Genomic DNA, 41842 nt, shown 5'->3' with positions numbered 1-41842 from the left:
GGCCCCCGGGGGGGCCCCCCCCGCGGCGTGCGCACCCCGCGGGGGCCGCCGGGGGCGGGGGGGGGCGGCCCCCGCGGCCCCCCCCGGGGCCCCCCCCCCCGCCTCGGGGAGTGTCCTCAGCCCGTCTTCTGCGGCACCGCCGCCGGGTCGGCCGGGAGCGGGTAGGCGTCCGGGTCGACGGCCCCGGGCAGGTCGGTGGCCGGCCGGCCGGGCGCGGTCGGATCCGGCAGCGAGGGCTGTGCGGGCGGGGCCGGCACCTGGCTGAACGGGATGCCGGGCGGGGCCTGGACCGGCGCCGCGCGGCCCGCGGGCAGCGGCCCGCGGCCCTGGACGCCGCACCCGGCCAGCGTCTCCAGGCCGTCCGGGCTCTGCACGGCGGGCAGGTTGCCGGTGAAGCAGTTGCCCGGATCCGCCGAGGCCAGCACGAGGTCGGCGCCGTTGCCGTCCGCCCGGTTGCCCTCGACGCGGTTGCCGCTCGCCGGGTGCCCGGGCGGGTCGGTGATCACCACTCCGGCGGCGCGGTTGCCCCGGACGAGGTTGCGCAGCACCCGGTTCGCGGTGCCGCCGCCGATCCCGATCCCGATGCCGAAGCCGCCGTCCGCCTGCTCCGGGGTGTCGGCGGCGTTGTTGTCGGCGACCACGTTGCCCGCGATCACCGCGCCGTGCTGCGGGGCGAGGGCCTCCAGGTCGTTGGAGTTCACCGTGACGCCGACCCGGTTGCCGACCACGCGGTTGCCCAGCACCGACAGGCCGTCCGAGGCGTTGGTCAGCTCGATGCCGACGGCGTTGCGCTCCACGGTGTTGCCGCGCACCACCGTGTCGCAGGGCTTGCACTGGCCGACGTAGATGCCCGAGTCGGCCTGCCCGGAGGCGTAGGAGTCCTCGATCACGCCGCCGCGCGCGTCGAAGGCGTAGATGCCGTACAGGCCGTTGCCGTAGGCCGTCACCCGCGTCGCCCGGAAGCCCTGGACGACCGGGAAGCGGGCGGTGTCGAGCGGGTCGTACGCGGAGCCGCCGGCGCCGTGCTGCTGCAGCTTCTCGTCGGTGACGCCGGTGAACAGGACGCCGTTGGCCAGGTAGCCGTGGACGGTGAGGTTCTCCACCACCGATCCGGGGCCGGTCACGGTGACCCCGTTGACGAGCCGCAGCCCGCCGTCGAGGACCACGGTGGTGCGGTCCGTCCCGCGCAGCACGACCCGGGCCTTGGTGATGCGCACGCTCTCGCGGTAGACACCCGGCCCGACCAGCACCGTCTCCCCCTCCCGGGCGACGTCCACGGCCTGCTGGACGGTGCGGAAGTCCTCCGGCACCCGCAGCACGCTCCCGACCGGGTGCCGGGAGTCGGCGGAGCCCGCACCGGTCGAGGAACACCCGGTGGCCGTCAGGGCGACCGCCGCGACCAGGGCCGTCAGGAGCCGTGCCGCCGCCGCCCCGACCACCGGCGGCCGAGCGGACGGGGTGGTCAACGGGCGCTCAGGAGACGTGATTTGCATGGCAAGTGTTCTATCGTCTCCAATAGGGCGCATGCCTACCGAACCGGAAAACCCGCGGCCGTCGCCCGGGCCGGCCGCGACCGGGATCGGGCGGCGCAGGGCCCTGCTCGCCGCCGGCGCGGTCTTCGCCGCCGGGATCGGCGCCGCCGCCGGCGAACTGGCGGACGGCAGCCGGACGCCCGGCCGGGACGGTGCCACCGGCAGTGCCACCGGCGGGCCGCCCCCCGAGGCCGCGGCCCCCTTCCACGGCGCCCGGCAGGCCGGGGTGACGGCGCCCCAGCCCGTCGCCACCCGGCTGCTCGCCTTCGACCTCCCGCAGACCACCACCGCCGCCGACCGGGACACCCTGCGCGGCCTCCTGGGCGCGCTGACCCGCACCTTGGCGGCCGCGGCGACCGACACGCCGCCCGACCCGAGGCTGCAGGGCGGCACCACCACCCGGCTCACCTCCCTGGTCGGCGTCGGCCCGGCGCTCGCCACCCGGTTGGGGCTCGACGTCCCCGCCCGGCTCGCCGAGCTGCCGGAGTTTCCCGGCGACCGGCTCGACCCGGCCCGCGGCGGCGGCGACCTCCTGCTGCAGGTGAGCGCGGACGACCCCTGGACACCGGCCGTCCTCGCCGAACTCGCCACGGCCGCCGCCCGGTCCGCTGGCGCCGTACCGCGCTGGTCGCAGTCCGGATTCCTGCAGCGCACCGCCCCGGGCACCACCCCGCGCAACCTCTTCGGCTTCAAGGACGGCACCGCCAACCCGGACGACGAGGCCGCCCGGCAGTGGGTCTGGGGCCCGGCCGGGCCGCACGAGAACGGCACCGTCCTGGTCTACCGGCGGATCCGGATGGACACCGCCGCCTTCGCCGCCCTGCCGGAGGACCGCAGGCAGCTGGCGATGGGCCGGCGGGCCGGCGACGGCGCCCCGCTCACCGGCAGCGCCGAGCACGACGAGCCGGACATCTACGCCAAGAACCCGGACGGCTCCTACGTCATCCCCGCCACCGCCCACGTCCGGCTCAGCAGCCCCCGCCTCGACGGCGGTGCCCGGATGCTGCGCCGCGGCTACGGCTACGACGACGGACCGGCCGACCGCGGCCTGCTGTTCTGCGCCTTCATGCGCGACCCGGCCCAGTTCACCCGGGTCCAGAACCGGCTCGCCGCCCGCGACGCCCTGAACCCCTTCCTCGAACACACCGCCTCGGCGGTCGCCTACGTCCTCCCCGGCGCCCCGGCGGGCGGCACCCTCGGCGAGGCTCTCTGGGCCTGACGGCCTGCGTGGTCTGAGCGGTCTGAGGGGGCTGAGCGGGGGAGTGGCGGAGCGCGCGGACGCCGGCCGGGCAGGTGCCCCCGAGGGGGAACCGCCCGGCCGGCGTCGGTCGGACCGTCAGGCGCTCACCACCAGCGGCGGTTTGAGCCGCACGTCGCTGCTGCCCCGGGCGGCGTGCTGGTCGGCCCAGGAGATCAGCGCGCTGCGGCAGGCGTGGTCGAGGTGGCGCAGTTCGCTCCAGTCGAGGTCCACCGCACGGTCCGTCGGCAGCGACTCCAGCGTGTCCAGCAGCCGGGGCAGCCGCAGGAAGGTCGCGTCGCCGCCGAGGCGGACGTGCAGCGGACGGCCGTCACCGGTGTCGGTGAGGTCGATGTGCAACTGGGAGGTCTGCCAGGCGCTCTTGGCGACGGCGAGCGCCACGCCGAGCAGGACGCCCTCGAAGAGGTTGGTGACGACGATCGCGCCCGCGGTGGCCGCGAGCACCACCACCTCGCTGCGGTGCGCCCGCCACAGGGCGACGCCCTGCCGCAGGGGGATCAGCTTGCCGCCGGCGTGGATCAGGACGCCGCCGAGCACGGCGAGCGGGATCAGCCCCAGGGCGGCCGGCAGGAGCGCGGCGAACAGCAGCAGCCACACGCCGTGCAGGACGCGGGACGCCCTGGTCCTGGCCCCGGCCTGGACGTTGGCGGCGCTGCGGACGATCACGGCGGTCATCGGCAGGGCGCCGAGCAGCCCGCACAGGGTGTTGCCGATGCCCTGGGAGGTGAGCTCCTTGTCGTAGTCGGTGCGGCGCCCGTCGTGCATCTGGTCGACGGCGGCGGCGCTGAACAGGCTCTCGGCGGAGGCGATGACGGCGAACGCGAGGACGGTGCCCAGGCCCGCCGCGCTCGCGACGGCGCCCAGGCCGTCCGCGGTCGGGAGGGCGACGGCGCCGAGCAGCCCGTCCACCTCGACCCGGGGGACGTCCAGGTCGAACAGGGCCGTCGCGCCGGCGGCGAGGGCGACCGCCGCCAGCGGGGCGGGCACCGCGCGGACGGGGGCGGGCAGCTTCTTCCAGCACGTCAGCAGGGCCACCGTGGCGGCGGTCATGGCGACGGCGGTCATCGCGGCCCGGCCGGTCAGCCAGTCGCCGAGCAGCGCGGGGATCCCGGCCACCTTCGCGGTGCCGGAGCCCGGCGCCGCCCGGCCGGAGACGGCGTACAGCTGTCCGAGGATCAGGATCAGCCCGATCCCGGCGAGCATGCCGTGGACGACGGACAGGGAGATCGCGCGGAACCAGCGGCCCATGCGCAGCAGTCCCATCGTGACCTGCAGGAGTCCGGCGGCGAGGACGACGGCGCCGAGCGAGGCGAGCCCGAACTGCTGGACGGCGTCGTAGACGAGGACGGTCAGCCCGGCGGCCGGGCCGCTGACCTGCAGGCTGCTGCCGGGCAGCAGGCCGACGACCAGCCCGCCGACGATGCCGGTGATCAGGCCGCGTTCCGCGGGCACGCCGGAGGCGACGGCGACGCCGACGCACAGCGGGACGGCCACCAGGAAGACGACCAGCGAGGCGGGCAGGTCCTGGCGCCAGTGCGCGAACGCGCCGCGCAGCGGGGAGCGGCCGCGGGCCCCGGGCCCGGTGGGGCTGGTGGGGCTGTCGGTCGTGCCGGGGAGACCGGGGTGGTCGGGAGTGTTCACAGCGGCAGGAACCCCCGGTCCGATCCGGCGAGGACGGTGCCGGTGTGCACCTCGTAGTACCAGCCGTGCAGCCGCAGGGAACCCTCCGCCAGCCGGCGGGCCACGCCCGGGTAGCTGCGCAGCCGGTCGAGCTGGGCGAGGACGCTGCGCTGGACCGGGCGGGCGACGTCCGCGTCCTGGTCGTGCGCCGGGACGGGGGCGAGGTGGCTGGTGGGCGGGGCGGCGTGTTCGAGCCAGGTCCGGACGGCGGGGACGGGCGCCAGGTCCTCGGCCCGCACCAGCGCGCCGATGGACCCGCAGTGCGAGTGCCCGCAGACGATGACGTCGGGGACCCGGAGGATGTCGACGGCGTACTCGATGGTGGCGGCCTCGCCGCTGGGGGCGGCCGTGTCGTAGACGGGGACGATGTTCCCGGCGGTGCGCAGCTCGAAGAGCTGCCCGGGGCGGGATCCGGTGATCAGGGCCGGGACGACGCGGGAGTCGGAGCAGGTGATGAAGAGGGCTTCGGGCGCCTGCCCGGCGGAGAGCCGGCCGAGGTCGTGGCCGCCGGAGGCGAGCCGGTGCGGGAAGACGCGGGCGTGCGTCACGAGGGACTGCATGAGAGGTCTCCTTCTGCCCGCCCGGGTGGTGCCGGGCGGGAAGCTGCTGTCGTGGGGCAGCGGCGGGCTGACGCGCGGTCGGCCGTGGGGCCGGCGGTGCCGTGGCCCGGGCCCGTCCGGAAGGATCCGCCGGTCGGGCGTGGGGCGGTGGCCCGCCGCCCGAGGGCATGGCGGGGCCGCACGCGCCCGTGGTGGGCGCGCGCCGGATCGCGTGCGGGGTGCGGGTCAGCTCGCGGGAGCCGTCAGCAGCGGAACACCTGGAGGCGCGCGAGCGCGGCCGGTCTCGACCCGTTCGCGCCGGGCACGGGGCCCGTGGGCACCGTGACGGAGGTGGCCGCGACGCCGGTGACGGTGCCGCTCACCGCGCCGACGGCCGTACGCACGGCCGTGCCGCCGCTCGTGCGGTGGTGGGCGGTGGCCCGTGCGGTCGGTGCCTCGGTGAGGTGGTGGACCTTCCAGGCCGGGTGGCCGTCGGCGGCCGTGGACTGCGGCAGCGGCTCGGCGGCGAAGGCCTGCGAGCCGGTGCCGAGGGCGGCGAGCACGGCCGAGACGACGGCGGCCAACAGGAGGGCGAGGCGCTTGCCGCGCGAGATGCGTCGTGCCGTCACTGCGCCTCCCCTCCGTCCGCGTCGCACCGGTGGCTCCGAGCTGCCGGCTCCGAATCGTTCGCACCGAACCGCCGGCCGAACCGCCGGCCGAACATTCCGGCTCCGGAACCGGTCACCGTGCTGTCCAGCGTACCGACCGTGTGTAACCGGGACGTTAGCTCCGGGCGCCGCCGGGATGAGATTTCCCGAACTGTGCGTGAGGGTTCTGTGTACGCCAAAGCTGCTTCGATCACAGCGATGTGAGGATCTGTCAGTCCTGTGAACGCGGCGGCGGCAGCGTGCGTCGTTTGCGTGCGAGCGGCTGTCCGGGCCGCACATCTCCGCCACCGGTTCCCGCTCCTCGCCGCCCCCGCGCCCCGCGGGTGGAGACGGCCCCGGGAAAATTCGTCGGGCGTAAAGCCTTCCCCAAGTCCTCACCAATGTGGCATGTTTCGTTCAATTCCCGTGCGATCCCCCCTCACGCACGGTCCGAATCGGAGGACCCGTGTCACCCCTGATATCCCGGCGGCTCGGCCGCCCGGTCGCCGCCCTCGCCGTGCTCTCGGCGATGGCGCTCGCCACCCCCACCGCGCTCGCGACCGCCGCCCCGACGACCACGACGCCCGCTGTCCCCGCCGGCGTCACGGCGCCCGCGGCACCCGCGGCCGCTCCGGCGAGCGCGGCGGCCGGCTGGGCCGCGGGCACCCGCGCCTACCTGGTCATCAGCGCGCCCGCCGACGTCGCCGCCGCCAAGACCGCCGTCGCCGCCAAGGGCGGTACGGTCTTCGCGAGTTACGACGCGATCGGCGTCGTCGTCGCCCACTCCACCAGCGCCGGCTTCGCCGCCGCCCTGCGGACCGTCACCGGCATCCAGAAGGTGGGCGCGACCCGCACCTCCGACGTCCCGGCCGACGCCTACAACCCGGCCCTGCCGGCCAACCCCGCGCAGGCCGCCACCACGCTGGCCGAGTCCAACCGCTGGGACATGACCCAGATCAAGGCCGACCAGGCCTGGAACGTGACCACCGGATCCCCGTCCGTCAAGGTCGGCGTGCTGGACACCGGCGTGGACGACCAGCACCAGGACCTCGCGCCGAACTTCGACGCCGCCGACTCGGTCTCCTGCGCGTACGGCAAGGCCGACGCCCGCACCGGCGCCTGGCGCGACGTCGACACCCACGGCACCCACGTCGCCGGCACCATCGCGGCCGCGAAGAACGGCAAGGGCGTCATCGGCGTCGCGCCCGGCGTGAAGATCGCCTCGGTCCGGATCGCCGAGCCGACCAGCACCCTGTTCTACGCCGAGAACACCGTCTGCGGCTTCGTCTGGGCCGGCGACCACGGCTTCAAGGTGACCAACAACAGCTACTACACCGACCCGTGGCAGTTCAACTGCCCCGACGACCTCGACCAGGCCGCCATCATCGAGGGCGTCAAGCGCGCCCAGGAGTACGCCGAGGGCAAGGGCTCGCTGCAGGTCGCCGCGGCCGGCAACGCCGACTACGACCTCGCGAACAAGACCACGGACACCGAGAGCCCGAACGACTCCACCAAGGTCACCCGGACCATCACCAACGCCTGCCTCGACATCCCCACCGAACTCCCGGGCGTGGTGACCGTCGCCGCCACGGCCAGCGGCAGCGGCAAGGCCTCCTACTCCAACTACGGACGGGGCGTCATCGACGTCGCCGCGCCCGGCGGTGACGGCGCGACCGGCGTCTACTCCACCCTGCCCGGCGGCAAGTACGGGACCAAGAGCGGCACCTCCATGGCCTCCCCGCACGTCACCGGGGTCGCCGCGCTGATCGCCAGCACCGACCCGTCGCTCACCCCGGCCGACATCCGGGCCCGGCTGGCGACCCAGGCCAACGACCTGGCCTGCCCCGCCTCGGACAGCCGCTGCACCGGCACCACCGCCGACAACGGCTTCTTCGGCGAGGGTCAGGTCGACGCGCTGAAGGCGGTCGGCGGCACGACCCCGCCCACCGGCAAGTACTTCGAGAACACCGCCGACGTGGCGATCCCCGACAACACCACGGTGGAGAGCCCGATCACCGTCACCGGCGTCACCGGCAACGCGCCCGCGACGCTCAAGGTCGGCGTGGACATCAAGCACACCTACCGCGGTGACCTGGTCCTCTCCCTGGTGGCCCCGGACGGCACGGTCTACCTCCTGGAGGACTTCCCGAACAACGACAGCACCGACAACGTCGCCAAGACCTACACCGTCAACGCCGCCGCGAGCGCGGCGAACGGCACCTGGAAGCTCCGGGTGAAGGACGGCGCCTCCGGCGACACCGGCACCGTCGACTCCTGGAACCTCACCTTCTGATCCGTCGGACGGCTCCCGGGCTGCCGCGGCACGGACCTCGTGCCGCGGCAGCCCGAACACCCGTGCTCCGCCCACCCTCCGGGGCCGGCGGAGCACGGGTGTTGGCGGAGCACGGGTGTTGGCGAGCACGGTCGGCCGCGGCGTCGGCCTCGGCGGTGTGCACGCCGGGACCGGTGCGCCGGGCGCCGGTCAGGGGCTCTCGGGAGCCGTGGCGCCGGGGGTCGGTCGCGGTGCGCCGGCGGCGGGGCCCGGTGCCGGGGCGGGGGCCGGTTGCGGTGCGGTGGCGGCGGGGCCCGGTGCCGGTTCCGGCCCCGGATCCGGGGGAGCGCTGGCCGTCAGGTGGAGCATGAGCAGCTCGTTGAGCTCCTGGGTGGACCTGCTGGCGGGATCCACCCCGAGGTGGGCGGCGAGATCGCGGGTGCGGAGCCGGGCGGCGGCCTCGACGAGGGTGGCGTAGCCGTCGGCGGCGGCCCGGGTGCGGTGCCGGCCGGCGAGGGCGAGGGCGGCGGCGACGAGGGCGGCGGGCCACCACCAGACGACGAGCAGCAGGTAGAGCAGTGCCCAGGCGCTCAGCCCGGTGGCCCGGGTGAGGCCCTGTCGGGCGGCGGTGATCTCGGTGCGCACGGTGTCGGGGAGGACCAGCCACAGGTGCGGCCAGAGGACGGCCAGGTCGAGGTGCTGGTCACGCTCCAGGCGCAGGGCCGCGGCGTTGACGCGGTCGCCGCTCCAGGTCGGGCGTTCGGGCGGCTCCGGCGAGACGCGGACCATCGCCGACCGGGCGAGCCGCAGGTCCGCGTCCTCGTCCGCCGAGTCGCCGTCCGCGGTGTCGACGCTCGCGGTGCCGGGGGCCGGCCCGGGCCGGGACAACCGGGCGAGCGCGCGGGCTTCGCCGGCGTCGTTCCGCAGACCGTGCCACGCCCTGGCACGCGGTAGCCAGCGGTGGGTCCTGCGGTCGGTGGCCCGCCGCGCGAGAGCCCGCAGGGGCGCGGGCCAGGTGTGCCAGTCCGCGGCCAGGTGGATCCGCTCGGCCAGGGAACCGAGGGCCTGGGCGATCAGCCCGACGCCCGCCGCACCGCCCAGGACGGCTCCCAGCAGGACCACCTGGCCGCCGGGTGAGCCCGCCACCGGGGCCTTGGCCCACCCGGTGATCCGGGAGGCGAGCCGGTACAGGTCGAAGGGGTGGGCCTGACCGAGGGTGCGGGCAGCGAGGGCCACGGCCAGGTACAGCGCACCGGGCAGGACGAGCAGGGAGAGCCACCGCTCCGCGAGCTTCTTGCCGAGCTCCCCCAGGAGCGCGCCCACCGGCTACAGCCGCTCACGGCACAGGGCGTCCCCGCTGACCGCACACCGCGGAACGGGGACGGGCCCCTGCTGCCACCAGAAGCGCCCGCACCGCGCGGCCGGGCCGAGCGGACAGAGGTAGACGGGCTCGGCCGACCGGCCCCGGTCGGCGCCGGCGACGTGGACACCCCGGTCGCCGGTCCGCCCGTGCTCGTCGTAGGCGTACAGGCCCTGGGGGACACCGACCGCGACCAGCACGTTGTGCAGCGCGTCCACCCGATCCGCCACGTCCTCGCCCTGACGGACGGCCTCCAGCAGGTCCCGGACGAGGGCGTCGCTCCGGAGCGGACCGGCGCGCAGCCGCGCCCCGAGCTCTTGCTCCCGGGCACAGACGATGCCCAACCGCCGTGCGGTCTCCTCGGGTCGAGGCATGTGCTCTTCCACCCCCCTGGTACCGACGGCCCCACCTGTCGTCCCGGGCCGCCCTTTCGGAGGGTATCGGAGCAACTCCCCTCCGGGGAAAGGAATGTGCAACTAGCATCGCGAACCGCGAGCGATGTGGAGGCACGATGCGCGAGGCGCTGTTGGCGGCGACGTGGGCGCGGATCCAGCGGACGAAGGAGACCAGGGACCCGTCGTCGGTCCTGGGGCCGGACGCGCTGCGGGACGCCCGCCGGCTCGCCGCGGAGCACGGCCAGGGGGACACCGAAGTCCGCTACGCCCTCGGGTGGTTCTACTGGAGCCGCAGCGTGTACGGCCGGTACCTCGCCCCGCCCGGGGAACAGACGCTCGCCGACATGACGGCGGCCGTCGAGGCCTTCGCCCCGTGCTTCGCGCTCGGCGAGGACCGGCTGCCGGAGCCGCTGCTCCCGGCCCTCGCCGAGGCCGTGGCCCCGAGCGCCGTCCAGGCGCTCCGGCGCGCTCAGGCGTCCCCCGGCCGGATCGAGTGCATCTCGGCCGTGACGATGCTGCGCAGTGTCCTGGCGGCCACACCCGCCGACCGGCCGGCGCACGCCGAACGGCTCGCGCTGCTGGCCGAGGCGCTCCGGGACTGGGGTCCGGGCCCCCGCCCGCTGCTCCACACCGACCTCGCCATCGCGTGCTTCCAGGAGCTCACCTCCGCCGCGCCCGCTCACCACCCCGACCGTGTGACCTGGCTGACCCACCTGGGAGGCCTGCTGCAGGCCCGCGGTCAGGAGACCGGAGCGGAAGCGGATCTGGACGCCGCCGTCCGTGCTGCGCGGCAGGCGCTGGCCGAGGCCCGCCCCGGCCACCCAGGCGCCGTCACGGCCGTCTGGGTGCTGGGCATCGCGCTGGCCAGCAGGTTCGAGGTGACCAAGGTGGACGCCGATCTGAAGGAGGCCGTCGGGTGCCTCCGGAAGGCGGCCGACGCCACCCCGCCCGACGATCCGCAGCACGCCGCGCGGGTGTCCCACCTCGGGACGGTGCTCCGGGCCCGCTACCAGCACGCGGGCGTGCCGGCGGATCTGGAGGAGGCCGTCGAGGTCGGGCAGCGGGCGGCGGACCAGAGCCCGGCCGAGGGCCGCGACCACGCGGCCGTGATCTCCACCCTGAGCAGGGCCCTGTGGGCCAGGTACCAGCTCACGGGCGTGGCGGCGGACCTGGACCGGGCCATCGTGCTCGGGCAGCAGGCCGTGGACACCGGCGAGTCGGTCGACCGTGTGGTGATGCTGTCGAACCTCGGGGGCAGGTTCGCGGAACGGGCCGAACGGACCGGGGCGCTGACGGACACGGACGCCGCGGTCGAGTGGCTGCGGAAGGCGGTGGCCGCGGCCCCCGAGGACGACCGCGACCGTGCGGGGATGCTGTCGAACCTCGGCACCGCGCTGTTCAGGAGGTTCCAGCGGGCCGGTGCGCTCGCGGACGTGGACGAGGCGGTGACGGTCCTGCGGGAGGCCGTGGCCGCCGCGGCCGCCGCGGCGGACCGGACCGTGCGGGCGATGGTGCTCGGCAACCTCGGCGGTGCGCTGCTGACCCGCTTCCGGCGGACCGGGGTGTCGGCGGACCTGGACCGGGGGGTGCGGGCGTTGCAGGAGGCCGTCAACGCTGCCGGCGACGAGCCCGGACGCGCCGCGGCGCTCGCCAACCTCGGCAGTGCGCTGCAGACCCGCTTCGAGCGGTCCGGTGCGCGGGCGGACCTGGACGCGGCGGTGAAGGTGGCGCAGAAGGCGGTGCGGCTCGCCCCCGCCGGCGCCGGCCGCGCCATGGAGTCGTCCAACCTCGCCAACGCCCTGGTCATGCGGTCGCAGCGGGACGGTGCACCGGAGGACCTGGACGAGGCCGTCCGGATCGGACGACTCGCGGTCGAGTCCCTTCCGGCCGGCCACCCCGACCGGGCGGTCCTGCTGTCCAACCTGGGGGGCATGCTGAGCATCCGGTTCCGGCAGTCCGCGGCGCCGGAGGACCTCGAGGAGGCGACCTCCTGCCACGTGGCGGCCGTGGACGCGGCCGTCACCCCCCTGACCGGCGTCGAGGCCGGGGACCGGGCCGCCCGGCTCCTGGCGGACCGCGGTGAGTACGGGAACGCGGCGGACGTGGCCGAGGAAGCGGTGCTGCGGCTGCCCCAGGTGGCCCCGCGCCGCCTGGAACGCGGCGACCAGCAGCACGCCGTCGCACAGGTCGCCGGACTGGCGGGCCGGGCCGCCGCGCTCGCGCTCGCCGCGCCCGGCGGCACCCCGCCCGAACGCGCCCGACGCGCCCTGCGGCTGCTGGAGACGGGGCGCGCCGTCCTGCTCAGCCAGGCCCTGGAGACCCGCGGCGACCTCACCGAGCTCCGGGACCGGCACCCCGGTCTCGCGACCCGCTACGTCGAGCTGCGCGACCAGCTCGACATGCCCGCGGACACCATGACCCCCGTCCGGCTCCGCAGCGAGGCGGCCGACCAGGGGCCGTCACGGCGGGGACCGGTGCGGGACCGGCACCGCGCCGCGGGGGACTTCGCCGCCCTGCTGGCCGAGATCCGGGCCCTGGACGACTTCACCGGGTTCGCCCGGCCGCCGGCCGAGGCGGAGCTGGTCGCCGAGGCGGCCGAGGGGCCCGTCGTGGTGTTCAACATCAGCGGGTACCGCAGCGACGCCCTGCTGGTCACGACCGAAGGGATCGACAGCATCGCGTTGCCGGGTCTCACCCTCCGCGCGGTGACCGACCGGGTGAACGCCTTCCGCAACGCGCTGCACACGCTGACGGTCGGCGGGGAGGAGGCCGAGCAGCTGGCGGCGCAGCAGACCCTGGTCACCGTCCTGCAGTGGTTGTGGGACACGGCGACCGGCCCGGTGCTCGGCGCCCTCGGACTCCACGGACGCGGCGACACCGAGGAGGCCTGGCCGCGGGTGTGGTGGGTGCCCGGCGGGCTGCTGGGCCTGCTGCCCCTGCACGCCTCGGGCCATCACGACGACCCGCCGGGCACGCCGCACCGGCGCACCGTGATGGACCGGGTGGTCTCCTCCTACACCCCCACCGTCCGCGCACTGCGCCACGCCCGCGAACGCGCCCGGACCGCGGCCTCCTCGCCGGCCGCACGGAACCTGATCGTGGCGATGCCGACCACACCCGGCCTTCCGGACCACGGCCGTCTGCACTACGTCGAGGACGAAGTCGCGGTGCTGCGCGAGCGGTTGCCCGACGCGGTCCTGCTCCGGGAACCGGAGCCCGGGGACGGCCCCGCGCACCGGGAGCCCTCGGTGCCGACCCGGGCCCGCGTCCTCGACCAGCTGCCGGACTGCGCGATCGCGCACTTCTCCTGCCACGGGTCCAGTGACCCGGCGGACCCGTCCCGGAGCCTGCTGCTGCTCCACGACCACGCGGAGGCGCCGCTGACCGTCGGGCGACTCGCGTCCGTCGCGCTGGACGGAGCCCGGCTGGCCTACCTGTCGGCGTGCCGCACCGCGGCCATCGACACCTCCGAACTGCTCGACGAGGCCATCCACCTCACCTCCGCCTTCCAGCTCGCCGGGTTCCCGCACGTCATCGGCACGCTCTGGGAGATCGACGACCAGATGGCCGTCACCGTCGCCAGGCTGTTCTACGCCGGCCTCGGGGCCGATGGCGCCCGCCCGGATCCGGACCGGTCGGCCCGTGCACTCCACCGGGCGGTCCGCCGGGTGCGTGACGGCCACGGCCTGCCGGCCCCGCTCACCTTCAACGACTCCCCGTGGCTGTGGGCCGCCTACCTGCACGCGGGTGCCTGAGCGGCCGAGCGCGGCCGGGTGACTCGCCTTCAAGAAATCAACACATTCAGGCTTAAGGGCTGCTTACGGTTACAGATATTGACGTGTCCGGGTCCGGGCGGGAGTCTGACGGTGAGGCAGCGCGACCCGCGCTGCCAGGCCGTCCACACCGCCCCCCCTCGCCGTCCCCCCGGCGGCCCTGACCGTTCCTCGGCCGCCCCCACCGGCCCTGGCCGCCCCCACCCCCTCGGGAGCCCCCGTGATCACTCGCCGGAAGGTGCTCGGCGCCTCCGTCGCGGCCCTGACCGCGCCCGCCCTGTTCGCCCTCGCGCAGACCGCGAACGGCAGCACCACCCCGCAACAGCTCGACGTCGACCTGGTCAACGCCGTCCCCTCCCAGCCGGTCTACGCCCACGTCCTCGGCCTCGACCCGGCCCGGGGCAACAGCTGGGCCTTCCTGCGCTCCGACGGCAGCACGCTCTACCACCCGCCGTCCCCCTCCGCCCCGGGTGCGCCGCTCGGCGCCGACTGCGCCATCGCGCTGGGCGCACCCGGCGCCACCCCGTGCCGGATCCGGCTGCCCTACCTCTCCAGCGGACGGATCTACCTCTCCGTCGGCCGCCCCCTGACCTTCCTGATCAACCCCGGCCCCGGCATCGCGCTGCCGTCGGTGAGCAACCCCACCGACCCCAACATCGCCATCTCCTACGGATTCTGCGAGTTCACCTACGGGCCGGACCAGCTGTACGCCAACATCAGCTACGTCGACTTCGCCGCCGTCCCGATCGCGTTCGACCTGACCACCGGCGACGGGCGGCAGCGCGTGAGCGGCCTGCCCGCCGGCGGTCTGGAGTCCGTCGCGAGCGCGCTGCGCACCCAGGCCGCCCAGGACGGCGGCGACTGGGCCCGGCTGATCGTCCCCGACTCCGCCGGCCGCACCCTGCGCATCCTCAGCCCCAACACGGCGATCAGCGCCGACCCGGCACTGTTCGACGGCTACCTCGACGGCTACCTCGCCGCCGTCTGGCAGAAGTACCGGAGCACCGACCTGGTGATCGACACCCAGGCCGGCTGGGGCACCGTCACGGGCCGGGTCGCCGCCGACGGCGTCCTCACCTTCCCCGGCGTCGGCGGCTTCGCCCGGCCCTCCACGGCAGCCGTCTTCAACTGCAGTTCGGCACCGTTCACCACCGGCAACGACCTGATGGGCAACCTGAGCGCCCGGATCGCCGCCGCGCTCAACCGCACCACCCTGCTGGACGATCCGCACCAGCCGACCGGCGAGAACCCGGCCGCCTTCTACACCGCCGCCCGCACCAACCACTACGCCCGCATCCTGCACGCGACCAACCCCGACCACCTCGGCTACGCCTTCCCGTACGACGACGTCCACCCGGCCGGGGTGGACTTCGAGGGCCGGGTGCAGTCGTCGAGCCCGACCCTGCTCTCCGTCACCGTCGGAGGCGGCCAGGGCCCGGTCGACCCGGGTCCGTCCCCGCAACCCGGCGGCGGGACCAGCGCGTTCGGGACGATCCAGGCCGAGTCCTACGGCTCGCAGTCCGGCACCGCGCTGGAGACCTGCGGCGACACCGGCGGGGGCCGGGACGTCGGCTGGATCGCCGACGGCGACTGGCTCGCCTACCCGGGCGTCGACTTCGGCGGCTCCGGCGCGAGCCGCTTCCAGGCCCGGGTGGCCTCCGGCGCCGCCCCCGGCGTCAGCGGACTGGTCCAGGTCCGGCTGGACAGCCCGACCGCCGCACCGGTCGGCAGCTTCGCCGTCGCCAACACCGGCGGCTGGCAGGCGTGGCGCACGGTGCCCGCCGACATCACCCGGACCACCGGGACCCACACCGTCTACCTCACCTTCGCCAGCGGACAGGGCGCCGACTTCGTCAACCTCAACTGGTTCACGTTCAACTGACGCCCGCCGCGCGGACGACGACCCGGGCGGCCCGGCCCGTACGGCCCACGCGGCGCTCGTCCGGATTCTCCCGGCGTCGCCTGAGCCCCGCTGCTCCGCCCGGCCGTCGAGTCCCTGCTCCGCCCGGCCCGTCGAGTCCCTGATCTGCCCCGGCTCGTCGAACCCCTGATCTGCTGCACCCCCTCCGGTCCCGGCACGGGTGGAGAGCAGCCGGCGGTCCCGCGCGGTCGCGGGCCCGCCGGCTCCGTGCGTGCGGCCCGACGCCGAGCCGGGTGGCCCGGCGCGAGCGGGCGGGCGAGCGGTCCGCCGCCGCGTTGCGGTTCGGCCGTACGGGGGCAGGTCGCCCGACATCGTCGACGGGAACGGCCGGGACGAAAACGCCTCCGTTAGCGTCGTGCCGGGGGCAGATCACGGACTCGGAGTGTGCTGATGGACCGCTACCCGCCGATCGCCGACCACGGTCTGGTGGGTGACCTCCAGACCGTCGCGCTGGTCTCCGCCAAGGGCGTGATGGACTGGTTCGTCGCTCCCAGGGTCGACTCGCCGAGCATCTTCGCCGCCCTGCTGGACCACGACCGCGGCGGCCACTTCCGGATCTGCCCCACCGCCGAGGACGTCACCCACCGTCAGCTGTACTACCCGGACACCGCCGTCCTGGTCACCCGGTTCATGTCCCCCGAGGGCGTCGGCGAGCTGATCGACTGGATGCCGCCGCTCACCTCCGGCGGCGCCACCGACCGGCACACCGTGGTCCGCGGCATCCGCGTGGTGCGCGGCACCGTCACGTTCGACCTGGACTGCCGGCCGCGCTTCGACTACGGCCGCGCGCCGCACGAACTCCACCTCGACGACCGGTACGCCGCCTTTCGCGCCCCCGGCATCGCCCTCCACCTGCGCAGCACCTTCCCGCTGCACCGCAGCGGCGACGACGTGGCCGGCACCGTCACCCTCAGCGCCGGTCAGACGGCCGGTGCCGTGCTCACCGTTTGCGCCGCGGACGGCGCCGTGCCGCCCCCGACGAGCGAGGAGCAGATCACCGAGGGGCTCTGGGACGCCGTCAACTTCTGGCAGGACTGGGTCCGCACCGCCAACTACCGCGGCCGCTGGACGGACATGGTCCGCCGGTCCGCGATCACCCTGAAACTGCTCACCTACGCCCCCACCGGCGCGCCGATTGCCGCCGCCACCACGGGCCTGCCCGAGCAGGTGGGCGGCGAGCGCAACTGGGACTACCGCTTCACCTGGGTGCGGGACGCCTCGCTGTCCGTGCGCGCCCTGCTCGACCTCGGCTTCCACGAGGAGGCCGGCGCGTTCACCCGCTGGCTCGGCGACCGCCTCCACGAGCGGCTCGAACTGCCCGGCGAGCGGCTGCAGATCATGTACCGGGTCGACGGCGACCCGGAGTTGACCGAGGAGGTGCTGGAACACCTCGAGGGGTACCGCGGCTCGTACCCCGTCCGCGCGGGCAACGCCGCGATGGACCAGCTGCAGCTCGACATCTACGGCGAGGCGATGTACGCGCTGACAGAAGCGCGCGAGATCGGCATCCAGGCGGGCTACCGCGGCTGGAAGGCCACGGCCCGGATGCTCGACTGGCTCGCCGACAACTGGGACCGGCCCGACGAGGGCATCTGGGAGACCCGCGGCGGGCGCAAGGAGTTCACCTACAGCCGGGTGATGACCTGGGTCGCCTTCGACCGGGGCATCAGCCTCGCCGAGCACTTCAGCCGCCCCGCCGACATCGCGCGCTGGCGCCGGACGCGCGACGAGGTGCTGGAGCAGATCATGACGCGGGGCTGGAGCGAGCGCGAGAAGGCGCTCGTCCAGCACTACGACGGGGACGTCCTGGACGCCTCGCTGCTGGTCGTGCCCCGGGTCGGCCTGCTCGCGCCGCGGGATCCGCTCTGGCTGTCCACCCTCGACGCGATGGAGCGCAAGCTCGTCTCCGACAGCCTGGTCTACCGCTACGACCCCGCCGCCTCGCCCGACGGACTGCGGGGCTCCGAGGGCACCTTCAGCCTCTGCACCTTCCTCCACGTCGACGCGCTCGCCCGCGCCGGGCGGCTGCGGCAGGCCCGCTACGCCTTCGAGAAGATGCTCACCTACGCCAACCACGTCGGCCTGTTCGCCGAGGAGATCGGCCCCTCCGGCGAGCAGCTCGGCAACTTCCCGCAGGCCTTCACCCACCTCTCCCTGATCATGGCGGCCAACACGCTGGACAGCGCCCTGGACGCGAAGCGGGGGTCCTGAATGGCCCAGGACCCGGCGCCGGCGGCGCTCGGCGCCGCGGAGTTCCGCGCCCTGTACCGGCGGCTGCGCCGCGACCGGCCGGGCGGCGCCCTCGCCGAGCTCACCCCGGACCGGGTGGCCGCCGCGGCCCGCGAGGTGCGGTCGGGGCTGCGGGTCTCCCTGGCCGCACCCGTGGAGACTGCTCCCGGGCCGGACAACCCCGAGCCCGCCGTCCACGGGATGACCGGCGCGGTGGCCGGCCGGCTGCCCGCCGAGGGCCTGGCCTTCGCCCGCGACCGCATCGCCATGAACGTGCACGGCGACGCCGACAGCCACCTGGACGCCCTGTGCCACGTGGTGTACGACGGAACGCTGTACGGCGGCACGGACGCGGACACCCTCACCCCGCACGGGGCCGGGGCCCTCTCCGTCGACCTGGTCCGGGACGGCATCGTCGGCCGGGGCGTGCTGCTGGACGTCCCGCGGCTTCGCGGGGTGCCCTGGCTGGAACCGGGCGAGCAGGTCGGCGCCGCGGAGCTGGCCGAGGCCGAGGCCGCCCAGGGAGTCCGGGTCGGCCCGGGCGACCTGCTGTTCGTCCGGGTCGGGCACCGCCGGCGCCGGTCCGAGCTCGGCGCCCGGGACACCGCGACGGCCCGTGCGGGGCTCCACCCGGGCGCCATGGAGTTCCTCGCCGAACGGCGCGTCGCGGCCCTCGGCAGCGACGGCAACAACGACGCCGCGCCGTCCCGGACGGAGGGCGTGGACTACCCCGTGCACGTGCTCGCGGTGCACGCGATGGGCGTCCACCTGCTGGACTACCTGCAGTTCGAGGAGCTGGTGCCGCTCTGCGTGCGGGAGCGGCGCTGGTCCTTCCTGTGCGTGGTCGCGCCGCTGCGCCTACCCGGTGCCACCGGCTCCCCGGTGAACCCGGTCGCGATCCTCTGAAGGGCCCCGGCGGGCAGTGCGGGGTGCGGGGTGCGGGGTGTGCGGCGTGCCAGGGCCCTGCCCGACCCTCCCTGAGGTGCCGCCCGGCCGCGTCGGAGGTAGCTTGCAGAGGACGGGACTTGTCCTGCCAGGCGGCGGTGCGGTGGTGTCACACCCCCCGTCGCAAGGGTCACCGCGGGGGCGGGCACACGGTGCAGGGCAGGCAACGACTCCAGATCGGACACCCTCCGTGGCAGGCGATCAGCACTACGACGTCATCGTCGTCGGCACCGGAGCCGGCGGCGGCACCCTCGCCCACCGGCTGGCGCCGACCGGAAAGCGCGTCCTCCTCCTCGAACGCGGCGACTACCTGCCCCGCGAACGGGACAACTGGGACTCCACCGCGGTCTTCGTCAAGGGGAAGTACCGGGCCCCCGAGTACTGGTACGACAAGGACGACAACGCCTTCCCGCCCGAGGTCAACTACTACGTCGGCGGCAACACCAAGTTCTTCGGCGCCGCACTGTTCCGCCTGCGCCCCGAGGACTTCGGGGAACTGCGCCACCACGGCGGGACCTCCCCGGCCTGGCCGATCGACTACACGGACCTCGAGCCCTACTACGCCCGGGCCGAGCAGCTCTACCGGGTCCACGGCCGCCACGGGGAGGATCCGACCGCGGGCCCGGCGAGCTCCCCGTACCCGTTCCCGCCCGTCGAGCACGAGCCCCGCATCCAGCAGCTCAGCGACGACCTGGAGAAGCACGGCCTGCACCCGTTCCACCTGCCGATCGGCGTCGACCTGGCCCAGGACGAGCACGGGCGGCCCCTCCACGGCAGTGCCTGCATCCGCTGCGACCGCGTGGACGGCTTCCCCTGCCTGCTCGGCGCCAAGTCCGACGCGCAGGTGATCTGCGTCGACCCGGCCCTGGAACACGACAACGTCACCATGATCACCCGTGCCGACGTGCGCCGGATCGAGACCGACGCCACCGGCCGGACCGTCACCGGGGTGGTCGCCGACCTCGGCGACGGAGCCACCGCCACCTTCACCGCCGACGTCGTGGTCGTCGCCTGCGGAGCCGTCAACTCGGCCGTCCTGCTGCTGAGATCGGCCGGCGACCGGCACCCGGACGGGCTCGCGAACGGCTCCGGCATGGTCGGCCGCAACTACCTGCGGCACAACAACCTCGCGCTGATGGCCGTCTCCAAGGAGCCGAACCCCACCCGCTTCCAGAAGACGCTCGCCCTGCACGACTGGTACCTGGGCGCGGACGACTGGGACTACCCGCTCGGCGGGATCCAGATGCTCGGCAAGTCCGACGCCGAGCAGATCCACGGCGAGGCGCCGCGGTGGGCGGGCGCCGTCTCGCCCGACCTGCCCTTCGAGGTGCTCGCCCACCACGCCGTCGACTTCTGGCTGTGCGGCGAGGACCTGCCCGCCCCCGACAACCGGGTGACGCTGGACGCCGAGGGCAACATCCACCTCGCCCTGGACGAGCGGAACAACACCGCCGGACTCGGCCGGCTGCGCCACAAGCTCCAGGGCATGCTGGGCAGACTCGGCATGCACGAGCACCACCTGCTCCCGCACAGCATCTACCTGCACAAGGGCATGCCGATCGGTGCCACCGCCCACCAGGCGGGCACGGTGCGCTTCGGCACCGACCCGCGGACGTCCGTCCTCGACGTCGACTGCAAGGCCCACGAACTGGACAACCTCTACGTCGTGGACACGTCCTTCTTCCCCAGCATCGGCGCCGTGAACCCGTCGCTCACCGCCATCGCCAACGCGCTGCGGGTGGGCGACCACCTCGCCGACCGGCTGCGCTGAACGACCGGCCGCGCCGGACGATCCGCCGTGCCGGGCGACCGGCCGCGCCGGACGACCGGAAGTTCCGAACACCCGTACCCCACAGGAGAGTCGGCGATGACGACAGGACAGATGGACGCTCTGGTGATCTTCGGCGCGACCGGTGACCTGGCCAAGCTGGAGACCTTCCCCGCCCTCGTCGGCCTCGCCGAACGCGGAGTCCTGGACGTCCCGGTCGTGGGCGTGGCCAAGGCCGGCTGGGACCTGCAGCAGTTCCGCGACTACGCCGAGGCCTCGCTCACCCTCAACGGCATGGACCCCCGGGCGCCCGCCGCGACCAAGATGCTGGGCCTGCTGCGCTACGTGGACGGCGACCTCGGCGACGACGCCACCTACCAGGCGATGTCCGAGGCCATGGGCACCGGCGGGCGGGCCCTCTACTACCTGGAGGTCCCGCCACCGCTGTTCGGCCGGATCGCCGCCGGCATCGCCGGCGCGGGCCGCGCGAAGGACGCCCGCATCATGGTCGAGAAGCCCTTCGGCACCGACCTGGCCAGCGCCCGCGCCCTCAACGCCACCATGCACACGTACTTCCCCGAGGACGCCATCTACCGCGTCGACCACTGGCTCGGGCTCGACCCCGTCGAGAACGTCCTGTTCGCCCGGTTCGCCAACTCCGTGATCGAGCCGCTGCTCAACCGCACGCACGTGGAGAGCATCCAGATCACCATGGCCGAGGCCTTCGACGTCTCCGACCGCGGCCGCTTCTACGACCGGACGGGCGCGATCCGCGACGTCATCCAGAACCACATGCTGCAGGTCCTCGCCACCGTCCTGGCGGACCCGCCCGCCGGACACGGCCTGGGCGCCTGGCGGGACACCAAGGCCGTCGCGGTCGGCTCGCTGCGACCACTCGCCACCGACCACATCGTGCGCGGACAGTACGAGGGCTACCGGGACGTGGCCGGCGTGGACCCGGAGTCCACCGTGGAGACCTACGCCGCGATCCGGCTCACCGCCGACTCCTGGCGCTGGGCCGACGTGCCGATCCTCATCCGGGCCGGCAAGTGCCTCCCGGTGACGGCCACCGAGGTGAGCATCCGGTTCCGGCGCGCCCCGCACGACGTCTTCGGCCTGCGCCCGGCGCCCGCCACCAACATGCTCCGCTTCCGGATCTGGCCGGAGACCGAGGTGGCGCTCACCCTCGCCGGCAAACAACCGGGCGGCGGCTGGCAGGCCAACCACGAGGAGCTCGCCTTCAGCCAGCTCCCGGGCTCGGACATGCGCCCCTACGACCGGCTCATCGGCGCCGCACTGGACGGCGACCGCTGGCTGTTCGCCCGCCAGGACACCGTCGAGGCCGCCTGGCGCATCGTCGACCCGGTGCTCGGGGACGCCGTCCCGGTCCACCCGTACGCCCGCGCCACCTGGGGCCCCGGCGAGGCCGACGCCCTCCTCGCCGACGGCGAGACCTGGTACGACCCGGCCGGCTGAGGCCCGCGCCGGACCCGCCGCCGGACGGGCCGTACGGTCCGCTCAGGGCTCGTCGTAGTAGCGCCGCTCCTCGACCGTCTCGTCGGCCCCGACTCGCCGGACCAGCCGTCGGCGCCGGAACACGTTCGCGTACGTGATCATGCCGAGCAGACCCGCGGCCATCAGGATCCAGCCCACCATGTGCAGGTCGACACCCTTCACGTGCCAGTCCGACGCGAAGGCCAGGATCGCGCCGGAGGCGAACAGTACGATGCAGCCGCCAATGCCCATGTCGTCTCACTCCTCGTCAGTCGGCTGGGTCCCGGGTGCCCCGGATCCGGGCACCGACACCTGCCGGGTGCGGAAATCGGCGGCGGTTCCCCGGGTTTGCGACGCCGTTCACGGGTGAGACGAACGCCATGGGCAACTACGTGATCACCGTTCCGGGGACCGTCCGACGACCGGTGGGGGAGGCCGCGCGCCGCACCCTGCTGGCCGTCGTGCACGGTGCGGACCCGGAGGAGGCCGGCGTGGAGGTACCCGACCTCGACGTCCTCACCCTGGACGAACCGGAGGGCACGTTCGTGCTGCGCCTGGAGGTGCAGGCCGCCGACCGCGGCGAGGCGGGCGACACGGCCCTCGGCCTGGCCCGGCGGGCCTTCGCCGCCGCCGGATACCAGGAGGACGCGGTGGACATCGGCACCCCGGCGGTCACCGGCATCGACGTCGGCTGATCCCCCGCCGGGCCGCCGCCGGGCCGCCTCCCGGGAACGCCGGGCCCCGGCGGTGGACGGCGGCCCCCCGATCCGGCGGGCCCGGTGAGTCGGTCCCGGGTCCCGGGCGGGTGGGCGCTCAGACTGCGATTGCCGTGGACGCCGTCGCGGTCTGCCACCCGTGTGTTCGTGCCGGAAGGATCCTTCGTGACCTCAGTGACCTCAGTGACTCCTGTGACCTCCGTGCCCTCCCCGGCCGGCTCGCGGACCCGGCCGACCGCCGGCCGCGGCAGGGTGCGCCGCCGGGTGGCCGTGGTCGCCGCGCTCGGTGTCGCCGTGACCGTCACCGGTGCGGCCCCCGCCCACCGGGCGGCGGGCGCCGACGGCCCGTTCCCCGTACCGGCGGCGGTCGGCCGGGCCGAGCAGGTGATCACGGTCGAGGCCTCCGGGACCCGCGCCACGGTGACCACCTGGGCACGGCAGGACGGCGCCTGGCGGGCGCTCGCCTCCACCTCCGACGCGCGGATCGGGTCCGGCGGCCTCCACGACGGTCCCACCCGCGTCCAGGGCACCGGGACGACGCCGTCCGGCACCTACACCCTCACCCAGGGCTTCGGCATTGCCCCCGACCCGGGCACCAAGGTGCCCTACCACCGGGTCACCACCCACGACTGGTGGGTCCAGGACCCGACCTCCGCCCACTACAACCGGATGCGCACCGACACCGAGGGCGGCTTCCACCTGACCGATCAGGGCGCCCTCGGCAGCGAACACCTCATCGACCACCCCGTCCAGTACGAGAACGTCCTGGTGATCGACTTCAACACCTCCCCGGTGGTGAAGGGCCGCGGGGCCGGGATCTTCCTGCACGACCTCGGCCCCGGGGCCGAGGCCACCGCGGGCTGCGTCGCCGTCCCCGCCGCCTTCATGACCGGGATCATGCGGTGGATCGACCCCGCCGACCACCCCGTCATCGCCATCGGCTGAAGAGCGGGGATCCTACGGTCGGCGGCATCCTCGGCGGGCCGGGGTCCGGGGCCGTCCCGCCGGAGATCCGCTCACATGGACATGTCCGGCGGCATGGACAGCCCCGGGACCAGGCCCGGATTCCAGGGGACGAAGCAGGCGTAGACGATCAGGGCGACGCCCAGGACGATGCTGAACGCCTTACCGTGGCGCCAGGTCTTCTCCAGGAACACGGCCGCGGCCAGACCGGCCATCCAGGCGAGGTTCATCACGCCGACCACGATCAGGACGACCATCAGGCCCCAGCAGCAGCCGACGCAGTAGCCCCCGTGGTAGACGCCGACGCGGACGTCGCGCAGCCGACCGGAGTAGCCCCCGAAACGCATGAGGAAGCCGATGGGGGAGCGGCAGTGCCTCAGGCAGCGGTCCTTGAGCGGGCTCATCTGGTACAGGCCGGCCCCCGCCAGCAGGACGGCGGCGACCCAGGGCGCGGCGTCCGGCGCCCGGGCGGCGAGTTCGCCGCCCGCCCAGGCCACGCCGAACGCGGCGAGACCGAAGGCCTCCCAGGCGAGCAGGTAGCCGACGACCAGACCGGTGCTGCGGCCCGCGCGCGTCCACCCCGTCGTCCGGGCGCTCAGCGTCCGCAGGTACAGGGAGACGACGGGCATGACGGAGGGCAGCATCATCGCGGCCATCATCAGGCCCCACAGGACCAGGAATCCGGCCAGGTCGCGGCCCATGGTGCCCGGTCCGGGCGCCATGCCGGACGCACTGCGGACCGTCAGGATCCAGGCCAGGGCCGCCACGGCGAGCAGCGCCGCCCAGCTCGCCGGGACGACGGCCCGTCGAGTCAGCAGTGACGACATTCAGGCCGCCCAGGAGAACGGCGCCGAGAAGGCGTTCTTCCCTTCGTTCCCGAACTCGAGGCCGAAGGCGTTCACCCGCGACGTCGTCGCGACTCCGGCCGCGAGGGTGTCGGCGGGGAACCCCACCCCGCTGACCTTGACGCCCCTGCCGGTCGCGTCGAGGGGCGAGACGAAGTCCTCGACCTCGATGTCGACCGCGTCCCCGATCCGCACACGGTGGTTCCGGCCGTCGTCGGCGTAGTCGATCCGGGCGACCTCCAGGCCGAGCATCTCGCCGACCAGCGGACCCAGGGCCTCCATCGGGCCCCCGCGCTGGCCGGAGAAGACCGCCCCGAGCGCTTCGGCCTGCTCGGGTGAGGCGGCCTCGTCCATGATCACGCCCATCCGCCAGCCGCCGTCGCTCATCAGCGGCGGGGTGTCGGCCACCACGGCGACCGTCAGACCGCTCACGTCGACGTCGTCGACCTGGCCGGACCCGACGTGAAAGGCCAGGAAGACCCGGCAACGGTCGTAGTCCGCCGGGGCCGTGAGGCCGGAGGTGGAGCAGGGGCACACCATGTCGCAGTTGCAGTTCTCGAAATACGTACCCTCGATACGCCATGCCATCGGAAGCTCCCTTCCTAGGCCGAGGCACACGTCTCGTGATCCATTCTCCTCCCCGTGGGATCACCCGGCAACGCGCCGGCGTGCGGGTCGACGGTGGCCCTGACCAGCGGCTCCGGCCGGTCGCTCCGATCCGCGGCGGACGCCCGGTCCGGCTCAGGCCGGGGGCCGTTCAGGCGGGATCGGGGCGTCGACGGGTGGCCGGGACCGTCCCCGCGGCGGTGGGCGCGCCGGTGGACGTGCCGGGGAACGCGGTGGTGATCGGTGCGAGCAGCGCGGCGAGACGGCGGGCACCCGCGGTGCCGATCGGTGCCCACAGCGCGGCGCAGTGCTCGTCCGTCTCCACTTCGATGCGTTCGCGGGCCGCCCGCCCGGCGTCGGTGAGCACGGCACCGGTCCGCCCGGCGTCGGCGTCGAGCCAGCCGCGCGCGACGAGGCGTGCCGTCGCCGCGTTCCACTCCCGGTCGTCCCACTGGCGGGTCGCTCGCGCGAGGGCCGTCGGGAGGTGGCCGGTCGCGGTGTGCAGGACGAGGCAGTCGCACGGCCCGACACCGTGGTCGGCGAGGACGACGAGATGGGCGTCGCCGCGCCACTCGCGCGCCACCGTGATCTGCTGCCACAGCGCGACGAGGGGATCGGCGGGGAGCGCGACCGAGGCGTTCGCCGCGGCCAGCACCTTGCCGGCGTAGTCGGCCCCGGCGACGACCGGGTCGATGAGTGCGCGCGCCTCGGCGAGGTGGCCGTCCGTGACGTGGACGTTCGCGCGGCGCATCGCCCGGCCGACGGCCAGGAAGCGGGCGGCCTGCCACCGTTCCGGCGGTGCGGTGTCCCAGACGCCCGTCATGGCACGGACAGCGCGCGGGCTGAAGTTGTAGAAGGCCGCGAGCGTGACCTGCCACGGGACCGTACCCAGCGCGGCCGACCGGAAGGCCAGGTAGGCAGGCCCGCGGTCGGTCACGCCGAGTGCGGCGGCCGCCTCGGCGGTCTCGGGGGCCTGGTAGCTGAAGAGGTGGGCGGCGCTGACGGCGCGACTGACCTGGCGGACGGCGTCCAGGTCCATCGGGTCGCGGCCGCCCCCGGGGCGGGTGGAGCGGGGGAGGGGGTCGAGGTGCATGGTGGCGGTTTCTCCGGGAGTCGGGGCCATCGGCAGGCGCGGGAGAACAATGAATCGACCATAGCATCGATAATCGATTATCTTGCGGATCATCTAGGATGAGCCCATGACTCAGACGGTGCACTCCTCGACCCCGCCGGGGAAGCAGATGCTCTCCGAGCAGGTCTACGCACACCTGCGGGACGCGATCATGCGGGGGGACCACGCCCCCGGCGCCCCCCTCAAGCCGCAGGACCTCGCCAGGGAGCAGGGCGTCAGCCTGGCCGTCGTGCGCGAGGCGCTCGTGCGGGTGGTCGGCGAGGGGCTCGCCGACCGGCTGCCCAACCGCGGATTCGCCGTGCCCTCCTTCTCCGACCGCCGCTGGCAGGAGATCGCGGAAGCCCGTCGGACCGTCGAGCCGGTCGTCCTGCGCATGTCCATCGAGCGCGGCGACGTCGACTGGGAGGCCCGCGTGCGGGCCGCCCACCACCGGCTGGCCCGCACCCCGGCGTATCTGCCGGACGAGGGCGAGCACTACACCGGCGCCTGGGCCGAAGCCCACCGGAGCTTCCACCGCACCCTGCTGGAGGGGTGCGGCAACCACGCCCTGCTGGAGACCTTCGACCGGATGTGGACGGCGAGCGAGCTGGCCCGCCGTTGGTCGGCGCAGCGCACCCCCGACCGGGACGGTGTCGCGGAACACCGCATGCTGGAGGAGGCGGCGCTGGCCCGCGACGCCGACACCGCCGCCGCGGTCCTGGTCCAGCACCTCACCCTGACCGCGGCCGCCCTGACCGACGGTTAGGCCCTGGCCTGCCAGGCGTGCGTGGCACGCCGCAGCCACCTCCCTGCCCTCCCTGCCGGAGCGGTTCCCGTGGGAATCCTCCCCTGGCCGGTCGACCGGCGGGAGGCGTGATCCGATGCCTCCGAGGGTGCTTGGGCCGCGGCGGCCGTCCGCCGCTGCCTCTCGGCGCGTTCGCAGCCGACGTCCTGGCAACTCCGCGAGGTCGTGGCGGCGTTCGGGGAGCCGTGGGAATCCCGTGGACCAGGTGGCGGACGCCCACACTGTGGCGCCCGAGGTATGTGTCGCCGCCATAGGGATGGCACTCCGGCATCCGTAACGTGTCGCGCACGGGAGCCGAACGAGGAGGAGTGACGCACATGCGGAGGAACGGACGTGGCGGGCGGAGAGGCTGGGGCTGGCTGCTCGCGAGCGTGCTGGCGCTGATCGGTGCGGTCGTTCCGGCGGGGTCGGCCTCGGCGGCGGTGCCGCCCTACCTGACCCTGGAGGCGACCTACAGCAGCGTCGCCAACGGCTGGGACCGCGTCGAGCGCTACCTCGACACCACCTCCGGCTTCCGCCAGGAGCAGTATCCGCCGGACGGCCGCGGCAACCAGGACGGCCAGCGGCTCACCTTCTTCGGCGGCGTCAAGCAGCCCTTCTCCGGCCGTTTCCTGCTCTACTCGGCCCCGGGCTGGAACACCGGAGCGCGCCAGGTCCCGGTGCTGCTGGTGCACGGTGCCAACGACAACCCGGACCGGGCCTGGGCCAACCCCGGCGAGTCCGGCGGTTACGGCTGCGGCGCCGCCTCGTGCCCGAGCACCGGGCTGATGCAGAAGCTGGCCGGGCAGGGCTACCGGGTCTTCGCGATCGGCTTCGCGCACAAGCAGGGCGACAACCTGATGCAGGCCCAGGAGGTCGGCGACGCGGTCGCGTTGATCCGCGCGAAGCTCGGTGTCCCGCAGGTGGACGTGGTGGGCTGGAGCAAGGGCGAGATGTCGGCCCGGGCCTACGCCTCCTCGGTCAAGCCCGCCTGGGGCCGGGCGTACGCGGGCGACGTGCGCAAGCTGATCACCCTGGGCGGTCCGAACGGTGGCTACGACTACCCCTTCGCGCACGGGTGGGCGCACGACTTCTCGATCTGGCCGCAGTGCGGCGGTGCGATCAACGCCCCCTCTCCGCACCTGCACATGACCTGCTACGGCACCTACACCGCGCACCCGGAGTTCTCCTTCACACCGACGAGCGGCTACGACGACTACCCCGGGCAGCGGCAGATGCTGGCCCGCTGGGACTCGGTCTTCGGCGTCGACCAGACCCAGCAGGACTGGTACACGACCTACTACGGCGGGCAGGGCTTCTACACCGACGGCGGCGGCATCCAGGCCGCGATCGACGCCGGCTCGCTGATCGCCCCGCTGCGCCAGGCCGGGGTGCCCTCCTCGGTGAAGGCGTACCTGCTGGCCGGCGGGACGCCCGACATCCTCGGGATCTTCAACGAGGATCGCGGCCCCAGCGACGGCGTGGTCTTCGTGGCCAGTGCGCTGGACACCACCGGCTTCGGCACCGTCGGCGGCACCGCGCTGATCGCCTCCGCCAACCACCTGGAACTCGGCTGGGACAGCGCGGCGAGCGCGCAGGTCGCCGGCTGGCTGAACTGAGGAGATCCGGATGATCACCGATCGACTGGTGGCCACCGACCGGCTGACCGTGAACTACGCCGAGGTCGAGGGCCGGACCGGGGAGCCCGTGGTCCTGGTGCACGGCAACGTCTCCTCCGGCGTCTTCTGGCACTCGACGATGGCCGAACTCCCCCCACGCTACCGGCCGTTGGCTCCCGACCTGCGCGGCTTCGGCGGCAGCGAGCCGCTCCCGGTGGACGCCACCCGGGGTCTGCGCGACCACAGCGAGGACCTGCTCTCCTTCGTGGCGGAACTGGCACTCGGCCCGGTGCACCTGGTCGGCTGGAGCATGGGCGGCGGGGTGGTGCTGCAACTGCTCCGCGACCGGCCGGAGCTGGTCCGCTCGGTCACCCTCGTCAACCCGGTCTCCCCGTACGGCTTCGGCGGCACCCACGGGGTGGACGGACGGCTCAACTCGCCCGACGGAGCGGGCTCCGGCGCCGGCGGTGCGGCCCCCGAGTTCGTCCGGCTGCTGCGTGAGGGCGAGCCGGGCGCCGGGTCGCCGTTCGCGCCGCGCTCGGTGCTGGACACCGCCTACGTCAGCGAGCCGCTCGCCGAGCCGGACCGCTACGTGGCGGCGATGCTGACCACCCGGACCGGTGAGGACCACTACCCGGGCGACAGCCGTACGAGCGAGGCCTGGCCGGGCTTCGGACCCGGCGAACGCGGGGTGCTCAACTCGATGGCGCCGACCCACTTCCGGATCGACGACCTGGAAGTGGTCGAGCCGAAGCCGCCGATCCTGTGGATCCGCGGTACGGCCGACGTGATCGTCTCCGACGCCTCGCTCTTCGACCTGGCCCACCTGGGGGCCGTCGGTGCGGTCCCGGGCTGGCCCGGCGCGGACACCTGCCCGGCGCAGCCGATGGTGGCGCAGACCCGCGCCGTGCTGGACCGCTACGCGGCCGCGGGCGGGCGGGTCCGCGAGGTCGCGGTGGAAGGTGCCGGGCACAGCGTGCAGTTGGAGCGCCCGAAGGAGTTCCTGGCCGCGCTGGTGGAGACCCTGGGTGGGGTGTGACGGCGAGGCCGCCGCCCCGGAGGGCGCACCGCCCGGGGCGGTCGGCACCTGCGCCGACCCCGGGTGCGTGCGCACACCACCGGGGGAGCACCGGGTATCGGCCTCGACCGCCGTTCATGCCGGACGTCGGCTTCGGCGTGCCCGGCCGCTGAGTTCCGGCTCGCCGCGGAGTTGTTCCGCCGCCTCAGCGGGCCTCCGCTCACGGCGGCGAGATCGCCGGAGACCTCGTCGAGCGGCCGGCCACCCCTGGCTCCGGCCCGGCCCGCCGGCTGAAGGCCGCCGACCGGGGCGTGAGCCCGTCAGAGCGTGCCGAGGGCGGCGTCCTCCCGGTCGAGGTCGTGCTGGAGGCGGCGGCGGGTGGTGTCGCTGATCCGGTGGTCGTCGTAGAGACGGTGCAGTTCGGCGCCCTGGACGGCGATGACCTCGCGGCGCAGCTGGCGGTAGGCGGTGTCGGCGGTGGTGCCGTCGGGGGTCTCCGGGGTGCGGTCGAGGCGGGCGGTGAGGGCGCGGCGGACGCGGTCGAGGGCGGTGTCCGGGACGGCCTCCAGTTCGGCGAGGTGTTCCACGTGGTGGAGGGCGGCGCGGTTGAGGGCGTCGCGGGTGTCGTCCTCCTCGCGGGCGGTGTGCTCGGGTTCGAGGGCGAGGCCGGAGCGGTTGACGACGGCGGCGAGGGTCAGGCCCTGGACGACGAGAGTGAATACGACGACGGCGGTGGTGAGCACCAGGACCAGCGGCCGCCCGGCGAGCTTGGTGCCGTCGTCGGCGAGCAGCGGGATGGACAGGGCCGCGGCAAGGGGCATGACGCCGCGGGTGCCGGCCCAGGTGACCACCCCGGCGACCCGCCAGGACAGCCCGGAACGGCCCCGGCCCCGGCGGGGCTTGACGGCGCGGGTCAGCGGCAGGGTGGAGAGGACGCGTACGGCGATCAGCACCGCGGCGAGCGCCAGCGCCTGCAGTGGCCACCAGCCGGTGCCGGCGGGCAGGTCCCGCACCAGGGTGGGCAGTTCCAGGCCGACGATGGAGAAGACGACGCTCTCCAGCAGGAACACCACCACCGCGTACACGGCGTGCAGCTGCAGCCGGATGTGGGCGTCGGTGAGCCGGTGGCCGGAGCGCCCGAGCAGGACCCCTGCCACCACCACGGAGGTGACGCCGGAGGTGTGCGCGGACTCCGCGAGGACGTACGCCGCGTACGGGGTGACCAGCGCGATGACCGTCTCCAGCACCGGGTCGGTGGTGCGGCGGCGCACCAGCCAGACCAGGCCGGCGACGGTGGCGCCGACCACGCTGCCGCCCCCGCCGAGCAGCAGGAACTCCCCGCCCGCCGCCGGCACGCTCACCGAGGCGCCGACGGCCACCGCGATGCCGACGGCGACCTTGAACAGGACGAGCGAGGTGGCGTCGTTGAACAGGCTCTCCGCCTGCACCAGCACCTGGAGCCGCCCCGGCAGCGCCAGCCGGCGGCCGAGCGCGGTGACGGCCACCGGGTCGGTGCTGGACAGCACGGCGCCGAGCACGAAGGCCATCGCGGGCGGGAGCCCGGCGACGGCGACGGCCGTGAAGCCGACGGCGGCGGCGGAGGCGAAGACCAGGCCGAGGGAGAGGATCGTCACCGGACGCCAGACCATGCGCAGGTCGCGCAGCGACAGCTCCTCCGCGGAGGCGTACAGCAGCGGCGGTAGGACCACCATGCCGATCACCTGCGGTGGGACGTGCAGCGCGGGGACGCCGGGTATCAGCGCCACCCCGATGCCCGCCAGGACCAGCAGGGACGGCGCGGGAACGCGCAGCCGGCCGGCGAAGGTGGCCACGGCCGTGGCCAGCACCACCAGGAGGAGAACGATCGCCACAACGTGCATCGGTGGAAAGGACCCCATCGCAAGAACCGGGGTCACCGCCGCCGATCGCCGCAGTCGTCCCCCGCGCCGACCAGGCTTCCCGGCACACCTGTGGTCATCTTATCGGAGCATTAGCGGAGAGCGGCAGGGCGGGAATCATGGGGCATCGGTGGGTGAGCGGCGTGGACAGGGCGTGACTGTCCTGCTCGCGCAGCCGGTCACTCGCAGCGCTGCACCCACGGTGAGCCGTGGAGGGCGGTGAGCCATGGGCGCGGCGGCCGTCCCCGGTCAGGCGAACTCGCGCAGGCGCGGCCGCACGCCCAGCGCGGTCAGCGCGAGCGCCGCCGCCAACACCGCCGCGCCCAGGCCCGCGGTGGTGGCGTCGAGGTCGTCGTCGCCATCGGCGACCGCTCCCTCGAAGGCACGCTGGTTGATCGCCTGGTTGTCCTCCAGCGCGGCGCTGAGCACGCCGAAGTCCGCATTCGACTGGCCCGGATTGAGGCCCGTGTTGAAGGTGACGGCCTCCTTCAGCCTGCCCTGCGCGTTCAGCTCACGGATCTTCCGGTCGTCGCGCTGGTACTGCTGGAACGCGGCCAGCACCCGCTCCGCCGCGTCCTGTTCGCCGGAGAAGGTGATGTTGCGCAGCTCGTCGCCGAGGTACCCGCCGAAGCCCACCTGGCCGTGGTCGGCCCGGTGCCTGTCGGCCAGCGCGGCAAGCCGGTCGTTGTACGTGGCGAGCGTGGCGCCGCCGACCCGGGCGAAGGACTGGGTCTTGTCGAGGAAGCTCTGCTCGTAGGCAGCCGCCCGGGCGGGGTCGGTCAGGTAGCGGCTCTCATCGGCGTTGAGGTCGTACGCGACCGCGCGCGCCCGGCTGAGGGCGATCACCGAGTCGAAGGAGTTGCTCTTGGCGACCACCAGGTGGTGGTCGGCGCGGGAGGCCAGCGTCAGCGCGGTGACCAGGGTGACCACGGTGAGCAGCGTGGTGACGGCCAGCGGCACGTTCACCAGCCGCCGGAACCGCACCGCCAGCAGCCGCTGCAGCAGCCCGAGCGCAACCAGGGCGGCCAGGCCGGTGAGCAGGATCCACCACCAGCCGCCGGCCAGGGCGCCGCGCTGGTCGGTGTAATTGCCCTCCACGACGGCCGCGTTGGCCTTGGTCACCTCGTCGACGGCCGGCAGCAGCTGCTGGCGCAGCAGGTCGGTGGCCTGCCGGTAGGCCGCGAGGGCCTCCGCCGAGGGTCGGCCGGCCGGGGCGTGGGCCTGGTCCTCCAGCAGCTGGGCGCGAGCCACCAGGGCCTCGTAGCGGCCGAGTTCGCCGATGACGGTCTGCACGGCCCGCTGCCCGGCCTCGTCGCCCGCCACCGCTTCCGTAACGCGCTGGAGGTCGGTGTCGGCTTGAGCGCGCCGCTGTTCATAGGTGTCCAGGGTCTCCTTGCGCAGCGCCGTGTAGTCCGGGTCGGCGCCGAACAGCAGCAGGTTGGCGGCCTGCGCGTCCATGTCGTTGAGCGCGAAGTACAGGTCCGCCGAGCGCACCACCTGCGGGGCGGCCTGGTGGCCGATGACGTCCGTGCCGTCCCGGGCCCCGCCCAGAACGGTCGCGGTCGCCGTTGCGGCGACGAGCAGCGAGGCGAGACAGAGGCCGGTGAGCCCGCGCACCAGGCGCGGGGTGTTCCACCAGTCCCGGCTGCGCCAGGAGCTTCCGAGCCAGTGACGGGGGGCGCGCGGCCCGGGTGGTGGTGCGGCTGTCTCCTGTCGCGCCGTCTCCGGCTCGACCGTTTTCCCCATGACAGCCGTACCGCCCGACGTTCCCGTTGGCATCGCCGCGCGCCCCCTCCCCCTGTTTCTCACTGGCCGCCGAACCTTCCCCGGAGGAACCCGCCGGAGGTCGGGGTTCGGCAAACGGTCCGCCGCCAGGCCCCACGCCCGGGCAGCGAACCGTTTCCTCGCAGCTCACACTAGGTGCGGCCGAACACCCGTCCGCCTCTCCTGACGGCTCCTTGACGCGGCCGGCGACCATCTTGACGCAGTATTGGCGGCACCTCAGCGGGTGATCGTCCACTGCTGCTCGGCGGACCCGTCGCAGGTCCACACGCCGAGCGTCTTCCGGTCCTCGTGGTAGGTCAGGCAGTCCTGGTCGCTGATCCTGATCTGGAAGCGGTCGCCGCCGACATCGAGTACCTCCCATTTCTGCTCCGCACCGCCCTTCCAGCCAGTGACGTCGGCGAAGTAGGTGCCGGTGTTCTCGGTGAGCTCCGGGCCGAGGGCGCTGGTGATCCGGTAGCGGCCACCACCCGTGTCCTTGATCGTCCAGCGGGAGTCCGCGCCGCCGAGCTTGCCGGCGATCACCGCCGAACCCGGGGCGTCACCGGTGGCGACGGCGCCGAGCCCGTTGACCGTCCGCAGGTACACCGGGGTGTCCAGCGGCGGGCGGCCCGAGCCGGACGGCTTGCCGGGCTTGGCGGGTTCGCCGGGTTTGCCGGGGTGAGCGGGCTTCCCCGGTGTGATCGGCACGCCGGGGATGGCGGACTCGCTGCCCTTGGGCACGGCGGGGACGGTGGGCACGAACGGTGAGGCGGTCTGGCCAGGCACGCCCGGGGAGCCGGACGGGACGGCACTGGTCAGGGTCCGCCGGAAGTCCACCACGGCATCGGTGTGGCTGTACCGCTGGCCGGGGCGGCTGGTGCCCGGCGGGTACGCCCAGTTGTGCTCACGGGAGGAGCGGTCGAACAGACCGTAGAACGCCCAATTCCCCCAGCCGCCGTCGAAGCCGTTGGCGAACATACCGCCGCCGTGGAAGATCCAGATCCGGTAGGTCTGGTCCTCGCGCGAGGTCTGGTCTCGGTAGGTGACGTCGTACGTGAAGTCGACGTCCTCCAGGTGCTCCTCGTAGTTGTGGACGTACCACGGATCCCCGAAGGCGTTGTCGCCCTTGATGTCGAAGATCATCACGTTGTAGTAGCCGCCGGTCTTGTTCACCAGCAGGTCGAGCAGGCCCTTGACGAAGCCCTCACGGGCCAGCCGCTTGGCCTCCCCGCTCTGCTGGGCCGCCTGGATGCACCAGACGAAGGCGGTGGAGCCCGGCGTCACCACGTTCGCGGCGTTGCAGTTCTCCTTGACCGGGTCGTAGCTCCCGTCGGCTGCCGCCGGCCCGGCCAGGCCCGCGACGGCCAGGGTGCTGAGGCCCGCGGCCGCGGCCGCCAACTTGATCCTCGACAACACGTGCTCTCCTTCGCATTCGGACCCGAACGGATCCGGTCGGAAAGCACGATGGCAGCGCGGAACGTCGAGTTCGGGATTCCGTCGGTGATCCTGACGGGATCCTTGCGAAGTGGATCAAGGAGGCGTGAATTCCGTTGAACGCCGTTGCCCGGCACGGCCGTTGATACGTGCAGGGCGGTATGCCGGATACGGCCGGGTCAGGGCTGGAACCGGTAGCCGATCCCGGGCTCCGTGATCAGGTGGCGCGGCCGGCCCGGGTCGGCTTCGAGTTTCCGCCGCATGCTGGAGAAGTAGACCCTCAAGTAGTTGCCGTTGGCCGCCGCGTCCGGACCCCAGACCTCGGTCAGGATCTGCTTTCCGGGCACCAGTCGACCGGGGTTGGCGAGCAGCAGGGCGAGGATCTTCCACTCGGTCGGGGTTAAGCGGACAGGGCCGTCCGGACCGACGACCGTGCCCGCGCCGAGATCGACCTCGTGCGAACCGATCCGTGCCGACGGCTCGGGAGTCGTCGGGACACCGCCCAGTGGCCTGCGCAGAATGGCTCGTAGGCGGGCAAGGAGTTCGTCCACGACGAAGGGCTTGGTCACGTAGTCGTCCGCGCCCGCGTCGAACGCCCGGAGCTTGTCCTCGATGTCGGTTCGCCCGGTCAGCACGATGATCGGCGCGGTCAGCGTGGAGCGGATGCCCTTGATCACGTCCACGCCATCGAAGTCCGGCAGGCCGAGGTCGAGGACGATGGCGTCGGGCGGCGCCTGGCCCGCCGAGTCCAGGGCTTCCTGGCCGGTGGCCGCGGTGAGCACCGAGTAGTGCCGGGCCTGGAGGTTGATCCGCAGGGTGCGCAGCAGCGCCGGTTCGTCGTCGACGACGAGGATGTGGCTCACCGGTCCGTGCTCCTTTCCAGCAGGGCGATGCGGGGTTCCTCGATCCGCGTCTCCGGTGCTGCGGGCAGGGTGAGCAGCATGGTGGTGCCGCCGCCGGGGGTGTCCTCGACCTCCAGGCTGCCGCCCATGGCCTCGGCGAGGCCGCGGGACAGCGCGAGGCCGAGGCCGACGCCGGTGGTGTTGTCGGTGTCGCCGAGGCGCTGGAAGGGCAGGAAGACCCGGTCGCGGTCCTCGGGCGCGATGCCGGGGCCGCGGTCGATCACCCGGATCTCCACCTGGTCGGCGTGGTGGCTGGCGGTGACCAGGACGGGCGCGCCGGGGGCGTTGTACCGCAGCGCGTTGGTGATCACGTTGGCGAGGACGCGTTCCAGCAGCGGCGGGTCGGCGAGCACCGGCGGGGCGGTGTCGAGGTCGAGCGGCTGGATCGGCGCGTACGGGTCGGGGAGCGAGTCCACGGCACGCATCAGGACGTCCTCCAGCGGGGTGGGTGCCACATGGAGGGTGAGGGCGCCGGCCTGGAGGCGGCTCATGTCGAGCAGGTTGTCGACCAGCCGGGTGAGCTTGACGAGTGATTCGTCGGCGGTGGCGAGGAGTTCGTCCTGGTCCTCGGGCGAGAACTCGACGTCGGGGCTGCGCAGTGAGCCGACGGAGGCGAGCGCTGCGGCGAGCGGGGTGCGCAGGTCGTGGCTGACGGCGGCGAGCAGGGCGGTGCGCATCCGGTCGGCGGCCTTGATCGGTTCGACCTCGGCGGCGGCGACGGCGAGCCGGTCGCGTTCCAGGGCGGCGGCGACGTGGGCGGCGAAGGCGGTGAGCACGCGCTGGTCGGCGGCGGGCAGCCGACGGCCGGTGAGCACCAGGACGGCGCGTTCTCCGACGGCCACCTCGGTGCTCTCCTGGCCTTCGGCCTCGTCGGCCCCTCCCGTCTCGGCATCAGTGCGGGCGATGGTCTCTCCCGTGAGGCTGTCGAGCAGAGCGACGGACTCCATGCCGAAGGCCGTGCGGGACTTCTCCAGCAGGGCGGGCAGCGCGTCGGCGCCGCGCAGCACGCTGCCGGCCAGGGTGGAGAGGGTCTCGGCCTCGGCGGTGGCGCGGGCGGCCCGGCTGGTGAGCCGGCCGGCGTGGTCGACCACGGTGGAGACAGTGAGGGCGACGGTCGCGAAGACCACCAGGGCGACGATGTTGTTGGCTTCGTCGATGGTCAGGGTGTGGAGGGGCGGGATGAAGAAGTAGTTCAGCAGCACCGAGGCGATGAGCGCGGCCAGCAGGGCGGACAGCGCGCCACCCAGCAACGCCACAACCACAACGCCGAGTTGGAAGATCAATGCGTCGGTGGTGAGGTTGAGTGTGCTACGGAACGGCGACAGCGCGAGGGTGAGCAGCAGGGGAACGATCAGGCCCGCTGCGTATCCGGCGATGGTGCGGCGCCGGGAGTGGCGGCGGCCGAGCGCGGGCAGCCGGCCGCGGCCGGTGAACTCGTGGGTGACCATGTGGACGTCGATGTCCTCGGAGGCGTCGACGGTGGTCTGTCCGGTGCCGGGGCCGGTGAGGAAGCGGTTGATCCGGCCGCGGCGGCTGGTGCCGAGCACCAGCTGGGTGGCGTGATGCGCGCGGGCGAAGGCGAGCAGCGCGGTCGGGATGTCGTCGCCGACGACCATGTGATAGCTGCCGCCGAGGGACTCGGCCAGCTGGCGCTGCTGGGCGAGCGCGCCGGAGGAGGCGCCGGCCAGGCCGTCGCTGCGGGTGACGTGGACGGCGAGCAGGTCGCCGCCGGCGGTGCGGTCGGCGATCCGGGCGGCGCGGCGGATCAGGGTCTCACCCTCGGGGCCGCCGGTGAGGGCGACCACGACGCGTTCCCTGGTCTCCCAGACCCGGTCGATGCGGTGGGCGGCCCGGTAGTCGCGCAGGCCCTCGTCGACCCGCCCGGCGACCCAGAGCAGGGCGAGTTCGCGCAGGGCGGTGAGGTTGCCGACCCGGAAGTAGTTGGAGAGCGCGGCGTCCACCTTCTCGGCCTTGTAGACGTTGCCGTGGGCCATCCGCCGGCGCAGTGCCTGCGGGGCCATGTCGACGAGTTCGATCTGGTCGGCCCGGCGGACCACCTCGTCCGGGACGGTCTCGCGCTGCGGGACCCCGGTGATCTTCTGGACGACGTCGTTCAGCGACTCCAGGTGCTGGACGTTGACGGTGGTGATGACGTCGATCCCGGCCGCCAGGATCTCCTCGACGTCCTGCCAGCGCTTGGCGTTCCGGCCGCCGGGGATGTTGGTGTGCGCCAGCTCGTCGACCAGCACGACGGCGGGGCGGCGGGCGAGCACGGCGTCGAGGTCCATCTCCTCGAACTCGGCGTCCCGGTAGGTCCGTCTGGTGCGGGGGATCACCTCCAACCCGTCGACCAGCCCTTCGGTGAACCTCCGCCCGTGGCACTCGATGAACCCGACCACCACCTCCGCGCCACGGTCCTGTCTGCGGTGGGCCTCGTCGAGCATCCGGTAGGTCTTGCCGACCCCAGGGGCCGAACCGAGATAGACCCTCAGCCGGCCACGGCGGTGCACGGTGCCGGGGGTGAGGTCGCGGGCCATGGGCGCTGCTCTTTCCTTGTGTGGCTGGCAGGTTGGTGGTGCGCAGACATGGGCGACCGACCCGGGCGCGGGGGTTCCCCCCGCGCCCGGGTCGGTCTGGTCACTCGGAAGGCTGATGGAGAGTCATCACTTCTGCTCGCCGAGTGCCTTGTTGAGCAGGACGACGTTGACGCCGTCCTGGCCGAGGAAGCCGAGGGAACGGCTCTCGGTGTACGTGTCGACCAGCTGGTTCAGCCTGTCGACCGGCAGGTTGCGGGCCTTGGCGACCCGGTCGACCTGTTCCTTCGCGTAGGCCACCGAGATGTGCGGGTCGAGGCCGGAGCCGGAGGCGGTCAGCGCGTCGGCCGGCACGCTCGCCGGGTCCACGCCGTCGAAGGCGGCGACGGCGGCGCGGCGGTCCTGGACGGCCTTCAGCAGGTCCTCGCTGTTCGGGCCTTGGTTGGAGGCGCTCGACGAGGAGGCGTCGTAGCCGGTCCCGGCGGCGGAGGGGCGGGGCTGGAACCACTTCGGGTCCGGCTGGGCCTCCTCCTTCGGGTCGTCCGGGTTCTTCTTCGGCAGGTTGAAGTTCTGGCCGAGCAGGCTGGACCCGATCTCCTTGCCGTCGGCCTTCACGATCGAGCCGTTCGCCTTCTCGCTGAAGGCGACCTGGGAGATGCCGGTGACCAGCAGCGGGTAGGCGACCCCCAGGATGACGGTCAGTACGAGGAGTACTCGCAGGGCGGTGAAGTGGGTCCGCACGGTGGCGGGCAGGGGCTTGGACATGGCGGTGGACTCCTCTCTCAGTTGAGGCCGGGGATGAACTGGACGATCAGGTCGATCAGCTTGATGCCGACGAACGGCACCACCAGGCCGCCGAGCCCGTAGATCCCGATGTTGCGGCGCAGCAGCGAACTGGCGTCGGAGGGGCGGTACTTCACCCCGCGCAGGGCGAGCGGGATGAGGCCGATGATGACCAGGGCGTTGAAGACGATCGCCGAGGTGATCGCGGACTGGGGGCTGTGCAGGCCCATGATGTTGAGGTGGCTCAGGCCCGGGTAGACCCCGGCGAACATCGCGGGGATGATCGCGAAGTACTTGGCCACGTCGTTGGCGATGGAGAAGGTGGTCAGCGCACCGCGGGTGATCAGCAGCTGCTTGCCGATCTCGACGATCTCGATCAGCTTGGTCGGGTTGGAGTCGAGGTCGACCATGTTGCCGGCCTCCTTGGCCGCCATGGTCCCGGTGTTCATCGCGACGCCGACGTCGGCCTGGGCGAGGGCGGGGGCGTCGTTGGTGCCGTCGCCGGTCATCGCGACCAGCTTGCCGCCCTCCTGCTCCTTCTTGATCAGGGCCATCTTGTCCTCGGGGGTGGCCTCGGCGAGGAAGTCGTCCACGCCCGCCTCCTCCGCGATCGCCTTGGCGGTCAGCGGGTTGTCGCCCGTGATCATGACGGTCTTGATGCCCATCCGGCGCAGCTCGTCGAACCGCTCCCGCATGCCCTCCTTGACCACGTCCTTGAGGTAGATCACGCCGAGGGCCTTCGGGGCCGCACTGCCGATCCGGGACGCGACGAGCAGCGGGGTACCACCCGCGGCGGAGATGCCGTCGACGAGTTCGGCGATGTCCTTGCCGACCGTGCCGCCGTTCTCGGTGACCCAGTTGGTGACTGAACCCGCCGCTCCCTTGCGCACGGAGTGGACGCCGTCCGCCTCGTCCAGGTCGACGCCCGACATGCGGGTCTGGGCGGTGAACGGCACCCAGGTGGCGTGGGTCAACTCGCCCTGGGCGCGGGCCCGCAGACCGTACTCGGTCTTGGCGAGGACCACGATCGAGCGGCCCTCGGGCGTCTCGTCCGCGAGGGAGGAGAGCTGTGCGGCACTCGCGAGCTCCTCGACGCTCACGCCCTCGGCCGGCTGGAATTCGGCGGCCTGGCGGTTGCCCAGGGTGATGGTGCCGGTCTTGTCGAGCAGCAGGGTGTTGACGTCGCCGGCGGCCTCGACGGCCCGCCCGGACATGGCCAGCACGTTGCGCTGCACCAGGCGGTCCATGCCGGCGATGCCGATCGCGGAGAGCAGCGCGCCGATGGTGGTCGGGATGAGCGCCACGATCAGGGCGACCAGGACGATCATCGACTGCGGGGCGCCCGCGTAGGTGGCCATCGGCTGGAGCGTGACGACCGCGACCAGGAAGACGATGGTCAGCGAGGCCAGCAGGATGTTGAGCGCGATCTCGTTGGGCGTCTTCTGCCGGGCGGCGCCCTCGACCAGGGCGATCATCCGGTCGATGAAGGACTTGCCGGGTTCCGAGGCGATCTTCACCACGATCCGGTCGGACAGCACCTTGGTGCCGCCGGTCACGGCGGACCGGTCGCCGCCGGACTCGCGGATCACCGGCGCGGACTCGCCGGTGATCGCCGACTCGTCGACGGACGCGACGCCCTCGACGACGTCACCGTCACCCGGGATGACCTGCCCGGCCTCGACCACCACGTGATCGCCCAGCTGGAGCGCGGTGCCGGGCACCTCCTCCTCGTCCTGCGTGGCAGGCCAGTTCGTCAGCCGACGGGCGACGCTCTCGGTCTTGGTCTTGCGCAGGGTGTCGGCTTGCGCCTTGCCACGGCCCTCGGCGACGGCCTCGGCCAGGTTGGCGAAGATCGTGGTCAGCCAGAGCCACACGGTGATGGCCCAGGCGAAGACGCTGGGGTCGGCGATCGCGGAGATCGTGGTGACGACCGAGCCCACCTCGACCACGAACATCACCGGGTTCTTGACCATCACCCGGGGGTCGAGCTTCTTCACCGCGTCCGGCAGGGACGCGACGATCAGCTTCGGGTCGAGCAGCCCACTGGAGACTCTGTGGGACGCCGCACCGTCGGTCTTGCCGCCCGGGGAGGGAGAAGACGAGGGAGAGGAAGGAAGCGTTGACGAGGACATCAGGAGGAGAGACCTTCCGCGATCGGCCCGAGAGCCAGGGCCGGGAAGTAGGTGAGGCCGACGACGATCAGGACGACGCCCGACAGGAGGCCCACGAACAGCGGCTTGTGGGTGGGCAGGGTGCCCGGAGTGGCCGGAACCGGCTGCTGCTGGGCGAGCGAGCCGGCCAAGGCCAGCACGAAGACCATCGGCAGGAAGCGGCCGAACACCATGCACAGGCCGAGCGCGGTGTCGTACCAGTCGGTGTTGACGGTGATGCCGCCGAACGCCGAGCCGTTGTTGTTGCTCGCGGAGGTGAAGGCGTACAGCACCTCGGAGAAGCCGTGGGCGCCCGAGTTGAGCATCCCGGCCCGCTCGCCCGGCAGGGCCATCGCCACACCGGTGCCGACCAGCACCAGCGCGGGGGTGGTCAGGATGTACAGCGAGGCGAACTTCATCTCCCGGCCGCCGAGCTTCTTGCCCAGGTACTCCGGGGTGCGGCCGACCATCAGACCGGCGACGAACACCGCGACGATCGCCAGGATCAGCATGCCGTAGAGGCCCGAGCCGGTGCCGCCGGGCGCGATCTCACCCAGCATCATGTTGAAGATCGTCAGCCCGCCGCCGAACGGCGTGAACGAGTCGTGGAACGCGTCCACCGCACCCGTCGACGTCAGCGTCGTCGACGCCGCGAACAGCGAACTCGCGGCGACGCCGAAGCGCTGCTCCTTGCCCTCCATCGCCGCACCGGCGGCCTGCAGGGCCGTACCGGAGTGCTGGGACTCGGCGAAGGTGATCAGGGCGGCCGAGGCGACCCAGAACAGGCCCATCACCGCGACGATCGCGTAGCCCTGGCGGTTGTCGCCCACCATCCGGCCGAACGTGCGGGGAAGGGCGAAGGAGATCACCAGCAGCAGGAAGATCTCCAGCCAGTTCGTGAA

Annotated in this window: 31 protein-coding genes (1 of these 31 running past the window's edge); 13 read left to right on the top strand and 18 right to left on the bottom strand. The window is 73.5% G+C overall.

The features are described from left to right. Positions 1 to 116 precede the first annotated feature (116 nt). On the bottom strand, positions 117 to 1493 hold the full coding sequence (locus ACIRS1_RS29425) for a right-handed parallel beta-helix repeat-containing protein (RefSeq protein WP_402845034.1): 1377 nt from the start codon (positions 1491 to 1493) through the stop codon (positions 117 to 119). A gap of 31 nt (positions 1494 to 1524) precedes the next feature. Between ACIRS1_RS29425 and ACIRS1_RS29420 the strand changes: the two genes are divergently transcribed. Beyond that, on the top strand, positions 1525 to 2751 hold the full coding sequence (locus ACIRS1_RS29420) for a Dyp-type peroxidase (RefSeq protein WP_402845032.1): 1227 nt from the start codon (positions 1525 to 1527) through the stop codon (positions 2749 to 2751). A 117-nt stretch (positions 2752 to 2868) separates the two neighbouring features. On the opposite strand, the gene ACIRS1_RS29415 is transcribed toward ACIRS1_RS29420, so the two are convergent. The 3 genes from ACIRS1_RS29415 to ACIRS1_RS29405 all read right to left on the bottom strand — a co-directional run bounded on the left by ACIRS1_RS29415 (position 2869) and on the right by ACIRS1_RS29405 (position 5638). After that, positions 2869 to 4344, bottom strand: a complete 1476-nt coding sequence (locus tag ACIRS1_RS29415) for a SulP family inorganic anion transporter (protein WP_402845047.1) — start codon at positions 4342 to 4344, stop codon at positions 2869 to 2871. A gap of 83 nt (positions 4345 to 4427) precedes the next feature. Beyond that, complete coding sequence (locus ACIRS1_RS29410) at positions 4428 to 5030, bottom strand: carbonic anhydrase (RefSeq protein WP_402845030.1); 603 nt, start codon at positions 5028 to 5030, stop codon at positions 4428 to 4430. Between the two features lie 242 nt (positions 5031 to 5272). Continuing rightward, positions 5273 to 5638 (bottom strand): hypothetical protein, encoded by a 366-nt coding sequence (locus ACIRS1_RS29405; protein WP_402845029.1) that lies wholly within the window; start codon positions 5636 to 5638, stop codon positions 5273 to 5275. 535 nt (positions 5639 to 6173) lie between these two features. Here ACIRS1_RS29405 and ACIRS1_RS29400 point away from each other — a divergent pair. Then, positions 6174 to 7949 (top strand): S8 family peptidase, encoded by a 1776-nt coding sequence (locus ACIRS1_RS29400; protein ID WP_402845046.1) that lies wholly within the window; start codon positions 6174 to 6176, stop codon positions 7947 to 7949. Between the two features lie 189 nt (positions 7950 to 8138). Here ACIRS1_RS29400 and ACIRS1_RS29395 read toward each other — a convergent pair whose 3' ends face one another. Next, a complete protein-coding gene (locus tag ACIRS1_RS29395) occupies positions 8139 to 9251 on the bottom strand; it encodes a hypothetical protein (RefSeq protein ID WP_402845027.1) in 1113 nt (370 codons plus the stop codon). Between the two features lie 3 nt (positions 9252 to 9254). After that, positions 9255 to 9662 (bottom strand): hypothetical protein, encoded by a 408-nt coding sequence (locus ACIRS1_RS29390; protein WP_360217802.1) that lies wholly within the window; start codon positions 9660 to 9662, stop codon positions 9255 to 9257. Between the two features lie 137 nt (positions 9663 to 9799). Between ACIRS1_RS29390 and ACIRS1_RS29385 the strand changes: the two genes are divergently transcribed. The 6 genes from ACIRS1_RS29385 to zwf all read left to right on the top strand — a co-directional run bounded on the left by ACIRS1_RS29385 (position 9800) and on the right by zwf (position 21795). Next, positions 9800 to 13438, top strand: coding sequence for a CHAT domain-containing protein (locus tag ACIRS1_RS29385; RefSeq protein ID WP_402845025.1), 3639 nt, complete (start codon positions 9800 to 9802; stop codon positions 13436 to 13438). A 238-nt stretch (positions 13439 to 13676) separates the two neighbouring features. Next, complete coding sequence (locus ACIRS1_RS29380; RefSeq protein WP_402845023.1) at positions 13677 to 15338, top strand: beta-1,3-glucanase family protein; 1662 nt, start codon at positions 13677 to 13679, stop codon at positions 15336 to 15338. A gap of 429 nt (positions 15339 to 15767) precedes the next feature. Continuing rightward, positions 15768 to 17588 (top strand): glycoside hydrolase family 15 protein, encoded by a 1821-nt coding sequence (locus ACIRS1_RS29375; RefSeq protein WP_402845021.1) that lies wholly within the window; start codon positions 15768 to 15770, stop codon positions 17586 to 17588. Further along, positions 17589 to 18512 (top strand): cyclase family protein, encoded by a 924-nt coding sequence (locus ACIRS1_RS29370; RefSeq protein WP_402845020.1) that lies wholly within the window; start codon positions 17589 to 17591, stop codon positions 18510 to 18512. A gap of 229 nt (positions 18513 to 18741) precedes the next feature. After that, on the top strand, positions 18742 to 20322 hold the full coding sequence (locus ACIRS1_RS29365; protein ID WP_402845018.1) for a GMC oxidoreductase: 1581 nt from the start codon (positions 18742 to 18744) through the stop codon (positions 20320 to 20322). A gap of 96 nt (positions 20323 to 20418) precedes the next feature. Beyond that, a complete protein-coding gene (gene zwf, locus ACIRS1_RS29360; protein ID WP_402845016.1) occupies positions 20419 to 21795 on the top strand; it encodes a glucose-6-phosphate dehydrogenase in 1377 nt (458 codons plus the stop codon). A gap of 42 nt (positions 21796 to 21837) precedes the next feature. Here the strand turns inward: zwf and ACIRS1_RS29355 are convergent, their stop codons facing one another. Further along, positions 21838 to 22065 carry a DUF6458 family protein gene (locus tag ACIRS1_RS29355; RefSeq protein WP_360217781.1) on the bottom strand — a complete coding sequence of 76 codons (228 nt, stop codon included), beginning with the start codon at positions 22063 to 22065 and terminating at the stop codon, positions 21838 to 21840. A gap of 128 nt (positions 22066 to 22193) precedes the next feature. Here ACIRS1_RS29355 and ACIRS1_RS29350 point away from each other — a divergent pair, with 128 nt between their 5' ends. After that, positions 22194 to 22508, top strand: coding sequence for a hypothetical protein (locus tag ACIRS1_RS29350; RefSeq protein ID WP_360217778.1), 315 nt, complete (start codon positions 22194 to 22196; stop codon positions 22506 to 22508). Positions 22509 to 22721: 213 nt separating this feature from the next. Further along, positions 22722 to 23474 (top strand): L,D-transpeptidase, encoded by a 753-nt coding sequence (locus ACIRS1_RS29345; protein WP_402845014.1) that lies wholly within the window; start codon positions 22722 to 22724, stop codon positions 23472 to 23474. A 71-nt stretch (positions 23475 to 23545) separates the two neighbouring features. Here the strand turns inward: ACIRS1_RS29345 and ACIRS1_RS29340 are convergent, their stop codons facing one another. The 3 genes from ACIRS1_RS29340 to ACIRS1_RS29330 all read right to left on the bottom strand — a co-directional run bounded on the left by ACIRS1_RS29340 (position 23546) and on the right by ACIRS1_RS29330 (position 26036). Further along, on the bottom strand, positions 23546 to 24319 hold the full coding sequence (locus ACIRS1_RS29340) for a DUF2182 domain-containing protein (protein WP_402845012.1): 774 nt from the start codon (positions 24317 to 24319) through the stop codon (positions 23546 to 23548). Next, complete coding sequence (locus tag ACIRS1_RS29335) at positions 24320 to 24925, bottom strand: DUF1326 domain-containing protein (RefSeq protein WP_360217769.1); 606 nt, start codon at positions 24923 to 24925, stop codon at positions 24320 to 24322. It abuts the gene before it with no gap. A 169-nt stretch (positions 24926 to 25094) separates the two neighbouring features. Further along, entirely contained in the window at positions 25095 to 26036 is a 942-nt protein-coding gene (locus tag ACIRS1_RS29330) for a hypothetical protein (protein ID WP_402845010.1), read from the bottom strand. Positions 26037 to 26142: 106 nt separating this feature from the next. Between ACIRS1_RS29330 and ACIRS1_RS29325 the strand changes: the two genes are divergently transcribed. The 3 genes from ACIRS1_RS29325 (at position 26143) to ACIRS1_RS29315 (ending at position 29496) form a co-directional block, all read left to right on the top strand. Continuing rightward, the gene (locus ACIRS1_RS29325) at positions 26143 to 26820 is read left to right on the top strand and encodes a GntR family transcriptional regulator (RefSeq protein WP_402845008.1); all 678 of its coding nucleotides are present in this window, start codon (positions 26143 to 26145) and stop codon (positions 26818 to 26820) included. 356 nt (positions 26821 to 27176) lie between these two features. Further along, positions 27177 to 28457 carry an esterase/lipase family protein gene (locus ACIRS1_RS29320; RefSeq protein WP_402845007.1) on the top strand — a complete coding sequence of 427 codons (1281 nt, stop codon included), beginning with the start codon at positions 27177 to 27179 and terminating at the stop codon, positions 28455 to 28457. A gap of 10 nt (positions 28458 to 28467) precedes the next feature. Beyond that, positions 28468 to 29496, top strand: a complete 1029-nt coding sequence (locus tag ACIRS1_RS29315) for an alpha/beta fold hydrolase (RefSeq protein WP_402845005.1) — start codon at positions 28468 to 28470, stop codon at positions 29494 to 29496. 299 nt (positions 29497 to 29795) lie between these two features. Here the strand turns inward: ACIRS1_RS29315 and ACIRS1_RS29310 are convergent, their stop codons facing one another. The 8 genes from ACIRS1_RS29310 to kdpA form a co-directional block, all read right to left on the bottom strand. Continuing rightward, complete coding sequence (locus tag ACIRS1_RS29310; protein ID WP_402845004.1) at positions 29796 to 31355, bottom strand: Na+/H+ antiporter; 1560 nt, start codon at positions 31353 to 31355, stop codon at positions 29796 to 29798. 267 nt (positions 31356 to 31622) lie between these two features. Further along, positions 31623 to 32990: a hypothetical protein gene (locus ACIRS1_RS29305; protein ID WP_402845003.1), complete on the bottom strand. Its 1368-nt coding sequence runs from the start codon at positions 32988 to 32990 to the stop codon at positions 31623 to 31625. A 384-nt stretch (positions 32991 to 33374) separates the two neighbouring features. Beyond that, positions 33375 to 34550: a hypothetical protein gene (locus ACIRS1_RS29300; protein WP_402845002.1), complete on the bottom strand. Its 1176-nt coding sequence runs from the start codon at positions 34548 to 34550 to the stop codon at positions 33375 to 33377. A gap of 200 nt (positions 34551 to 34750) precedes the next feature. Continuing rightward, positions 34751 to 35434, bottom strand: coding sequence for a response regulator (locus ACIRS1_RS29295; RefSeq protein ID WP_402845000.1), 684 nt, complete (start codon positions 35432 to 35434; stop codon positions 34751 to 34753). Then, complete coding sequence (locus tag ACIRS1_RS29290; protein WP_402844998.1) at positions 35431 to 38010, bottom strand: ATP-binding protein; 2580 nt, start codon at positions 38008 to 38010, stop codon at positions 35431 to 35433. Before ACIRS1_RS29290 ends, ACIRS1_RS29295 begins: the two co-directional genes overlap by 4 nt. 126 nt (positions 38011 to 38136) lie before the next feature. Continuing rightward, entirely contained in the window at positions 38137 to 38772 is a 636-nt protein-coding gene (gene kdpC, locus ACIRS1_RS29285; protein WP_402844996.1) for a potassium-transporting ATPase subunit KdpC, read from the bottom strand. Between the two features lie 17 nt (positions 38773 to 38789). After that, positions 38790 to 40922, bottom strand: a complete 2133-nt coding sequence (kdpB, locus tag ACIRS1_RS29280) for a potassium-transporting ATPase subunit KdpB (protein WP_402844994.1) — start codon at positions 40920 to 40922, stop codon at positions 38790 to 38792. Then, positions 40922 to 41842, bottom strand: the 3' portion of a protein-coding gene (gene kdpA / locus ACIRS1_RS29275; RefSeq protein WP_402844992.1) for a potassium-transporting ATPase subunit KdpA. 744 nt of this gene lie beyond the right edge of the window; 921 of the gene's 1665 nt are visible here — the last part of the coding sequence; its start codon lies off the right edge, out of view — the gene reads right to left on this strand; it ends in the stop codon at positions 40922 to 40924. Before kdpA ends, kdpB begins: the two co-directional genes overlap by 1 nt.

Origin of the sequence: Kitasatospora sp. NPDC101176 (assembly GCF_044768035.1) — a bacterium.
Classification (GTDB): Bacteria; Actinomycetota; Actinomycetes; order Streptomycetales; family Streptomycetaceae; genus Kitasatospora.
Note: the sequence above shows the minus strand (reverse complement) of the source record. Positions and strands in the feature narration are given on the sequence as shown.

Coding starts and splice junctions, on each gene's coding strand:
- ACIRS1_RS29425 (WP_402845034.1), bottom strand. CDS start 1,493: ATGCAAATCACGTCTCCTGAGCGCCCGTTGACCACCCCGTCCGCTCGG.
- ACIRS1_RS29350 (WP_360217778.1), top strand. CDS start 22,194: ATGGGCAACTACGTGATCACCGTTCCGGGGACCGTCCGACGACCGGTG.
- ACIRS1_RS29290 (WP_402844998.1), bottom strand. CDS start 38,010: ATGGCCCGCGACCTCACCCCCGGCACCGTGCACCGCCGTGGCCGGCTG.
- ACIRS1_RS29385 (WP_402845025.1), top strand. CDS start 9,800: ATGCGCGAGGCGCTGTTGGCGGCGACGTGGGCGCGGATCCAGCGGACG.
- kdpB (WP_402844994.1), bottom strand. CDS start 40,922: ATGTCCTCGTCAACGCTTCCTTCCTCTCCCTCGTCTTCTCCCTCCCCG.
- ACIRS1_RS29410 (WP_402845030.1), bottom strand. CDS start 5,030: ATGCAGTCCCTCGTGACGCACGCCCGCGTCTTCCCGCACCGGCTCGCC.
- ACIRS1_RS29355 (WP_360217781.1), bottom strand. CDS start 22,065: ATGGGCATTGGCGGCTGCATCGTACTGTTCGCCTCCGGCGCGATCCTG.
- ACIRS1_RS29375 (WP_402845021.1), top strand. CDS start 15,768: ATGGACCGCTACCCGCCGATCGCCGACCACGGTCTGGTGGGTGACCTC.
- ACIRS1_RS29325 (WP_402845008.1), top strand. CDS start 26,143: ATGACTCAGACGGTGCACTCCTCGACCCCGCCGGGGAAGCAGATGCTC.
- ACIRS1_RS29315 (WP_402845005.1), top strand. CDS start 28,468: ATGATCACCGATCGACTGGTGGCCACCGACCGGCTGACCGTGAACTAC.
- zwf (WP_402845016.1), top strand. CDS start 20,419: ATGACGACAGGACAGATGGACGCTCTGGTGATCTTCGGCGCGACCGGT.
- ACIRS1_RS29320 (WP_402845007.1), top strand. CDS start 27,177: ATGCGGAGGAACGGACGTGGCGGGCGGAGAGGCTGGGGCTGGCTGCTC.
- kdpC (WP_402844996.1), bottom strand. CDS start 38,772: ATGTCCAAGCCCCTGCCCGCCACCGTGCGGACCCACTTCACCGCCCTG.
- ACIRS1_RS29370 (WP_402845020.1), top strand. CDS start 17,589: ATGGCCCAGGACCCGGCGCCGGCGGCGCTCGGCGCCGCGGAGTTCCGC.
- ACIRS1_RS29310 (WP_402845004.1), bottom strand. CDS start 31,355: ATGCACGTTGTGGCGATCGTTCTCCTCCTGGTGGTGCTGGCCACGGCC.
- ACIRS1_RS29335 (WP_360217769.1), bottom strand. CDS start 24,925: ATGGCATGGCGTATCGAGGGTACGTATTTCGAGAACTGCAACTGCGAC.
- ACIRS1_RS29420 (WP_402845032.1), top strand. CDS start 1,525: ATGCCTACCGAACCGGAAAACCCGCGGCCGTCGCCCGGGCCGGCCGCG.
- ACIRS1_RS29330 (WP_402845010.1), bottom strand. CDS start 26,036: ATGCACCTCGACCCCCTCCCCCGCTCCACCCGCCCCGGGGGCGGCCGC.
- ACIRS1_RS29390 (WP_360217802.1), bottom strand. CDS start 9,662: ATGCCTCGACCCGAGGAGACCGCACGGCGGTTGGGCATCGTCTGTGCC.
- ACIRS1_RS29340 (WP_402845012.1), bottom strand. CDS start 24,319: ATGTCGTCACTGCTGACTCGACGGGCCGTCGTCCCGGCGAGCTGGGCG.